The organism is Haloechinothrix salitolerans (genome assembly GCF_042662605.1).
In the GTDB taxonomy this organism is placed as follows: Bacteria; Actinomycetota; Actinomycetes; order Mycobacteriales; family Pseudonocardiaceae; genus Haloechinothrix_A; species Haloechinothrix_A salitolerans.
The window spans coordinates 2,566,793-2,622,592 of record NZ_JBHSXX010000001.1 but is presented as its reverse complement, the minus strand read 5'-3'; the positions used below and the strand labels follow the sequence as shown (position 1 = coordinate 2,622,592).

The following is a 55,800-nucleotide window of genomic DNA, read 5'->3' as shown; positions in this document are numbered from 1 at the left end:
CCGCGCCGAGCCCACCAGAGGAGACGTCGCAGTCCCACGCGGTCAGCGTCCCGGCGCCGGTGTCGACGTGATACAACACCTCCCCCGACGGGGACCAGTCCAGACCGTTGGACATCCCCAGCCCCGTCAGCTGCGTGGTGACCTCGGTGCCGTCGAACCGAAACAACGCCCCACGGCCGCTGGCGTCCCGCACCGCCGAACCAGCCCACAACGCACCACCGGCATCGACCGCACCGTCATTCATCGTGATGGTCTCGTCGTGCACGGTCCGGACCAGCTCCTCAACCCGACCGGTCGCCGGATCAAGCGTGCCGAACCCAGACCGGGTCACCGCCGCCAAAACCGCACCCGGTCCCGGCTCGATCGCCGTGACCGCCCCCGACAACGCCACACTGGTCTCGGTGCCATCCAACACCAGCGTGAACAACCGGCACCCCGCCACATCCAGCCACCGCAACCCCACACCCGCAACCCACAACGGCGACTCACCCAACTCAGCCACCTGGGGTGCCCGTTATTTCCCGGACTGTGGACCGCATAGGGTCCGTTCTGGAAGGGATGTTGGTTCGTGGCAAGGAAGTATCAGAAGTACACGCCTGAATTTCGTGAGCAGGCGGCGAAGCTGGTTGTGGAAGGGCAGCGTCCGATCGCTGAGGTCGCTCGCGAGTACGGTCTCGGGGAAACGACCCTAGCTAATTGGGTGAAGAAATACCGCGAGGATCACGCCGGGGACGAGCCGCCGCTGGAATTGTCTGAGCGTGCCGAACTCGCCGAACTGCGTCGCCGGGTGCGCGAGCAGGAGATGGAACTGTCCTTTTTGAAAAAAGCGGCAGCGTACTTTGCGAGGGAGCAGCGGTGAGCGAGAAGTACGAGTTCATCGCCGCCGAGTACGCGCACAACAAGGGCCATAATGTGGCGGACGCTCCCACCCTGACGCAGATGCTGGCGTGGCTGGATGTGTCGAAATCGGGCTACTACGAGTGGTTTCGCCGGCCGCCGTCGGCGACCGAGCGGCGCCGCGAACTGCTCAAGACCAAGATTGAGACACTGTTTGACCTCTTCGGCGGCACCTACGGTTACCGGCGGATCCATGCCGAGCTCGTCCGTGCTGGTGAGCGGGTCGATGACGAGACGGTCCGCCAACTCATGCGCGAGATGGGCCTGGTCACGGTGCAGCTGAAGCCGTACCGCACCACCACCGTCCGCAGCGCTGAACAGCCCGACGGCGTGCCAGATCTGGTCGAGCGGAACTTCACCGCCAACCGGCCCGGGGCCAAGCTGGTCGGCGACATCACGTTCATTTCCACCTGGCAGGGCTGGCTGTATTTGGCGACCGTGATTGATTGTTTCAACAACGAGGTCATCGGCTACGCGATGGCCGATCACATGCGCACCGAATTGGTCACCGACGCCCTCGACATGGCCGCACGAAATCACACGCTTGAGTCGGGCTGTATTATGCACAGCGATCGCGGCACCCAATATACATCGGCCGAATATCGCGCGAAACTGGATGAACTCGATTTGCGACATTCCCTCGGTCGCACCGGGATTTGTTGGGATAACGCGCTCGCCGAGTCGTTCTTCGCCAGCCTCAAAAACGAGCGCGTTCATCATATGGTGTATCCCACACGAAAAAGGGCTTCGACTGATATTGCCCGCTATATCGAACTTCACTACAATCGGCGACGAATCCATTCAGCACTGGGATACAAAACTCCGCACGAAGTCCGCAACGAATACCTGAATCAGCAGTTCGCGGCATAAAAGGACACAAACTCACCAGTCCGGAAAACACGGGGCAGCCCAACCGACCCACTCACCACCGACGCCGACAGCCCAAACACAGAGGTCTCGCTCATCGGTGCAAGGTTGGCAATCCGCGACGAGGCGATAACAGCGTCTCGCTATGCCGCAGTCGAAACAATACAAGGTCACCGGCAGGACTTGGCCACAGATTCAGAGCGTAAACAGCGCCCTACGGCATTCGCCGTGCGTTTGTCGAGAATCGTGAACGGATAGTTTTCTCTTCTGCGCCCTAGTGGCGCGCGGATCTGGCGAGCTCACGAAAGGGCAGTGTTCACCATCAGACGGATATGTGTCTTTACCGGTTCACGTGCCGACTACGGCTCACTGGTACCTGTTATGACAGCCCTTCGCGACGATGCCGACGTCGATCTGAAGCTGCTCGTCGCCGGCGGCCATCTGGTGCCGGCGCAGGGCTACACACTGGACCAGGTGACCAAAGACGGCTTCGTCGCCGACGAAGTCGTCGACATGGTGCTGGCCAACGACACACCGAACGCCGTCGCGAAGTCGTTCGGTCTTGGTGCCATCGGATTCGCCGACGCGCTCGAGCGACTCGATCCCGACCTTCTGGTCCTTCTCGGCGACCGCTATGAGGCGCTAGCGGTCGCGGTCTGCGCGATGTTGCGGCTGCTTCCCGTGGCTCATCTTGCTGGTGGCGACGTCACCGAGGGGTCGACGGACGATCCGGTTCGTCACGCCATCACGAAGATGTCCCACGTGCACTTCACCGCTTCTGAGGACATGCGTCGACGTGTCATTCAGCTAGGGGAACACCCCGACACTGTGTTCAACACCGGTGCGCCAACGATTGATTCAGTCGTGAACGCGCCGCTCATCGGGCGCGATGCCTGGGCGTCCATCTACGGCCGCGAACTCACCGAGCCGACCATCGTGGTCACGTATCACCCGGTCACCGCCAACCCGGACGCGAGTCACGAAGGCCTGGTCGCTCTCCTCGATGCACTCGAACACTTCCCTGACGCCGCTGTGGTCTTCACCGGCACGAACGTGGATCAGGGCGGCAATTCCCTCGCGAAGCTGATCGATGATTACGTCGCTAACCATCCACGGCAAGCGATCCTGGTTCCCTCGCTCGGAAAGCTGCCTTACCTGAGTCTTATCCACCATGCGAACGTCGTGGTCGGTAACTCGTCCAGTGGTCTCACAGAGACGCCAGCGCTTCATACAGCGACCGTGAACATTGGATCGCGCCAGGAAGGCAGACCACGAGCCGAGTCGGTGATCGACTGTGGTGAGACGGCTGCCGACGTGCGCGCCGCGATCGACCGAGCGCTTTCCGTCGAGCTGCAGGAACGTGCACAGCACGCCCAGTCACCGTATGGCGATGGCAAGGCAACGAACCGGATCGTCGAGGTCCTTAAGAAGGTCGATCTCGACTCGCTGGTCCCGAAGCGGTTCTTCGATCTGCCAACTGCGTTTTCCGCGAGTGGCGACGCCGAGGCGTGAACGGAACGGGATTCAGAGGCTGCTGCACCACTTGTCGACGCGGCTCGCCACATCGTCCACGGTGATCAGTGGCACGCGTGCGTCGTCGGCTTCGAATCGCGCGAGGTCCTTCCAACCCGCCCCGGTGAGCACGAGAACGGGACGGTCGGTGGGCTGCAGACGTCCACGATCAACGTCGTGGAACACGGCCGCGAGGGACGCCGCCGATGCGGGCTCGACGAAGACGCCTTCGGTCTTGGCGAGCAGGCGTTGCGCCTCGAGGATCGCGGCGTCGTCCGGTGCCGTCCCCCAGCCGCCGGACGTCTCGACTGCGGTGGCGGCGAGCGTGCCGTCCGGTGGGTGCGGCAACTGCAGCGCGGAGATGTCGCTGTCACAGCGAGACATCGCTGGCGCGTCGCTGGTTCCGTCGAGGAAGGCGACGATCGGCGCGCATCCGGACGGTTGGCAGGCGATCACCTTCGCGGGCATGTCGCGATGTAGCAGCCCCCGGGCGATCGCGGACAGCAGTCCGCCGCCGCCCGTCGGGACGTACACATGGGTGGCGTCCGGGGTTTGCTCCGCGAGCTCGTATCCGATGGTGTCGACTCCGCGCATCCCAGACGGGTTGAACGCGTGTGCGGTGATGCCAAGGAACAGGTTCTGCTGCTCCGCTGCCAGGCGGACCTGCTCCATGAGCGCGGTGGCCACCCGAGCTGTTCCCTCGCGACCAACGCCATCAATGCTGACGACCTCGACGGCGTACGGCAGCAGCGCCAGGCGTTTCTCCTGCGGCGCGGTTGCGACCATGCAGAGGAAGCCGGACATGCCCGCGCGCGTGCCGTAGGCGGCCATCGACAGCCCGGCGTTGCCGGATGAGGTGCCGATCCAGCCCGGGTGGCCGTGCTGCAGTGCCAAGGAGAGCGACATCGCGGCAATCCGGTCCTTATAGGACCCGGTTGGGTTTTGCGACTCCATCTTGGCCGACAACCGTCGTAGCCCCAGACGCTTGGCTAACACCGACAGTTCGATGCAGGGAGTGTCACCTTCACCGAGACTGACGAACCGCTCCACGGTGGGCAAGTCCGCGGCGAATCGGCACAAGCCCCCGGATGCCATGGGCTACTCCTGCCGAGGCGTGAGGTCAGCCAGCACGAACAAGACGTCATCGGCCAGAGTGCGGGCCTGCCTGCGGAGGAACATGACCATACCGGGGCGAGGTGCGCGCACGGCCTCGAGCAAGTGGCCCTGGTAGTCGTAGCATCGGCCGATCTCGTCGTCGACGTCTACGATGTCGCCAGCGTTCACGGCGCTCACGAAGAGGCTGTCGCGCTTCGCTTGCATCCCGGCATCCAGGTCGCCAGACCCGTACACCCATCGCGTTTCCTTCCTGTCATCGGTGCACTGGGCATTCGGGAGCATGTCCAGGTCAGCGAGCACCGCGAGGACACCGGACACATACGTGTCGAGTTCGTGTTGCCGGATGCTGCCGCCGCCGGAACACTCGGCGTAGATCGCGGGGAGGCCGAGTTCGGCTGCGACGGACAGGCTGCGCCCCGGTGATGGGTCCGTATGCGCCCAGATCAGCGGGGTGCCGAACGCTTCCGCAGCCCGCCGCGACTGGTCGGCTGCCTCGACGTCGCTGACGAACCCGCACATGAGCGGCATGCGGTAGCGCAGGCCAGCTGAATGAAGATCGACCAGCAGATCGGCGCCTCTGATGAGGTGGCTGGTGATGTCGGCGGCGAGGTGGTGGGTGGGTCCATCGCCTGTGCCGGGGAAGCACCGTGCGAGGTTCTCCCCGTCGAGTGGGCTCATCCGGCTCTGCGCTGCCCAGGCCATGGGATTCGCCGTCGCGACAGCGTGGACAGTGCCGGTCAGCTCGGACGCCCGCAGCTCGTCCAGTACTCGCAGGACCGCAAGCACGCCTTCGTCTTCGTCGCCGTGGACACCGCCGAGGAGGGAGACTGTCGGTCCAGAGCGGTGCCCCCGCAACGTGATGATGGTGACACCGCTGGGCAGCGCGATTCGCTCCTGCGTTGGCTTGCCGGAGAAAGTCGCCACCATGGTGATTATGGTGAAATGGCTATTTTACTATGGCAACTACTGTTCGGTGCAGATATGTAGCAGCCGAGCGTCCTCGGTTTGCCGCGACCGTGATTTCGTACCCCCAGCGCGCCCACGATGTCGTCCAGCGGTTTCAGCTGTCGTAATCTTGCCTGCGTGGATCTGCTGCGCGGCGCGTTCGGTGCGACTGACCCGGCGTGGGATATCGCCGTGACGCACGCGCTGCTGCGGCGAGTCGGTGCCGCTCCCGCCGGCGCCGTGTCCCCCGTTCCCGACACTGTGTCGCCGGGTGCGGTGCTCCGGGTCTATCGGCCGCAGTCGCGGGTGGTGGCCTTCGGGAGGCGCGATACCCGTCGACCCGGGTTCCACACCGCGGTGGACGCCGCTCGAGCGGCCGGATTTACGCCGGTCGTACGCCCGCAAGGCGGACGTGCCGTTGCCTACACCGAGAACTCGCTGGTCGTCGACCACATCCATCCGCACAGCGACACGCTCGGCGGCATGGACGAACGGTTCGCCACCTACGGCAAGCTCTGGGCGCAGGTGCTGTCCGAGTTCGGGATCGACGCTCGCGTTGGCGAGGTTCCTGGCGAGTACTGCCCTGGCGCGTACAGCGTCAACGCACGTGGCGTGGTGAAGCTTGTCGGGACCGCACAGCGGGTCATCAAAGGTGCGTGGCTGTTCAGCGCGGTCGCGATTCATAATGATGCCGAAGTGCTGCGTGCGGTGCTTCCCGATGTCTACCGTGCACTCGATCTGCCGTTCGACGTCGCCTCCGTCGGCTCGATACGGGACGAGCTGCCTGAGCTGTCGCTTGACCGGCTGGAAACGGCGGTCTTGGCCGAGTACGGCACGCACGATGAACTGGCGGCGACCAGCTTGGACGCCGAGACCACTCGCCTCGCCCACGCGCTCATCGATGACCATCGGATTCTTTGAGCGTCAGACATTTACTGCTGGCGGCCAAGTGACCATAAAGCAACCGTCCAGATGACCACGCACCTAGCGGCCAAGTGACCACGCCAATGCCGTCCAGGTGACCACGGCACAGCGATCGTTTCGGCATACCGTTGCCATGGCGACGTCAAACAAGCTGGTCAGGCGCCGAGAGTCGTCGCCAACTCCTCGCTAGCTTTCGCACCCGATCCCATCGCCGTCCGCGTCGAAACCGTGCGGATCACCTTCCTGTACACGGAAGTTGCGCTCAGGGATCTCACCGCAGTCCTTGTCAGGTGGGTAGGGATAGCTCACGACTCCCGGGGCCGGTTGCGGTTCAGGCGCTGGCTGAGGCTGTGGCTCGGGTTCGGGCTGCGGCTTAGGTTCGGGCTTCGGCGTGTACTTCCGTGCGCCAAAGTGCGAGCATGCGCCCCACAGTCCCGCATCACGCGATTTCGCTTTGCGTCCGGCTTCGCTGATTTGCTTCCAGTGAAGGTCGTTTGGCTGGTGCAACACAGCCTTCGCGTGGCCACTCGCGACCATCTTGAGGTTCACGAAAACACCGTTGTCGTTCCACAAGTACAGAAGATGACGCCCGTGCTGGTCACGCAGCTCCTCATCCCGCTGAACCCAGACCGTGCTGCCGGGCGGCACCAGGTTCTTCAGGTGGGAGGTCGCCTTGGGGCCATAGCACTGCACCGGCTTACTAGGGTGCTTAGTCTCAGGTGTATCGATCTCAAGCAGCTGCACATCGACCTGCGCACTACTGGGTAGAGGTCCCCGTCCATTAGTCGCGGCAAGCTTCAACGTGTCGCCATCAACGATGCGACGTACCTTTGCCTCCTGAACGTCCGACGGGACATTCGCTGGTGCACCAGCCGGCCGTGTGTTCTTCTCCACTTCCGAGGTCGTGGTTGGTGTCGTCGTCTCGGAAGGCGTGGACGTGCTTGCTGTCGGGGTGCCAGATGTTTCATCCGATGTTTCCGGCGACAAAACAGCGGCTACAAGTACCCAAGCGACGACAGACAGACCGATCGCGCGTCCAGGATGTGGACGGCTCGCGTACCACTGACGCACCGGACTGTCCTTGACGAACGCCATGATTACGACGAGGACAGTTCCGAGTAGGAAGAGTCCGAACACAACCACCATATGGCGTAATCTCCCTTTAAAGTCATGTGTGCCGCATATGCCGCACTAGTTGCATCGAATGTCGCGTGATCCCCGTCACAGCCCTGCAGCATTCGATGTCGACTCGTTACTGCTCCGCTAGCGAGTGGTGAGCCTGCGTAGTAGTGGTCACGGAGCGACAGCGAGCTAGAGATCAGGGATCCACAAGAGGTTGCCCGCATTGACCGGCCGAGCAGTCGAGCTCATTACGCGCAGTCTGATGGACATGCGCGAGTCGGTCGCCATAGGCAAAGACCTAGCCTGGTTCGTTTGCACTAGGTATTTCACTGAATAGACTCTCACGGACAGCTGGTCAGGTGAGGTGAGAGTCGATGTCGGCGTGCTGTGGTCCGCGCACGGAGGGCGGCGCGGTGGCGGAGCGGACGCGCAACAGCCCCGCGCTCCCGTTCACGCCACCGGAGCGCAGCCGCGCCGACGTCGTGCGTGGAATGGTCCGCATCCCCGGCGGGGCGTTCCGCATGGGCGGCGACGACCCGGACGCCTTCCCCGACGACGGCGAAGGCCCGATCCGCACCGTCACACTGTCGCCGTTCCTTTTCGATGCCACCACGGTCACCAATCGGCAGTTCGCGACCTTCGTCAAGGCGACAGGCTACGAGACGGACGCGGAGCGGTTCGGCTGGTCGTTCGTGTTCCACTTGCTCGTCGGCCCCGAGCAGCGCCCACACCTGATGGACGCCGTCGTGCCCGGCGCGCCGTGGTGGCGGGCAATCTCCGGCGCGACCTGGCGCACTCCGGAAGGCCCAGGGACGTCGAACGCGCACCGCCCGCAACATCCCGTAGTACATGTGTCCTGGCACGACGCCGCCGCCTACGCTGCGTGGGCTGGCAAACGCCTGCCCACGGAGGCGGAGTGGGAACGCGCCGCACGAGGCGGTCTCGACCAGGCACGATTCGCCTGGGGCGACGAGCTGATCCCGAAGAACCGATGGCGCTGCAACATCTGGCAGGGCGGCGTTCCCGCGCACAACAGCGAGGAGGACGGCTACCTCGGCACCGCACCGGTGAAGTCGTACCCGCCTAACGGCTACGGGCTCTACGAGGTGGCGGGCAACGTGTGGGAGTGGTGCGCCGACCGCTGGAGCGCCACCTGGCATGCCGACGAGTGCCCCGAGACGCGGATCGACCCGCCCGGCCCGCCTGACGGCGACGAACATGTCGTTCGAGGCGGCAGCTTCCTCTGCCACGACTCGTACTGCAACCGCTACCGCGTCGCGGCCCGCACCCACAACACCCCGGACAGTTCAGCGAGCAACACCGGCTTCCGGTGCGTGGCGGACGTCGACAGCTGACGGGGCGGGTAGCCACGGCGCCGCGCCTCCGTCACAGTGGCCCCGGTCCGGCTGACGGCGATCATGGGCGTTGTGTCATCCGACCCGGAGGCTGCGATCGATGGACCATCAAGCGCGAGGTCCGTCGTGTCGAACGGGCGGCTGTCATGCCATTTGATTGATCCGGACCAGCGTGACGCGCGTGTCGGCAGCCACAAGACGCATCTCGCGCGCACCAAAAAGTACGCCGAGATCCCGAGATGCTGCCCAAGTGACGGCCATTTGATTACCCGCTGGCGGTCGTGAAACTTCACCGACCGCACACGGGATGACACGACGACCATTCACATCCCGCAAGGCGGGCCACCCCGCGTCCGTGGGTAGTACATCACGGCGACCAGCGGGACTTTGCCCCATCCCGTATCATCCCAGCGTTCGCGGCACGCGGTGCGGTGCGCTATCACCTCGTCACTGCGCGGATCATCCCCCGCGCCTGCGGGGAGCACCTGCTCAACTCGATCGAGGTGCAGGCGGAGGACGGATCATCCCCGCGCGTGCGGGGAGCACATCGATACCTGGCCCACGGCTCGAGCGTCGCGGGGATCATCCCCGCGCGTGCGGGGAGCACTGGCCGTTCAGCGGGCCAACGATCGGCTTGTTGGGATCATCCCCGCGCGCGCGGGGAGCACTTCTCGAAGTCGTCGTTCTTGGAGTGGAATGCCGGATCATCCCCGCACGTGCGGGGAGCACTCGGCGATGTCGCGCGCCCAGGTGGTGATGGTGGTGATGGTGGGATCATCCCCGCGCGTGCGGGGAGCACCGCAGCAGCATTGTCAGCTTGCCGGGGAATCGCGGATCATCCCCGCGCGTGCGGGGAGCACGGTGGCCGCAACATCAACGGCACCCCACGGGAAGCGGATCATCCCCGCGCGTGCGGGGAGCACTCGCCGTTGAACCGCCGAAGACATGGGCGGGAGGGATCATCCCCGCGCGTGCGGGGAGCACTCCACACGACAGTCGTGTCGGAAAGCGGCTGCGGATCATCCCCGCGCGTGCGGGGAGCACGTCAAGCTGAACGGCGATCGGGAACGTGGTGAGGGATCATCCCCGCGCGTGCGGGGAGCACGGGTTCGACTTCTGGGGCATGATCGCCGAAAACGGATCATCCCCGCGCGTGCGGGGAGCACACTTGTTGACCTGCATCGATTGTGTGACGTGGCTGGATTTTCATTCACTTTGGATTCACAGGCGGATAGCGCAGGCCCGCGCCATCTTGCGGAACTTCCGCCGGACCCGGCGGCGTTTCCGCACGGTCTGTTCGGGCGTCCGCCTACGGTGCTCATGTCGCCGCGTCCTTGGTTGGCTTGGCAAGCGTCAATAAGCCGCAGCCGTACGACTTCGCGCGCCCAATGCCGAATGTCAGAGATCGCCGTAGCGCGGCAGCGTCGCTGATTTCGAGGTGGCCTTCGAAGGTCGCGGTGGAAATGGTGACGCGCGATCCGTTGCGGTTGAAACGCCGTATCGCCCGGTCAACGACGGCGACGTCGGCCTCGCCTTCGCCGACGCGACTGGCAGGAATCTGGAACCCGAGACGTTCAACCCGGTCGAGCAGCCATTGCTGCTGCTGCCGAACCGTGACGTGGCCGAGTGGTTTCGTCTCGGTCCAGGTGTCGCGCCTGCCGGAGCGGACCGGGTTCGCGGTGAGACGAAACTGCCAGCGCTGGCCAGTACGCAGCGATTCCAGCAGGTTGTCGTAGGAACCGGTCCGCCACGCCTCTGTTGTGGACCACCCGGCCTGCTTGACGAGATGTGTGAGGTCAGGCTTGTCAGGGCTGGCAATGAATAACAACACCCGATGTGTGCCGTAAGTGTCGACCCGCCACAGCACCCTGCCCTCCTCGGTCGGTCGAGCGTCGGCGAACCCAGCGAGAACAGCGGCGTGCATCGCCTGCGGCGATGACAACAGGCGGCGCGCACCCCTCCGCTGCGGATTGATCTGCATCTTCGTCAGGAACATGTCATTCTCCGATCGACGGCATCGGGTCGTGCTCGGGGCGCGGCTCGGCCACGCCGTGCGGGTTCGGGATGACGACGGAACCGCGCAGAACCCGTCGCCAGCCGTACTGCCGCCGGTTGGGATCGAAGCTCAGGGGAGCGTCCCGCATCGGGTCGGCCTCGGGTTCCTCGGGCGAAGCGTCCCGCGCGGTAGCGAGCTCGACGACCCGCTCGCGATGGCGTTCCTGCTCTCCCTTGCGCGTCTGCCATTCAATCCGCTCGAACGCGGTGTCGAGGTCGTAGTCGAACACACCGACCGCGACCCGCCCTGCGGGTGGGCAGGAGCGACGACCAAGATAGAGCGGGAAGTGCGGCGCTCGCACGGCCGCATCGATGGCCTCCAGCAGCGTCCGCTCACCTTCGAGCAGGGCAAGAAACACCGCTCCAGACACGTAGTACCGGTGTGAGAGCGGTAGCGACTTCCATTCGATCGTGCCGTCGCGTTTGCGCTGCGGCCGTTGCGCCGTCTGAAAGTCCCGCATCAGCTGCCCTGGCTGGTCGATACGCACCCCGAATCGCAAGCTCAGCAAGTCTTCCAATGGGTCGGTGCGGCGTAGCCCTTTGGCGGCGGCGACCAGCCCGATGATGCCGCTCTTGGTGGGTGCCATCTCGGTGGTCCGGCGAACGAAGCGGCTACCCGAGCCCCACGCCTGCATCGGTCCGGCCAGTCGCAGCGCGACGACACTCACTGTGTCTCCCGCAGCCGGAATTCCACCAGCATTCCGAGCTCGGTGACCAGCTCGCGCAAGGTCACGTTGGCGCCGAGGTCGTCCAGTCGCTCGGTGTCGGACCCGACCCGTGTGACCCAGCTCGCTACCGGCCCCTCGTGGTAGGCGCGTTCGATCTCGGCTGCCTCGCCACACAGTGCCTCAGCCGCGAGCTTGATCCGGCCGGAGGATTCCGTTTCCCGTACCGGGTTTTCGAAGGCTCCGACGAGGTTGATCGGCTGAGTGTCACGCACTTGCACCACAGCTGCCTCGGGCAGGGTGCGGTTGGCGAACGTGTTCTGCTTGCCGGTCGGCATGGAGCGAACGAACGCTTCGAGGAACGCCTCAACGGCACGGCGTGCTGCGTCGATACTGCCGAGGTTGTCGGCAAGCCGGTTCACGTCGATCGTCGCGTACCGGTACAGCGTCGAGGAGTTGTACTCGACGGTGCCGATCATGCCTGCGCCGGTTTCCTCCTCGGGGTTGGTGTCGTCGACGGCGGTGTAGTAGTCGAACTCGGTCTCGACCGGATGCACGCTGATGGCGTGCGCCACCTGACACGCAGCGTCGACGTTGATGTCGGCCTGGTCCGCCACCATGCGGCCGAACAGCGCGATGTCCACCGAGTGACCACGGTCGGCGATGCCCTTGACGTTGGCGTCCTTGAGCGCTTTCTTGACATCGTCAGACGCGGCCGCTTCGATTGCTGCCGCTGCGAGGTTCTCGATCTGACGGCGGCTCAGGAACACCAGGTAGCTCGACTCTTCGACAGCGTCGTCGTCCCTTTTAGCGGCTGCTTTCTTCGGGACCGCCACGCCGATACCGACGAGCTTGAACGTCTCGACCGCGAGCTCCCGCGCCCGCTCAGCAAGAGCCGGTGACTGCGACGTGATCTCCTCGATAAGGAGCTCAACAATGCGCTTGGTGCGTACCCCGAGTTCGGTGCGGTCGAGGTAGGAATCGAACGCTACCCGGGTGGCCCGCTTCCACGCCTGACTGGAGACTCTGGCACGCCGTACCCCGCCGTACATCGCGGTCTTAGGGCTTCCGGTGTCGTCGCGGTTGATGTTGCTCGGCGGCACGGTCTGCAGGATGTGGACGTCAATCAGGGTGCGGCTCATCGCTGGCTCCTCATTCGCTGTCGTCGGATGGTTCGGTGTTGACGGGCCTGGTTCGGTAGAAGTCGCGTCCCCATCGCAGACGGACGGCCTGCGCGGTGGCTGGGGTGAGCAACTTGGATACGTCGTCGGCGAACGCCGCGTAGTCCATGCCGAGCTCCGCCGAACCGAGCTGAGTGATCAGGCCGCGGACATGCGTGAGCAGTTCCGCGATCGAGACGGCCGTGGCTGCGGCCATGAACCGGCGGGTCACCGCTTGCTCGCTCCGCTGATCGACCAACCGCAGCCGACCTACTGCTCGGCCGAATGACACCCCTGCGACATGCATCGGAATAGACACCGATTGCTGATGCATCGCGTACAACGTCAGCGCGGTGTGCGCAGCTTGCTCGGCTCGGCTTAACCCATCGTCTTTCCCCGCGAGTTTGCTCGGAACCGCGCCGATCGTGAGTTCCCAGATTTCGGGCACACTTCCGGCAGGTTTTCCGATGCCACGTCGAAGCCGAGCCAGGTCTGCTCGCGCAGACGACGACTCGCGCAAGTACGCCGCTTGCAGCGCCTTGATCGGCTTGTCCAGCGCTACGCCAAGGGACCCCAACCTGCGTGGAGACTGCGCTGGTGTGGCGAGCTCAGCTTCCGGTGCCGGTGTTGTCATCCTGCTACCTCCGTCGTCTCGTCTCGGCGTGGGAACGCGTGTGGAAGGGCCTTGCGCAGCGCGGCGGTGAACCACGCCTCGGCGATCGGCACGTTCACAAGTCGTTGGTTCACGAGGCGACCTGTCCACGCCGTTGTCGGCGCAGCCGTGATCAACTCGCTGGCAATGGGCAGGCACGCCGCCCGCACACTCGCCTGCCACTCCCTTTCGGCGACCGCCAGATCGCGGTCAGGTCCGAACTGGGCGAGCCAACGCCGATACGGCTGCTCCAGGGCCGAGTAGAGCGCTTCGACAGCGTTGGCAACGGCGCCGGACTTGGCTTCCGCCCCAGCCGCCTGTGCAAGGTGCTCCGCGAACCACCACAAACACGATCCCGCGTTGTCGGCGTCCTTAACCGCCCGCTCGGCGGTCCTCCCCGCATCCGGATGATCCTCGCGCAGCAGAACCAACGGCATCGGCAAGGTGTCCTCAATGATCTCCGCGAAGGTCGTGTTCTGCGCCTTGTATTTCGCACCCAAAGCCCGGAGCTTAACGATGTATTCGTCTGGTAGGTGCCCCTCGCCCACCAGATCGCTCACGCACTTCAACACGCCCGGCGCGAGGTAACGCTGGGCGCCCTTCCCGCCGCTGCGTGGTGACACCGACGGCAGCAACGCCCCGATGCCACGCCACACCGACCGAGTCGGGTCGTGCGTTTGCGGGATGTACACATCATCATTGCGATTCGTGCTCTGCGGCTTTCTGCGACACCAAGCAGTGTGCGGGTCGACGCCATGCCGGTTCTGCGACTGGATCCTGTCACCGTTGGCCAATACCACCCCGGTGACGCCGCTGCGGTCACCCACCAGCCGAACGCGACGTGTCTGCCAGGCATAAAGGTCAATCGCCCCACGTGGGGGACGATCCTCTGACCATGCAGCCGTGTCAGGATCACGCTCCCAGGGCGGCAGATCGTTGGCACCACCGATGCGCACATAGTTGGTGGCATCCCACGGAAGTAAGTTCAGCAAGAGCGTCTCGCGGAGGTCATTCCCTTCGGCAAGCACACCACCGAGTTGCCCCGACCAACCTATCGAGCTCCCGTAGCCCTTTCCGTCCTTCATCTTCCGATCCCCAGCAGCACCAGACTTGGTGCCCGTAGGGTCGAATGCATGAACGTGCAGAAGCCACCGCGCAGCCTCATCTGCAGACAGCATGGCAACGTTTGCAACTGAGCGCATGGTGAAGAGCGGCAGATTGTTCCTGCCTGGATCTGGCACATCCGCCACCAGTTTTCTCGGATGACTCGTCTCGCCCTTCTCCGTCCTCAGCCCGGAAACCTGGAAGAACGGGGCTTCGTCGTCGAACAGATTGAACCGCGAGCGGACGCGATCGGCATAAGCGCGGATTGCATCCATCGGCAGTTCATGCACGTTCCACAGCCTCGCCCACTCGGCTTGGTCCGCAGGCCCTTCGATGGCTCGATGCAGGTATGCCAGCAACAGCCTGGTGATCGCGAATGCCTGCGTCGGTACCTCGCCACCGATCACCGACAATCGCGGTGCCTGCTCGAAGATGTCAATAATCGAAAAGGCATCCTCCCGCCCGTCCGGCGAGAGAGCGATGATCCACGGCTCGTCGAGAAGATTAAATCCAGCCTCACTCGTCACTGTCGAATACTTCCAATCCCCGTTCCACCGTGTATCGGAGACGGCGGTTGTTGATCTGGCCGTTGCCATCACCGTCAACGACAAGCACTGGGAGGCGGCGTATGAGGCGTGACGCTTTCCATGCGGGTGGCGTGGCGTGCTTGAGTTCTTCTTCGGCGTCGGGGTTGCTTAACGTCAGCGGCAGTCGCAGCGCGCACGCTGCCATGGCCTCGGCAAGGTCGTCGGACGGCACGTCCTCGCGAGGGATGGGCAGCCCGCCACGACCGCCGTCGAGCCACATCGGTGTGTGCCACTGCCCGGAGGCGTCTTCGTAGACGAGAAGCACCTCAAGGCTCGGGGCGCCGTCGCGTACCTGGCCCTGCCCTTTGGCGGTGTCCTCGTCGGCCTCGCCCGCATGAGCCGATAGCCAGCCGATGATCGCTTTGCCGGGCTTTGTCGGCGCATCGATCTGGAACTGGGTCGCTCGTTCCTCCCGCGCGGCTGTACGTTCGTTCCATGTCTGCCGTGCCGCTGCCATAGCCTCGCGCCATTCGACCGGTCCGATGTCGTCAGGGCCGTATGCCTGCTGGACCAAGGGTGCGACGTCGCCGGGCAATTCGATTGTCTTGCCAAACCGTTCCCACAACACGGCGGCCGAGCGCAGCAGGAAATGTGTCCCGTAGACGTAGCGCTCGGTTGCCTGCTCTAACCGCGGCGGATGCTGCTCGAAGTCGACGCCCGTAATGAAGGCGCGGGCCGACCGCACCTTGGGTGGTCGTTCGATCTGGCCCACACCCCGCTCATGTCGGTGCAGTCGGCCCATGCGTTGCAGAACAAGGTCGATCGGTGCCAAATCCGTAACCAGAATGTCGAAGTCGATGTCCAACGATTGCTCCACGACCTGCGACGCCACGACGACATGTCGGTATGGGCGTCGTAGCGCTCGCTGTGGCGACCCGAACATGTCCAAGAGTTCGTTGTCCTTGCGCATACGGTCAGCGGTGATGAATCGTGAATGCGCCAAGGTCACCTCGCCGGGGAACTCACGCTCCAGCCGCGTGGCGGCCTCCAGCACCCGGCGGACGGTGTTGCGTACTACCAGCGCTGTGCCGCCATCGGACAATGCATCCCGCAGTACCGATATCAGGGTGTCGAGATCGTCATCCAGAAAATCGACCCCGACTGACGTGCAACGGCTCGACGCCTTCGCGACGCGGGTGCGCGCGGACGAGCCCTCGGTCCAGATCAGAGCCGGATAGCCGATGTCGCCATCAAGCTGCGACAGGTCACCACACGTCTTCTCACGTCCACGCTGATACGCCTCGACCAGGGCGCGGCGGCGGTCGGACGGCAACGTCGCCGACAGCGCGACGACCGGGACCTGATACGCACCCAGCCACGTCAACACCTTCGTGAGGTACGAGTTCATGAACGCGTCGTAGGCGTGGATCTCATCGAGCACAACAACCTTGCCCGCAAGGCCGAGGTGTCGCAGCATCACGTGCCGAGACTTCAGCGCTGTGAACAGCAATTGGTCGAACGTGCTCACGGTGAAGTTCGCGAGTTGGGCTTTGTTCCGGCCGGACATCCAGCTATGAGGAACGACGGCGTGCCGACCTTCGTGCTCGTCACGGCCGATGTCCCGTAGCCATCCAGCACGCATCAGACCTTGAAACAGCCGATTGAAGCGAGCCTTGCAGTGGCTGAGTGTGACCGCCCCGCCGATCTGCTGATCGTCGGAGCCCATGGCGTCGAGCCACCTGATCACGCGATGGAACATGGCATCGCTGGTGGCCTGGGTGGGCAACGCGACGAACAGCCCACCGAAACCCCATCGGCCAGCCGCGATCTCCGCAGCCGCCAGCGCTGCCTCTGTCTTACCCTCGCCCATCGGGGCTTCCACGATCAGTAGCCCGGGCTCTGGCATGGACCGCGCGACTTCGCACACGGCTTCCTGCACAGGGTACGGCCGCGCACCGTCCGGCAGGTCAAAGCGCGCGGCGAACAACTCGGCAACGCCACCGCCTGGCGGCGTCGGCTGCCACGGTGCTGGCAACCGGAGCTTATCCAGCGCTTGCCTCACCCGCTCGGAGCTGTCCGCGACCTGCGGTAGCTCTTCCCGGTAGAATGGCAGCAACTCATCATTGCTCGCTATCCAGTCCGAAACGATTACCACTGCGGTGGCCAGCACCTGGAACTGCGCACTGAGCTTGACGTCGCGCCACCTACCCAGCCAACGCGTAGCGCCGACACGATCCGCCATCCGTTCAGCCAACTCAACTTGCACGGTCTCCCACACGCCATCGCCGTACAGTTTGCGGACGTGGCGTGGGTTCGCGGCATTCTCGGCTTCGGAATCCGGCAGGACTCCGTGGTGGCCGCCCAGCACCACGCCCCAAGTGCGTGCGATCGGCTGAGGGAATCCCTTCGCCATGAGCCAACGCATCAGGAGGTGGTGACCGGCAACCGAGTGATGAGCCACCGACCTGGCATGCAGGACGAACGTGGTAGACGGGATGCGCAGGTTGTGTTGGGCCATCCGCTGAGCAAGCAGAACGTCCTGGATCGCGAACGCGGGCGTCGCCTTACCCAGATCATGTACCCCGGCCAGAAAAGCGATTGCGGCACGCGCCTGAACCGTGTCGCCGTCGAACTCCTTGGCGAACAACCGAACCACGCTCGGCGGCAGCCAGCGGTCGAACAGCGCAGAAGCAACGTCGGCAGCGTCGTCCATGTGCTTCCAGAGCGGCAACCATCCACCATGCTGATCGGTCGACTTCGCCCACACCGACCGAGCCGCCTCACTCAACACCAAATCGCGTCTCCGATCCATGACTCGCACACCGGTGAAGTTGCACTCTTCGAACGATGCGCACCATGGAATAAGAGGCAGACATTTAACGCAATCAGGTGCGTTTGCCAAAGCGCGGCACGCTAGTGGAGTAGCGCAAGGGTCAACTGATCTCCTGAACGGAGTTCTTTCCCGTTGCGGCGAGTCAGGTTACTTTCGGCGTTCGCTCAACGACGTCCCTTCGAAACAAACTGAAAAAAATTGCTTGATCCGGTAGGATCGGCCCAGGTCAACAAGCGTGCTCCCCGCACGCGCGGGGATGATCCGTCCAACCTGGCGGCGTACTGGAGCTGCGAGGAGTGCTCCCCGCACGCGCGGGGATGATCCGTCGACGCGCTCGAACCACTCGATCCTGCTGGGGTGCTCCCCGCACGCGCGGGGATCATCCCGACAGGAACTCCGCGATGTCCTGCGCGGGGCCGTGCTCCCCGGATCATGGGCGTGCTGTCGGATCTGTCGGGGTGCTCCCCCGCGCGTGCGGGGATGATCCGCGCTTCTCTAGTCGGTCCTGCAGATCGTTCGCGTGCTCCCCGCGTGCGGGGATGATCCGTCGAACAACCAGGGGCGGATCGCGGCGCAGTAGTGCTCCCCGCACGCGCGGGGGTGATCCCCGCTTGAGGTCGGCAGTGTCCATCGTGAGGTTGTGCTCCCCGCACGGGCGGGGATGATCCCGCCAGACTGGCGCAGGCAGTCCCGGCGAGCAGGCGCTCCCCGCACGCGCGGGGATGATCCGCTCGACGAAACGTCGCCTTTAACGCGCGCGACTAGCGAAATCAGTGCAGCTTTCATACCTACAACCGTGCCGCCTTGCCCTCCAGATACCGCTGCTCGGGCACACTCGTCGTTCGGCGTGCGGCTTGCCGGTAGTGCTCGATAGCCGCCTCCGTGTCCCCCGCCATCTCATACAGATGCGCCCGGACCGCAGCCAGCCGGTGATGCTTCACCACCCTGCTGTCCTCGTCCAGTTGCTCCAGCAGCCGCAACCCCGCCTCAGGCCCATGCACCATCGCAGCGGCCACCGCCCGGTTCAACGTCACCATCGGGTTGTCCGACACCTGCGCGAGCACGCCGTAGAGCGCCAGGATCTGCCGCCAATCTGTCTCGTCGTGGCTGGCGGCCTCGTCGTGCAGCGCGGCGATCGCTGCCTGCAGCTGGTACGGACCGAGGTCACCACGCGACATCGCGTCCTCAACCAGCTTCGCCCCCTCGGCGATCGCCTGCTGGTCCCACAGACCGCGGTCCTGCTCGGCGAGTGGAATCAGCTCACCGTCCGGTCCAGTGCGAGCTTCGCGCCGGGCGTTGATCAGCAACATCAGCGCCAGCAACCCCGCGACCTCGGTGTCATTCGGCAACAGCTGATGCACGACGCGAGTCAGCCGGATGGCCTCACTGGACAGCTCCACGCGATCCAGCGCCGCACCGGAGGTCGCGGTGTAGCCCTCGTTGAAGATCAAATACAGCACATGCAACACCGCGTCGAGCCGCTCGTCGCGCTCCTCGGCGGGCGGCATCCGGAACGGCACCCCAGACGACGCGATCCGCTGCTTGGCGCGGCTGATGCGCTGCCCCATCGTCGAGTCCGGCACCAGGAACGCCTTCGCGATCTCCTCAGTCGTCAGACCGCCCACCGCGCGCAAGGTCAGCGCGATCTGCGACGACGCCGTCAACGATGGGTGGCAGCACAGGAACAGCAGGATCAGCGTGTCGTCGGAACCGCCCGTAGCGTCCGGTGGCGGTGTGAGGAACGCGTCGCGCGGCGCTCGTGCGGCCAGGGCGTCTTCCCGTTCCCGGCGCGACTGCTCACTGCGAAGCTGGTCGGTCATCCGCCGGTAGCCCACGCGGATGAGCCAGCCCTTTGGGTTTTCCGGTACGCCCTCCTCGGGCCACTGCGTCGCGGCCGCGAGCAGTGCCTCCTGCACCGCGTCCTCGGCCGCGTCGAAGTGGCCGAATTTGCGCACCAACGCGCCGAGCACCTGCGGCGCGAGATCGCGCAACAGGTCCTCGACGCCCTGGTCGATATGCACGTCTCTCACATCTCCTGGCCGCTGTTGGCATCCATGATGGGCCGCACCTCGATGACATCGGGGCTGTTGACACCGTCAAAGGCGACGACGCGTGCCGCGATCTCGGACGCCCGGTCGAAGCTGTCGCAGTCGAGTACCCAGTAACCGCCGATCACATCGGCACCGTCCGGGCTCGGTCCGTCGATGATGACGACACGATCGTCCCGTTTCCTGACGGTCGTTCCCACCGTGGGGTCTGCCAGGCCCGCCGCGTCGATGAGCTCGCCCGTCTCGGTGAGTTCGGCGTTGAGCTTGCCCATGAACTCAATCGTCCGCTCGAAGCCGTCAACCGGACCCTCCCAGCCTTCCCACGCCGAAGGGGGGGTCTTGACCAGCAGCATGTAGCGCATATCCGTTCTCTCCTTGCCTCGCCGTGCACCCCGTGCGGGTGCGTTCACACGAGACGTCGGAGCGAATGGTGGCGCTTCGACATGTCAGCTCATTGCTTCGCGGACTTCGATGGAGTCGGGGCCGTGAGCGCCGCAGTTCTCGACGATGTCGCTGGCGATCTCCATCGCACGCTCCTTGCTGGCGACATCGAGCACCCAGTATCCGCCCAGCACTTCCTTCGCCTCGGCGAACGGCCCGTCGGTCGCCACGGCGGAACCGCCGCGCCGACGCACCGTGACAGCGTGCCGCGGATCGGCCAGACCAGCGGCGTCGAGTAACTCGCCGGATTCCTGCAGCTCGGTGTTCAGCTTCATCATGAAGTCGAACGTCTCCTGCATCTCGGCAGGATCGGTGTCGCGGGTCTCGAAGTCGGAAAGCGCGCTGTGGACCATCAGCATGTATTTCACGTCGTCACCTCTCGGTGTTGCGGTGTCGCCGCACACTCTAAGCGGTCGACGACGTGCGTGGTGGTCGATTTCCCCGGATTCTGTGGAAGTCGCGGCTGGGTTCGAGCCAGGCGAGCCGGGCGTCAGCGCAACGGCGATCGCCCAGCCGGCCGCGCCCCTGCCATAGCCTTAACCCTGCCATGCGGCGAGCAGGTCGTCCGGGCCGAGCACAGGCAGCTCCGTCACAGTGGCGCCGGTCCGGCTGACGGCGATCATGGGCGTTGTGTCCTCCGCCCCCGGAAGCTGTGATCGATGGACCATCAAGCGCGCGAGGTCCGCCGTATCGAACGGGCGACTATCATGCCACTTGATCGATCCGACCAGCGTGATGCGCTTCGCCACCGGCGCGCGGTCCGCGCCTACGATGTCTATCTCCGGATCGTTGGTACGTGTCCAGTACCCCCCAATCGCCCCGGTATCTTCGAGCGCGCCGGTGGCGGGAAGTCGCCGCAACGACTCGCGAATGACGGGCTCGATGGCCCGCCCGCGCCATGTCGTCCAGGACGAGCTGATTCGGTCCAGTACGAGGTCGCCTCGATCACGCTCAATTTCGTCGAGGTTCGGGCCGAGAAACCGCAACCAGAACTTCAGGTACGGGTCGGTCACGATGTATCTGGTGTCCTTCGAAGCACGGGTCGACAGCGGCACCATTGGTTCGACCAGGCGCTTGCCCGTCAGCACCCGGAGTGCCCGGCTCAAGGAAGCCTGCGGGAGATCACCAGCGGCCCTACCAATGAGCGTGAACGTGCGCTCACCCGACCCAATAGCGCCAAGCACTCTCCGCGCATGCGCATCGGCAGGAAACTCGGCCGCCAGAGCCCGCTCGGCACTGACCAGCAACGCCGATATGGGGTCGCGGACCGCTTCACTCAGATAGTCAGTGACGGAGGCGCCGACGGGCCACTCGTCCAAGATGAGCGGCAGTCCGCCGGTGACCAAGTAGGCGTCAATAGCCGTAGCGGAATCCAACTCCAGCATCGTAGCGACGTCAGCAGGACTCAACGGAGGGATGACCATCTCGGTGGCTCGCTGATGGAAGGGCCTGCCGTAGGAATTGAGCGCTTCCATCATCGCTAAGTCCGAGCCGATGCAGAGCAACAGCACACGTCGACGTGACAGCTCGCGATCGAACGCCTTCTGCAACGTCCCTTCGAACCCCGCGTCATTGGCGATGAGATAGGGAACTTCATCCAAGACCACCACACACGGCCCGTCATCGGGCAGTGCCGCCGCCAGCAAGCGCAGTGCCGCGTCCCACGACGCAGGAGTCTGTTCTTGGAAGAGACTTGCCCCCGGCAGACTGGAACTGGCCGCGGCCTCTGTGAATAGCCGGACATCTCGAGCCATGTCCGGCTGCGCCGACGCCGTGAAGAACAGCGAGGGCACACCGGCGCGTTCGACGAACTCTTCAGCAAGCCGAGATTTACCGACGCGACGTCGGCCCCGCATCAGGATCGCCCGCCCAGGACGACCCGCTCGCCCTCCGGCCACAGTCTTGCGGAGCGCCTTGTCCAGCGTGGCCAGCTCGCGATCGCGTCCAATGAACCCGGTCATACACTCATCCTTGGAACACTCACCGATGAAACTATCATTGATGAGTGTATCATTCCTCTCGGTTGGCGGCTTTTGGCGTGCGGCGTAGCGATCGGGCGGCGCGTAGATGTGCGAACGCACTTATCGCGACCAGCCGCTCAGTGCGCAGGCAGCGAACGGCGCACTACCATCCACGACATGCAAGACCGGCCGCGATGTGGACGCCCGACTACGTCGGGCCACCCATGCAGCTCACTCCTGCGATACTCCGCCCCACTGGACCGCTACGCGCCCGCGTGCCGAAAGCACATGACTCCCGATGAGCGCCACGAAATCGACACGAGCCCGGACTGGACCGATGACGGCCAGATTGTTTGGTTTCTTGAGCAGCGCACGGAAGGGAACGAGCTGGCGTCGGGGACGGATATCGCGAACGCACTACGGGTACAACCCTCAATGATCAGCTGGCGGCTGCGCCGAATCGCCGAAAACGGCAGGATCAGCAGCCGCAAGGTCGGCCGCCGTGAGCTGTGGGGCACTCCCGAGCATCTGCAGCGGCTGCGGGCGGAAGAACTCCGCCAGCAACGGCAAGCCGAGGCCCAGCGCGCAGCCACGGAGCAGCACATCCGCGAGCGGAACAACCAACTCGCAGGAATCCGGCGGCAGCTGAAGGAGGTCGTTACCGAACGCGGCATCGACGTTACGAGTTTGGGGCAGGTGTTCGGCACATCCGGCCAGGAGGCTCAGCCCGACGTCCTTTGTCTCAGCACGCAGGATCCTGCCGCAGCCGAGTGGCTCCTGGGCAGACTACGCAGGCCGGCGCCGCAGGAGAGCGCTCCCAACGATGAGGAGTGGGCCGTGTTCTGGGAACAACTCGAGGAGTTATTGAGCCCGCTGGCCGAAGCTGGCTGGCTCGACGACGTGGAAGCGTCGTTCGGCGAGTATGACCACGAAGCTGGACCGATCTTGTCGACGGTAATGCACCGGACATGCATGACTATGGCCGTTGAATACCGGCCTGTCGACAACTCTCTGGAACTGCAGCCGTTCGACAGTGACGACAACCCGCCGCTGTTCAGCGTGCTCGACGAGCCTGTCGTCATCGCGCTCCCCGACAACATGTCGCAGCGGGAGCGCGCGATTCGCGAACGCGCTGGCGAGCTCGGCCTACTGGACGCGACGCGCGTCGAGCTCACCGAGGGAAGTGTGGTGTCGACCGGTGAGCTCGTCAGATGGCAGTTCCATGAGTGGTTGTTCGAACCTGCTGCAGGCGGCCGTGGAATCCGGGTCGAGCAACTTCTCCGTGAGCTCGATGACGATCGCCACTTCTCGTCGTTCATCCCACTCCTACTAGGAATGTTCGCCGTCGGAGTGCTCCCTGATGTGGTTCCCGACACCGCCGCGCTCGGGATCGCCGCGTGGTGCTGGCGCAACGAGACTGCGGTGGAGGACCACCACCTACCCAGTGATGTTCTCATGGCGAGGGTCAACATGGCCGTCACCGAGGCGATTCAGCCGAACGTCGATCCCTTCGACGGTGTCGACTGGGATGGCGTCAGGCAGGCATTGACCAACCCGGCGTTGGCGCTCCCAGATGGTCGACGTATCGCAGACCTATTCGGAGAAGGATGAGCCGAGGTCTGTCCCACGGTCGTCAAGGAACTGGACCGCTGGCAAGAATTGGACGAACACGTCCTCGGCCCGGTCCCGACACTGCGGTTGCTGACCGTCGCTGGATCGACGTCGTACACCAGGAAGTGGTGGGGCCAGGGGCGATGGCGCGCGATGTGCCGTGAGGTGATCGACGACGCCGCCGCGGCCGATATCCCTTTGCCGTCGCCGTATGACGCCCGCGGCGTCACTGCGCTACTAGGCGACCTCGAACGACCGAACGAGCTCAGTGACGCGGTGCTGGGGTGGCTAATCGACATGCCCGCCGGCGGTGTCCATGGCCCGCGGGGCTTGCGTATGCACGACGCTGCCCGTCCTCCTGTTCGGACTATCGACCTGCCCGATACCGAGTTCGCTGAGTACGAACCGGCTGAGTGACGAGCACGCCGCCTACAGAGTGCGGCTCAGGTGCGATCGTCAGCTGAGGGCCTCAACCGCGGCGTCGACGTCAGCCTCTGTCGTATAGAGATGGAACGAGGCCCGCAGCGATCCTGCCCGGGCGGCGGCACGGATCCCCGCCTCGGCGGGCCGCTGGTCGGCGTCGTGAGGGATTACGTCCGCGCCCAGCGACACGATCGCGCTGTCTCCCGGCGGGAGGCCAAGTCCGGCACGGAACCCGTTGGCCAGTCCCACGTCGTACTCGCCGATCGCAGCGACCCCCACCTGCTCGATGAGCTCCAGGGCCGGCGCGGCGCCGACCCAGCAGTGCCATGCCGGGGACAGGTCGAACCGCCGCGCGTCAGACGCCAGCTTCATCTCGGGACCGTAGTAGCTCGCGTGCACGTCCGCTCCTGCGTACCAGCCCGCAGCGTGCGGGGTAATCTGTTCCCGTAAATCCTGCGCCAGGTAGCAGAACGACGTCCCACGCGGAGCGCAGAGCCACTTGTATGCCGCGCAGACCAGCGCGTCGACGTGGGCGACGTCGATCTTGTGCCAGCCGACCGCCTGCGTGGCGTCAACGACGACGCGGGCCCCGGCGCCCCTCGCGCGGGCGGCCACCGTGGCCAGGTCAGTCACCTCGCCGGTGGCCGACTGCACAACGCTGAGCGCCACTACGTCAACGCGATCGTCGATGCGGTCCAGCAGGTCGGCCAGCGGCACGGTCTCCACGATGACGCCGCGCTCTCGCTGGACGTAGTAGGGGAACAGATTGGACGTAAACTCCATCTCCGGCACGAGGACTCGCGCTCCCGCCGGCAGCGCCGCCGCCACCAGCCCCACCTGCTGGGAGACCGCCGAGCTGACCGCGATATCGCCCGGGGAGGCGCCAACCAGCCGCGCGAACGAGGCACGCGCCCGTTCGGTCGCCTCGGCCCACGGTTCCCACGACGTTCGGCCATGCCGCCAGTCGTCCAGTGCCTCCTGCAGCGCCGTCCACGCCGGGCGCGGCGGCAGCCCGTAGCTGGCGGTGTTCAGCCAACCCGGTTCCGGGTCGAACAGTCGTCGTGCCTCGCGCAGGTCCACCGCGCCCCTCCCTTGAAAACGCTCACCGATGAAACTATCGCCGATGAGCGTAAAGTCTGGCTCCAAGATCACACAGGACCGCAGGGCATCGCAGCTGGACCGACCGACGACTTCGACATGACCACACCTTCGCGTCTCGTCGCGACGTCTATGCCTGCGCTTGTACGAGCAGAACCGCCCACCCACCGAGCTGCACCAGCATCGCGATTACCGCGACCAGGGCTCGACGTCGCGGCGCGGTCATGGCGGTCAGGCCCGAGATTAGCTGCACCATCACCAGGAATGCCGCAGCGTAGAAGACAGTTGGCACGACGTCGGCAGCCTGGGGCGCTTCCAGCGTCCATAACAGCGACAGCAGTGACGCGACCGCCGCAGCGCCATACACGCTCACCGGCGCGACAACGACGACCAGGACATTCAGTCCGACGCACACGCCAACTGCCGCGACCCATCGACCGCTGCGCCGTACCCGCGTATTGACAGTAGACATTGGACCGTCACCACTAATCCAGCGCGCTCAACGCGATCAACGCGACTACGGGTGCGGCCGTCAAGACCGCAACCGCGGTGATCGCTCGTTTGCCAGCACCTGCGATGGCGACACCGACGGTGAACGGAAGTGCGACCAGAACCGCGGTTAGCGCACCAAAGAACGTGCCGGTCCACGGCTGGGAGTAGGACTCTGTGCACGGTGGCATTAGGCAGTCCGCGAAGCTGATAAGGGTCAACACTCCGGTCGCGAACACCGGATACGCCACGACAACGGCGAGTGCGATGCCGACACCTAACCCCAGAAGCGGTCGACGCGGCCGTTCCTGCCTGGCAGACGGATCTGCTGTATCCATCAGTCGTGTTCCCCCTCGTTGTTCGCGTCCCCAGGTGTCAGCGCCGGTCCGCAAGGTCAACAGACTGCCGGAACATGTCCGCTACGACCGGCTCGTGGCGTTTGTCTTGTCACGGTACGCCGTCAAGGCCACTTGATCGACACGTCCATGGGTCGTTAGCGCTAGAGACTGGCTTCCCAGCCGTCGTAGTCACCACCGCTGACGCTCGAAGCTACGTGTTCGAAGAACACCCGAGCGTCCCGAACGGCGCTTGGGGTCATCACGACACCATGCGCTTCAGCGATGACCACCCACCCGGGGCCCGCCGCTGCCGGCTCAACCACCTGAATGGCCCAGCCGCCAGAGCGGATCTGTGACTCCGCTTGACGCGCGGAACCTTCGTCTGCGCAGTACAAGTAGTGCATCCAATGGCGTGGGGCCTCGAGGTTGCTCCGCTTGGAGAGCTGTGACAGCACCTCATCGTCTCCCGGGTGGCCAGTGTCGAAAGTCCTGGACGCCGCTGTACGTCGCCTGAACCATCTCATCGGCTCTCGCCTCCCCCGAGAGAAATATGTCGCGGCCAGAACCGCAACAGTACTCAGGCGCGATGGAAACATGCGCTGGGAGTGACCTCGCTGTGAGGCGTTCGACGCCAAGTCGTCCCTCGATTCTGTTCGATCCCAGATACGACACCAGCCCAGGTCTGTGACGTGCGCTCGTGCCTCTGTCTGACTCCCTACCCCGGTAAGCCCCGTGGTACGGCTGATGAAGACGGCCGAGGAGGCTGGTGGGGTCGCTAGCCCGCAGGGCGAGGCTGAAGTGGCACGCGAGAAGGCCTCGCAACAGGTCCTCGATGCGCTGGTTTATATGCACGTCTCTTCCATCTCCTGGCCGCTGTTGCATCCACGATGAGCCGCACCTCAATGGGCTCGGGACTGTTGACACCGTCAAAGCCAACGACCCACGCCGCGATCTCCTAGCATGAGCCCGGGGGTCCAAGTCGACTGGCGCCAAACGCCGCAACCTTCAGATCGACCATTCGGAAGTGGAGCTTCCATAACGGCGCGAGGTTCCGACCTCGTCAGACGGTTCCGAAATCGTGTCCCATCTCACAGTGACGTCAACCTGCAACGCCATCAGGGCTTCAGTTGATCGATAAATAGTGAAGGGCGCAGTGATCAGCAAGACTCAGCCAGAATAACGCTCCGCAAAAAGCACGAGCCCAGGATCTCTGAAAACCCAGGAATTGGACTGAATTCGACCCATATTAGATTATTTTGACTGCACGGCAGCAACAATATAGCCCCGAACACTTGATTGCCACCGCCAGTGCGAGTCTAATATAGTTGCAGGGTCTCGGGCCGAATCAATCCACTCTGCACGAGCTCTTTGAGTTATTCATAGTGCTCGCTTTTTACCCAGAGAAAATCTACTTATAAACAAAATTCCTAGCGGTCGATAAACCCGGATTAGAATGACGACGGACGTAAATCTACCGTCATTGTTTTACCAGCACGCTACAGGACACAGAAACGTGTAGTAAACGCGTAGCAAGAACATCCAAAGGAATTCTAATGAGATTTGTGGTAGCCGGAATATTTTCATCTTCATTGCTACTGCTAGCTGCTGTTCCATTTTCACCTTTGATTCTGCAATTGCTGGCTGAAAATAATGATGTCGACTGGGGATACGCCGCAGAGGTCGCCCAGGCCTACGGGCCAGCATCCACATTGCTTTCAGCAGCAGCGCTAGGAGGAGTCACCATCTCACTGCTTGTTCAAAATCGCGAAGCGAGAGCAAATCGGAATCACAGTCAGAGAACTTTTCATCACGAACTTCTGAAGATGGCCATGGACGATCTGATATATCTGGAGTGTTGGGGTCCACGAAATTGGGCTACAATTCGAGAAGAAAAGCAAAGCATGTACGTTAATCTGATTATCTCATTCTGGCAAATGGATCACGAATCGGGGAGGCTGAACGATAAACTCCTCGGGGAAGTATCTGAGGAGTTGTTTCGCGGACGCGCGGGTCGGTCGTACTGGAATAAGTTTGGTGATAAACGAATAACACGTGCACAGACGTCAAAGCAGAAGCGCTTCGTTCGGATATTAAACAATGAATTCAAGAAAGCCAACATGCTTGATGAAAAGATTTTAATATCCGCCAGCTCCACGCCGCCCAAGATGAGCTGCTCCAGTTCGGAAAAAGAGTGTCTTGATAACGCTGAATTTGCCCCAAGACATTGCGCCACGAGCAGCTACGAGCAAAATTCACCGGATGTAGGCTAGCTCGGACAAATTGCTGAGCTAGCCCCGTCTTTTAACACTCACAGACGAACGTAGACTCTGATAAAGCGTATCAACGTCCGTCGGCCTCGACGTTGACTGACGACTTCGTCGCGATGCCGGTATGATGTCAAACCACGGTTTTAGTTCACCGGAGCGACATCACCTTTAGGCGTTCATGCGACCGGTCTGCCGTAAGACGAAAGCAATGAGGCTAACGAGTCGGATAAACAGGTAGTCGATAGAGGCATTGCCGGGCAGTTCTTCAGCCTGATGCTCGTGGTGGCGTATGCGGAAGGTATTACCGATCCTCGTCAACTCTCGAAACTCGGTGCTGAGCTGCGTTTGAAAGGGAGTCGAGCTGGGGGCGGCGCGTTCGATCAGGCGGATAGCCGAGCGCTTCTTGTCCCCTTTAGCTCCAAGTTCCAAGGTCTTGAGGCGTTCGAAGGCGTCCCAAAGCTTCTCAAGCGCATCCTGCCGAACCTCTGGGTGCCTGGACAGAAATCGTGTTACGGCGCCAAACAACATCCTGTCGAGCTCATTGTCTCCGGTATTCGGCTTGAAATCGGAAATCAGTGGACGAGCTTCCGGCGGGGCGAGCCGCTCGACCCTGAGCTTCTCGTTGAGCGTGAAAGCCACCCCGTTCCGAGCGAAGATCAAGTCGACGTCTTCTCGGAATTTTTCCTGGCCAGCGGTAAGCTCGTCGTCCCACGTGTCCTGATGATTGTCAAAGTAGTAGTGCTTATGTGGCCCGCCCCAACTGTGGTTCTCGATGCGCGTTGGCTCGTCGATGTGAAGCGCCACAAAAACAATCACGTCGAGAGCGTTGATCGTGCTCGGTAGCTGATCAACTTCCAGAGGTGATCCATCGAGGGCGGGCACATACGCCTGAAGATCATTGAGGAATCGAGCACGGTCGGTCCCTGTGATGACACCGTTGCTATCGACGCAGTCGTGTCTGGGGTAGTCGCGAGCGAGGGAACCATCGTCGATCCGTCGTAGGAAGAGCATTGCAAGGCCCTTCCAGGTATTGGCGGAGATCTCCTCGCTGACCCGCGGCACATACTGACCAATACGGTCGGAGTAGAAGGGACTCTCAGTCACCTGGTCAGTGTGGCATGCCCTCACCTATCCGATATACGAACATCAAGCTCGACATCGTGACCAGCCGCCAGCTGCCCAATCATCGAAACATACCACCCACGACGATAGGCCGGACGGTCGAAGGCACTGCTCGCCCGGCCAGATGCACCCGCCCTGCGGTGCTAGTCCTCGACGCTGGTGATCCAGTCGGACCCCAGATACAACGAAGGCCCAGGTGCTTGACCTGGGCTGGTGCTCCCCCGGCTGGACTCGAACCAGCAACCCTTCGGACAGTCGATCACTACGGGTGATTCTTCCGGTTACCTCCGAAAGTAGCTTGCGACCTCGGCACGCGCGTCGTTGGACCACCGGCCAGATTCGGAGGGGACCGGATCAGTTCCGGTTGTTCTTGGAGGGTAAGTGGAGGCTTGTGTAAGTGCGCTACCCGCGACGTTCGATCCCGCTGGGTCGAGAGCCCTTTTCTTCGTAGCCGGTGATTTCGGGGTCGTACCATGTGTCGAAGAACGTCGTTGGCTCTGGACCAGGCACCGGCTCGGCCACCGCGTCGTCATCGTTCTGAGGCTTTGTCATGTCAACTACTTTCCCCGATAACGATGATCGAACCTAGCAGCGCAACTGCGAGTGTCGCGACCGATATCCACCACAGCACGGCTTTGCCGTGCACGACCTTGGCGTTGGCTTCGAAGTGTGCAGTTCGGGAGGCGATGAGCGTTGAGAGCAGAAGCGCTTTTGGCGATTCTGCGTGTGTCTCCATCAACGGCCGTGGTTCGACGTCGAGGTACTTCGTGACTGCCAGCGCGGCTAGGCCGAATGCGAACGCCGCTGCGTATCCTCCGTATGCGAGAAGTGCCCACGGGGTGAAGCCGACCTTCGTCGCAACGAACTGGGCAGCGGTTGCAGCGAAGCCCGCCACGATACCCCCTTCGTCTGGATCCGGGAGAGCGAGCGATCTTGGCGATCGAGCCGAGCGCTCAACTCTGCATCGAGCAGTTCAAGTGTCTCGACATTGTGGTCGGGGCCAGGGTCGGTCACCTTGAGCAGGATAAGTTGCGTCACTGCCCACCGACATCCGGCGCGCCGCGTAGCGTGCCCCAGACCAGTCGCCTCCATCCCCGCGATCCTCAGCCGCCCATGGCCGGGACGGTCGCGGTCCACCCTGTAACCGATCCCGCTCGCCTGGCGACGTACGGAGAGTAACCGCACGAACGCAACTTGAGCGCTGAGCGGGATCGGCGCGGAGCGGGGTTGACCGTGGCCGTCCCGGCTTTGACCATCCGGCGATCGCGGGGATGAAGGCGCCCGACGTGCTCAGCCGTTGCCGCGAGACCTTTTCACGTTCCCAGCCGTTGCCGTGCCGTGCGCGCGTGCCCGACGACGTTCATGCGCGGGAGGCCGAGCGGAGCGGACCAGCCGACCGCGCGCCAGTTCGGGCCGCGCGCTCCGCCCGGCAGGGCGGCTTGAAAACGTACAGAAAGTTCTCACCATGTGGACATCCAGATAGCCACAGTAACACGTCAGGGCTTCCTAACGAAGCTATTCCGGGTGCAGTCGCAGGCTAGTGCTGTCCTTGACAGCTGCCTATGATCGGACACCTCTACGTCAATCATTGAGAACGGTATGTATGGGTCAACCTGCTGAACCAGGCAGTCCTGGGGCTCGGCTGGCGATGCTTATTGATCAGTCCGACGTAAACCTTGCGGAGCTCGCATACGCCCTCGGTCTTGAATCGCAAGAACGCCTTGTCGACGTCTTGAATGACAGGGTGAGCCTTAAGCCCGCTGAACTCGTACTTGCCGCTGACATTCTTGACGTGCCTGTCACTGTGCTAACAGGCCACGTTCCCATGCGGCGTCACTTGGGAGTCTCCCTCCGTATGGGTCTGGTTGACGCTCCAGACATTCCCCGTACGGAACTTGATCTTGCCGAGCGAAACCTCCAGCATCAGGCCCTTCTTGACAGTTGGCTTGGAGCTCCCGCCAACCCGTTGGAAGACGTAGGCATGAGCACCGATCCGTATTTTCTTCGCGCTGGAATGATAAGTGCTGGTCGCGTTCGAGACGTCCTTCGCATTGACGACCAGCCGATTGGTGACTTGGTTGGCCTCGTAGAACAACTTGGATACCCGGTCGTCCACGCACCTCTACCAGAAGATATTCATGGCCTCAATATTCGAGATGCTCGAGAAGGGCGAACCTCTCGCGTCATCGTCGTTTCAACTCAAGTTCCGTGGACCAGGCAGCGTTACACGCTTGCGCATGAATTATGCCATGCTCTTTACGACGACCGTGATCAAATCATAATTGATCGGGTCGACGTCCCAGAGGTTCTACCCGAGCTTAGGGCGGAGTCATTTGCTCGCCATTTGCTGCTACCTCGCAGATCACTCACACGCGAAGTGCAAGCAGCTCGTATGCGAGGCGCCAATTACGTACATATTGTTGCGTCACTAATGTTGCGATGGGGAATAAGTCGTCAAGCTACTGTAAAAGCACTGATAGATGACGGACTAGCTACACATTCTGAGTTGCGGACTGTTAGCACTCTTTCGGTGCCAAACATCATGCGTCAATCCGGCCTTTTCGAAGAGTGGCAAAACCTCAGCTCTGACGAGAGCTTACCCTGTCCCTCCCCTATTCTCGCTGAGCGCGCGCTTGAAGCGTATAGTCGCGGCTGGGTCAGCATTCGAATTGTTGCTGAGTTACTAGGCGTAACCATTTCAGAAGCTGAACAGCAGCTACAAGACCAAGGGTGGTATTGATAACTAATGCTATCACTATTCGACGCAAATTCCATTTAATGCGCGTCGCAGCTCTGGCAACCATTATTCGACTTATCGCACGTGAAAGCGTCCGCTCTTTTTGGAATACACGCGGCAGGCGGAGCGCTCACTTTAGTTGACTCTTGCACGAACGCCAGACATCTTTCAGGTGTGACGTCAGGATCCGCGCATGCAAACTCGGCGATTACGTCCACTATATGTCGACTTGGCAACCCACGATGGGATGCTACGACACTTGCGCCACCATCGTTAGTTAGCAAGATGTGCCGACGCTCGTTACGGCCACGACTTTGCCGTTGCACTACTGCAATAATTGCAGCCTCACCTCCGTGACGTTTCTTCTCCTCCTCGGATACCCCTCGAAGCTGATCCCTGATTTCATCAATTACTTCCAAATCCTCATCGCGCAGTTCGAGCACTTCGAAAGCGGCCGGACCAACCAACAGCTGATTCACCGAAAAGTCTGCGGCATCGAATAGTCTATGCTGGTATTCAGAAGCATCTTCCGCTGGCCGGGAACGACAATGTCCTCGAACCTCGCGATCAACAGTTTGTACCACCCTTATCCTGCTCTTGAAGTGGTCTCGGAATCGCGAAGGAAGTTCTGCGTTCGTTCCTACCGACAGTAAAATCCCCGTGTCGGGCCAGACTAGAGCATCATGCCAACCGCGTTTTGGAATAGCTTCGCTTCGGGCAAATGGCGCAGCACGTCTAACCGATGCAGCGTTCGGAATGCTGGGACGACGCTTCGGCATCATCCCCGGATGTGGCGGTATTACTCGTCGTGCCTCGTTCAATGTATCCTCTTCATTTACTTGGAACGTGAATTAAAACGACAATCCGACAGTGGATTCAGAATGGCGGCGGATCGATTTCATTACTCACTGATTTTTCACCAGTTTCTGAATTTTCCGCATTATTCATAGTTTTTCCATTGTCTGGACACCAATGCCGGACGGGACACCAGCCGCAATGTGGTCCGGGATACGTATTCCAGATATCGTCAGTGTGCCAGTTATCTACGGCACGACGTACATTACCAGCGGCCATTGAAACAATTGCGGGATCTAGGGCGTCCCACGACCATAGTAATCTTTCTTCTGGTGCAATTAGTTCCAGCTCCACAACAGCTGATTCGACATCAAGTTGAGCAGCGAATCCGCGTGCAATATACGAGATCAAAAATGGAATCTGAAGGTGTCGGTCGTATGCCTCGTTCCGTCCGCCAGAATAAGGTGCAGCCGCGGTTTTAAATTCTCGGATTCTGAGCTCATTGTCCAACATGTAGACCAAGTCTGGTCGCGTAGCAGTTACCACCTGAGAAGAACGATCGAATCCATAAATGTCTTTTTCCGCATGTACCAGCTCCACTCCCGGGATTTGAAGCGGACAGTCATTAGCGTGCAACAGAAGATACGGATATGCGGTTTCATATTCCTGGGCACTCAAAAAGGGAAACTCATCATCGTATTCTTCAGGTGGCGGAAGAGATGAAAGACTGCAAGCATTACCTTCGAGGTGTGACCATCGAAGCCATTTGTGTACAGCTAGTCCCCTCGCCGCAGCACTGCCCACGTCTTCGTCCTTGGGAAGATTGAGCGCTGAGTTGAGAAGCCATCGACCGGGACAGGCCATGTATTCCTCAAGCTCCCTAGGTGAAACAGATCGTGACTTAAATCCACGCTTGTTTTGCCCTAGCATTCCGTCGACCGGTAGCAGCGCTTCGCAGGTACCTGCGGCTTTACAGTCACCGCATGACCGACATGGTGTCGCTTCATCACTATTAATGATTTCGTGAGCGCGTGGTTGTGCAATGGCTGCGTATAGTTGTTTCGCCTCCTCCGGTCCTCCATCAAATTGAACAACACATTCGCCATTCAGGCAGCTCACTTCTAAAACACGAACTCGTGTAATATGTTGGCAACTTTTATAATTGGCTGCTACATAAGCAGCCGCAGCAGTCCACTTGCGATCATCATCGTTCGGCATCTCGTGAACTGGGCCAACACGTAATCTGCGTATTTCGCGCGTTCCATTATCGCTTTCGTATAAAGGCCCCCATACTGTAAGTATTTTGTCGGGTGGTCCAATTTCTGGATCTCTAGCCAAAAGACTTAACGGGCCAACGTCGTGCAGAAGAGATTCATGAGCATCGATGATATTTAACACGGCATGCTTAATGAACGGTCTAACGAGACGGTGCGCCCCGACTTCATCCAACTTTTTGTCAAGCCATCCCGTTAGACCATCCCAGTCGTCAATATCGTCGGCGCCATGAGAGTCACACACAATGTGGTAAACGTCGCCCAAAGGGAATGGTTGCGCTCCCCATTTAGAAGGAAATGAACGGGACCAACCGTTCACCGTTTTTATCCTGGGCCGTATCTTAAGCCCTAGCCGACGTGGGCAATCTGAGGAACTACCAATATCTGTGGCACTCAGTTTGATGATGTTTGGGTTCCCGTCGGTTGCGAAGTGCGGTGGCCAGCTCATATGTCCCTCTGTTGATGCGCCAGGCTGAATGTACGTATCTTCTGTATTCGCGCATCTCTAACCGTGCGTTAGCGGCAGTGACTGTTTTGCTACATCTTTGAGACATGACGCAACACCAACTGCCTGGGTAGAACCCATCTTCATACTTGTGATTACATAAGGTAATAATCGGATCTACGATTGCTTACCCAACGTGTGCTTGTCAGTTGATCTTCTTGACGACGTGTAGTTTGTTTCCGTGAACCGGCGGCTCAGGTGTTGTCGTTCCACTCAGGTAGCGTCATGGCATGGTGGCTGATGTGACCGCTCTGCTGGCAGAGTCTGCACGGGTGGCGGAGCACTTCGTAGCTCCGCTGGGACAGCGCTGGACTCATGTGCAGTCCGTCGCTCGGGCCGCTGAAGCATTGAGCGTGACGGTTGATGGGGCGGATGCTTCGCTTCTAGTAGCGGCTGCGTGGCTGCATGACATTGGCTACGCTCCGGCGCTGGCAGCGACACGGTTTCACCCGCTGGACGGTGCGCGCTACTTGCGCGACGAGGGATGGCCGGAGCGCGTGGTCAACCTTGTCGCTCATCATTCCGGGGCGCGATTCGAGGCTGCCGAACGCGGATTAGAAGCGGAGTTGTCGGCGTTCCCGCTCGAGGACAGCCCGGTCATGGATGCGCTGTTGATGGCGGATCTGACAACGGGGCCGGACGGTTCGAAGCTGCGTTACCGTGAGCGGATCGCGGAGATTCTGAGCAGGTATCCCGCTGATCATCCGGTACACCGGGCGTGGCTCAAGGCCGCTGATCCGCTGGAAGCATCGATCGAGCGTGTCAAGCATCGCCTCAAGGACAGGTTGCTATCCGAGGAAGGGCTCTGACCGGTCCGCTAGGTAGTGGTCGATCCGCAGTCGCATCGACGGATGGATGTTCAGGCTGTCCAGCTCGCCAGTTGGTACCCAGCGGACTTCCTTGCTCTCGGTCCCGTCCTCGCGTGCGGCTCCCCCGACTTGGCGGGCCTTGAAGCAGATCGAGAACTGCTGGCGTACCTCGCCGTCGTCGTACTTCATGACGTGGTTCGGATCGGTGTAGAGGCCAACCAGTCCCGTGATCTCCACCTGGACACCGGTCTCTTCGAGCACTTCGCGCACGGCGGTGTCGGTGATGCGCTCCCCCGCGTCGTGGCCTCCGCCGGGTAGCGCCCATCGGTCGTTGTCGATCTTGTGGATCAGCAGCAGACGGTCCACGTCATCGCGCACACCTACGGTCACGGATGGAACGACGCTGTTCGCCTTCGGGGCGTCTGGGTCGTTGTTGTAGTCAATGCGGGCCATGATCGAACCTCACTTGGCGGTCTCCAGGGGCTTTCCGGCTTCCCACGTGCGGTCAAAGCTCGCCTGGTAGTGATCGAACATCCGACCGCCAGGTACGCGCTGCAGGTGCATCACGGGGTTGAACGGTGCGCCTGAGCCGTACACGTGCGGGTTGACCAGCATGGTCGTGTCGCTGCGATAGATCGAGTTGTACAAGATCGTGTCATGCAGCCGAACCTCGATACCTGGCGTACCGACTACCTTCGCGATGTAGCTCAACGTGATGCGAATACGGCCCGACAAGCCGTCAACGCCGATACCTTCCTCCTCGCTGCGGCGCTTCACCTCGGCTGAATCCGGATCACCGAACAACAGTCGCACCCGTACACCGTTGCTCGCTTTCTCGGCGAGTACGTCGGTGAAGTCCGGTCGGTTGTCGACCAAGAACAGTCCTGAGTAGACCAGGATGTCTATCGCGTCCGTCGCGTCGTCAACAATCCGGTGCCACATGTCGTGCGATACGGCTCCGCGATGCGGGTAGAGCTGCACGAACTCCGCGTTCGACGCGCCCTGCACGCGAGCATCGCTCGACAGCGACGGCCAGAGGCACGTTTCGTCCTGCTCCAGCAGAGCAGCGGCCTTCCATCGATGGCTACGGCAGCAAGGTCAATATCGTGGGGCAGCACTACCGCCGCAACCGGGAAGGCAGCGCGGCATCTCGTGATGCGCTGGAGGGCATGTTCGGTGATGCCGAGAACGGCTGAACGTGGATGTTTTCTGGCGGACGCACTCTGTCGGACCCCGGATAAACGAAATGCCCAGGTGCTTGACCTGGGCTGGTGCTCCCCCGGCTGGACTCGAACCAGCAACCCTTCGGTTAACAGCCGAATGCTCTGCCAATTGAGCTACGAGGGACTGCGTTGCCGCGCCGCGCGCTGCGGGTACTGACTATACATACCCGTCTCATCGCCCTGCACAGGGCCCTCCCAAGATCGGCAGGCTCCGGCTGGTGCGTCGACATGCCTACGTGTGGCCACCGGGACACCACACCAACTCTGGTGGACAATGGATAGCGGCAGGTCGACGACGAGGAGGCGGCATGGTGAAGTTCTTGCTAGGCGCGGCGGTCGGGTACGTGCTGGGGTCACGCGCGGGCCGCAGCCGGTACGAGCAGATCGTGCGCACCTACCGCAAGGTGGCCGACCACCCTGCCGTGCAGGGCGCGGCGGGCGTCGCCAGGGCGAAGATCGGCGAGCGGGTCCCGTTCGCCCAGAAACAGACCGCGCGGCAGCCGCAGGGGCAACCTCAGCACCAGCCCTGACAACGGCGGACGGCCACAACCGCTCCGAGGCGGGCGCCGCGCACGGCTTACCGCACGCGGGCGACGGCGAACACCCGGCGGAACGGGAACAACGTCGTCCCGTCGCTGCGCTGCGGATACGCCTCGCGAAGCCGCGGTGCGAGTTCGGTGCGGAACCGCTGCCATTCTTCGTCGTCGAGTGACGCTTTGACCGGCCGCAACGTCGTCCCGGTGAGCCACTCCAGCACCGGATCGTTCCCGGTAAGCCGCTGGATGTAGGTCGTCTCCCACGCGTCGATCTCACACCCAAGGTCGGCGAACAGCTCCGCATACGACGTGGCGTCCAGGATGTCGGTCGCCGGAGCGACCACCTCGGCCAGGATGTCCCGCCAGTGCGGCTCGTTCGCCAGGTCACGCACCAGGGTGTGTGACGGCTCGTCGACGTTGCGGGGCATCGCCACCGCCAGCCACGCACCCGGCGTGAGGGCGGTCACCCACTGGCGTAGCAGCTCGGTGTGGTCGGGCACCCAGTGCAATACGGCGTTGCAGATGACGACGTTGGTGTCGGGCTTGGGCGACCAGTCGCGGACGTCGCCGAGCCGGGCGTCGATGCCGCGTGCCTGCGCGTCGCGCACCATGTCCGCCGACGAGTCCCACGCCTCCAGCGCAGCGGACGGCCATCGCTGGGACAGCGCCTGCGTCAGGTGACCCGGCCCACAGCCGAGGTCGGCGACGCGGCGTGGCGAGCGCTCGTCGATGCGCACGATCAGCTCGAAGAACGGCCGGGACCGCAGGTCGGCGTAGCCGAGATACGCCTCGGGGTCCCATCTCATTCCGACTCTCCACGCAGCTGCTCGGCGGCTTCTCGCGCGATCTCGGCGGCGACGACGTCGTCAGTGCCCGGCTCCGGCCGCACCTGCAAGACCTCGGTCTGCGTGCCGGGAAGACGCCGCTGCACGAACCACGCCGCGCCGCCGGGCAGTTCCTTGCGGTACCGGGCGCGAATCGAGTCGGTCACCCGTTCGCGCACGATCGTGGGCAGCTTGCCGGGGCTTTTGAGGGCGAACCGCTTCGCGGGCAGGTCCGTGATGATCACCGATTCCCCCGCCTGCGCGGTTTCCTCGGCCTCGATGACGGCCAGCACATCGTTGTCCCACGTGGCCTTGCTGATCAGATGCCAGTCGACACGTCGCGTGCTGCCGGATTCCGGCAGCCACAGCCCGAACCGGGTGGCGACCAGGTGGCCTTGCGTGGCGGTCGCGGCGGCGAGGACGTGCTCGTTGTCGGCCAGCGTGCCGGGAAAGTCGTCCGGGAGTTCGTCCCCGATCAACCGCCGCAGCCATCCGAGCATCAGCTGAAGCCCCCAACGGCCTGCTCCCGCAGCGCCTTGCGGTACTGCTCCAGCGCGACCAGGTCACCGAACAGCCTGCGGTACTCGTCGCCGTCCTCCACCGGCGACACCCGCTGCAGCTTCGACTTCACCTCGGCGATCTGTCGCCCCACGAGGCTTTCCTGCACCACGGCCAGCTCGGTCGCCACGTAGTCGGCGTCGACCTCGCCGCGTGCGTGCAGCGGCTCCACCGCCAGCTCCGACAGCACCATCTGCACCGTGCCCGGCTTGGCCTGCTGGGTGGCGGCGTCGAGCAACGCGGGCCCGGCGAGCCCGGACGCGGTGCCGCCCGCGGCTTGTATCGCCCGATGCACCGCGACATACGCCGGGTGGGTGAAAGCTTCCTCCGGCAGCGCGTCGTAGGCGGGCCCGGCGAGCGCGGGCTCCTGCAGCGCCGCCTTGAGCACCTCGCGCTGCGCGCGCAGTCCGGGATCGCGGGGCGCGGGGCGTGGGAGGTCGCCGTCCGACGTCTCGCTGCGCTGCGGGGCGCGGCGCGGCGCCTTGGCGGCACTGCCCGACGTCTCGCGGACGCGGCGCACCACCATCGCCTCGTCCTGCCAGCCCGTCCAGAACGCCAGCTTGACCGCGTAACCGTCGCGCTTGGCCTCGTCCTTGATGCGCGCGACCAGCGGCACGGTGTCCTTGAGCGCGGCGACCTGGCCGTCGACCGAGTCGAGGTCGTAGGAGCGCAGCATCGTCTTGATGGCGAACTCGAACAGCGGAATGCGGCGCGCGACCAGGTCCCGCACCGCGGTGTCGCCCTTGGCCAGCCGCAGCTCGCACGGGTCCATGCCCTCGGGTGCGACGGCGATGTAGGTCTGCCCGGCGAACGTCTGGTCGCCCTCGAACGCCTTGAGCGCGGCCTTCTGGCCGGCCTCGTCACCGTCGAAGGTGAAGATAACCTCACCCCGGAAGGTGTCGTCGTCCATCATCAGCCGCCGCAGCACGGCCATGTGGTCGCTGCCGAAGGCCGTCCCGGACGACGCCACGGCCGTGGGTACCCCGGCGGCGTGCATCGCCATGACGTCGGTGTAGCCCTCGACGACGACCACCTGGTGCCGCTTGGCGATCTCCCGTTTGGCGAGGTCGAGGCCGAACAGCACCCGTGACTTGCTGTAGACGGGGCTGTCGCTGGTGTTGAGGTACTTCGCCTGGATCGGGTCGTCGTCGTAGAGGCGGCGCGCGCCGAAGCCCACGACGTCGCCAGCGAGGTCCTTGATCGGCCACAGCAGCCTGCGGTGGAACCGGTCGATCGGCTTGCCCCGGCTGCCTTCCTTGGCGAGCTGGGCCTTGTAGAGCTCGTTGATCTCGAAGCCCTTGCTGAGCAGGTGCTTCGTGAGGGTGTCCCAGCCGTCGGGTGCGTAGCCGCAGCCGAAGCGTTGCGCGGCGACCTGGTCGAAGCCGCGTTCCTTGAGGAAGTCGCGAGCGGGTCGCGCGGGTTCGGTGAGGAGCTGCTCGGCGTAGAACTCCTGCGCGGCGCGGTTCGCCTCGATCAGCCGGGCGCGGCTGCCTCGGTCGCGCTGCACGCTGGTGCCGCCGCCGGTGTAGGTGAGGGTGTAGCCGATCCGGTCGGCCAGCCGCTCCACCGACTCGACGAAGCCCAGGTGCTCGATGCGCATGATGAACTTGATGACGTCGCCGCCCTCACCACAGCCGAAGCAGTGGAAGGTGCCGTGCGTGGGCCGCACGTTCAGCGACGGCGTCTTCTCGTCGTGGAACGGGCAGAGCCCCTTCAGCGCTCCCCCGCCCGCACGCTTGAGCGCGACATACTCGCCCACGATGTCGTCGATCCGATTGCGCTCACGGACCTGCGCGATGTCGCTTTCCCGGATCAGCCCTGCCACGGTCGCCGAGTCTAGTCGTCGGCCAAACCGGGACCGGTCACGACCGGCCGTTGGGCTTCGTGCCCGGTGCTGGGCGGGTCGCTCGCGGATTGGACACGAAGGCTGTTGGTGTCTACAGTTTCGACACAAGCCGAACTGTTGACTACCACCGCGAGGAGCGTGACCGATGAAGATCAGCGTGGACGACGACCAGTGCGCCGCTAACGGCTCCTGCTTCGAGGTCGATCCCGATCTGTTCCCGCTCGACGACGAGGGCTACAGCGCGGTCGGCCAGGGCCGTGAGGTGCCCGCGGGCAAGGAGGACCTGGCGCAGCAGGGTGTCGACGCCTGCCCGATGGCGGCGTTGTTCGTCGAGTCGGAGTGAGCCGGACGGGCTGCGGCTGGTTTTCTCGCGGCCTAGCGCGCCCGGTGAGGTTGCTCTCCACCGCGAAGTCAGCATCCGCGCTCGGGTATGCACAGCCAGCCAGGCCCCGCACCCATCCGCCGTGTGTCCGGGCGGATCTGCCAACAACGCACCGGACCGACATCCGTATCAAACGTGGCTTGCCGCCGATACCGTCAAACTACCTACGTAGTCATTGGAACCGCTTCTGGCTCGCGAATGCTTCTGACGCTTATATCAAGGTGCGTCTGAGCGGAGGATCTCCCAATCACATGACATCTTTCTTTCCATCTTGATCACGTTGGGGGACTGGCAAACAAGGATAGCCGTCTACCGGTAGTTGAGGCGGTGGGACTGCAGCGGACCTTGGCCAGGGGCGATCCCACACGCCAGGGTCCGACTCGTCCTCGAGACTGGACAGCCCCACGATCAGAATCCCTCTCCAAGCGCAGCGACTAGCGTTTACAACGCGAAAACCACGGTTATAGTCGAGGCCTTTTAGCGTAGTACGAAATACAGGTGTCAGGATAGTGGCGTCGCAGCATCTCACGAATGACGACACGTTCATCGTACAAAACCGACCGGAGATCGAATGTCATATCGTCGATGTCCGCCACAAGATAGTTGATTACGTTGATGTATTGTCTGTTCTGCCCGACACTACCAGGATTATACAATATAAACGGAGGCTGCGAGATTTTGAACTGCCGGTGCGAGTGACCGATGACATAGTTGCATTCCAGGCTAATTGGCGTGTCGGCGAAGATATATTGATCCTTGATCGTGTGGCTAAACACGAACCCATTCAGCGTGTACGTGGACGGCAAATTCGATATAGCGTCTAGCCGATCGAACGTCTCGTAGCAGACACTAAAAAACTCTCGAGCGATCGAGTGGTTCCCGAAGTAGCGCCCCTGGAGAAAGTATTCCTCGTGGTTGCCACGTAACGACACGACGTTTGGCAAGGAGGCCACGAGGTCAGCGCATTCGTTACTCCACGGACCGTAATTGACGGTATCGCCCAAGCAAATGTAACCATCAACCGCACCCGCATCCGTGAGCATTCGCTCAATCGCGGGCAGGTTCCCGTGAACGTCGCTAAAGATCGCAAGTCTCATCTACATGCGCCTTACTTTCGACGCAACGAGGCTTCCATTATGCGTCAGCGCGTCGATCGAATCGTTCGAGACGACGAGCTCGTTCCAGTATCGCAGCAGTGCCTGTTCCTTGATCGAGAAGCTAGGCATCGCTCCGTGGCAGACGTAATCCGCGACCATTGCAGGCTCGTTGAATCCGCACAGCGCCCGCGCTGCGGTCGTTCCGGAGCAGCGCGCGTTGATCTCGAAGACGTAAGGACGACCGTCCCTGACGCGCAACTGCGCATTGCATGGCCCGAAAGGCTCCAGCGCGTTCATCAGTGTTTGTACCTCGCCTTCGATGATCTCGTCACGCACAGTGAAGCACTTGTACGTATCGCCATCTCTCAAAGTCCTGCGCATAACAATCACCCCGATGCACTGGCGATTGAGCGTGACCGAACCACAGGTGTACTCGTAACCGTCGATGTGCTCCTGAGCTATGAACATAGACGCGTCGTTACCCTGTTCGACAAACTTGTCCAGATCGCGCCGCGCGTGGATGATGTGGACGTCGCGTGACCTCGACCCACCTTGACGTTTCTTAAGCACGAACGGGTATGGAAGTGGATCGCCGTCACCGCTCTCCCACAAGGACATATCGACGGTCTTTGGTACGGAGACGCCGTAGTCACGAAGGGTCCGATATGTCAACAGCTTATTGTCACTGATGTCAACGACCCGAGGGGAGCTGACAATGGGAATCACGCCAGCGGAAATGAAACGCGTCGAAGCTCGGGCTAACACCCCCAGTTCAGTGTCGAGACCCGGGAAGAGCAACCGACAGTTTTCAGCTTTGCAGATCTCGAGGACCTTGTCGACAAATTCTCGATCGCTCCGCCGGGGAATGAGATATGATCGGTCGGCTGCGTACAACCCAGTTGCCAGCCGGTCACTGTCGAGAGCGACAACGTCATACTCAGCCCATTGGAGCGCCTTGATGATGCTCTGACCTACGCCACCGCCGGCGCCGGTGACAGCGATACAAACCTTCTCGCTCATCGCCCCTTCTTAATGTTCTACGTCTTCGTTGTACACGATTTCCGTCAGCGCTGTGCCCACCACCGTCACTCGGGATCGAACTGGTATGCTGAAATCAAAAATAGCCTGATCCGTTGATTTCCCGAAGACCTCACACTAGCCACCCCATAAATCGTCGCTCCTTTGGCGCTCACTAGCACAGAGGCAGATTTACCCCATGCGCGCTTTCCACCTACTATTTCATGCATTCGGCGCTCGGATCGATGCTAAAGCGACACAGACAGCGGTAGACGCTGCGATCGATCAGGAAACTACGTTATTCGACACTGCGGATGTTTACGGGTTTGGCCGGAGCGAGACACTGCAAGGAAAGGCCTTAGGGCCGCTGTATGAAGGGGTCATTGTTGCCACAAAGTTCGACATGGACATGCAGGGACTCAACGTACCGGATTGCGGTGCTCGCGGATCGGGACGCTGTATCGGGACAACTGTCGAAACGAGCTTGCGGCGACATGGCACTGACTGGATCGACCTTTACCAGCTCGCTACCAACGTGCACGCCCTGGAGTGAGAACCGACGCCCGACGACCAGGCAGAACTGGATGCTCTGACTACCGGCAGTCCAAAACGATACGGCATCCGCGCAGGTTAATGTGGGAGAGCAGCCCAGAACCGTGACGGTTCACAGACCCTTTCGTGGGCTTGCTCTGAGCTCTCGGGCGGCACCGGATCAGTTCAACTGCCACTCCGGCAACCGTCTGCGGCACACTCGAACCATGCTCGATGCTCTCGCCGACGAGTTCACCGCGCTGCGCGGCCAGCTCATCGCCGTCGCCTACCGACTCACCAGCACTCGCGCGGATGCCGAGGACGCCGTGCAGGAGGCGTGGCTGCGCTTATCCGCCCTCGACGACGACAAACGCGCCGAGATCAACGACCTCGCCGCGTGGCTGACCACCGTCGTCGGGCGCATCTGCCTGGACCGGCTCCGCTCGGCGGCGGTGCGGCGGGAGTCGTACTTCGGCCAGTGGCTGCCGGAGCCAATCGTCACCCCGCTCAGCACACCGCCGCGTGACGATCCGCTCGACGCCGTCGTCCGGGAGGACGACGTCCGCATGGCGGCGCTGATCGTGCTCGACCAGCTCTCGCCCGAACAGCGGGTCGCGTTCGTGCTGCACGACGCTTTCGACGTCCCGTTCGCCGAGATCGCCGACATTCTCGGCTGCACGCCCGCGACCGCCCGGCAGTACGCGTCCCGTGGGCGTAAGCACGTAGCAGACGCCGATCCGCCACCGCGCGCATCGCTGGAGGAACAACAGCAGGTGCTGCAGCGGCTGACCGACGCGCTGCTCGCCGGCGACGTCGCCACGGTGACCGAACTGCTGCACCCGGACGTCGTACTGATCGGTGACGCCAACGGCAAGGCCCGCACAGCGGTCCAGGTCATGGCAGGCCGCGACAAGATCGTGCGGTTCCTGTTCGGCCTCGCCCGGCGCTACGACCCCGAGGCGCTGGCCAGGTCAGTGCCGATGCTGGCCAATGGTGACCTAGCGAGCTTCCTCCCGCCTGACCCCGGCCATGGCTCCTACCGCCCGCTCGACGCACACCTACAGATGATCGCGCTCCGCGACGGCAAGATCTGCGCCATCTACGACCAGGCGAATCCGGACAAGCTCCGGACGGCGGGACTGCCGGTGGATGCCCCTCAGTGACTCCAGTGGAGCCTCTAAACGATGCCGACGATGGCGAAAGGCAGAAAGAGCAGCACAAGCGTCCCGACGCCGATGTAGCCCAGAACGAGACCGGCCACGGCCAGTCCCCTGCCCGCATAACCCTCGTTATCGGCACGGCTCAACGCCACGTGCCCGAAGATCACGGCCAAGATCGACCCCAGCCACCAAATCCACAGGATGCCGAGTACCAGCGACGCGACCGCGAAGCCGTCCGTCCGAGGCGGTGGTGGTGGCGGATAGTACGGGTACGGCTGTTGCGGCGGCTGGTATGGCTGCGGCTGGTACGGGTCGGTCACGCGCCACTCCCCATCGCGAGGTCACGGAATCGGTCGTTTCTCACTGTCGAAGACGCGGGATCCCGCCGCCATCGACCGTATGGGTAGACCACGGTAGCCGGTCGACCGACCCCACGTCGCCCCGACGTTGACGTCCAGCTGGATCAACTTTGATTGCGCACAACTTAATTGTGCGCAATGATGGTGGTGATGACATCGCAAGGTGGCGAGCTGGACCTGAACAAGCAGGTCTGCTTCGCCCTGTACCGGGCGTCGCGTGCGCTGACGCAGCTCTACCGCCCGCTGCTCGACGAGCTGGACCTCACCTACCCGCAGTACCTGGCGCTGCTGGTGCTGTGGGAGCGGGGGCCGATGACGGTCCGCGAGCTCGGCCACGTGCTCGACCTCGACTCCGGCACGCTCTCCCCCATGCTCAAGCGGCTCGCGACCCGTGGGGTCATCGAGCGCAAACGCAGCGAGGAGGACGAACGATCCGTCGTCGTCCACCTCACGGAGCGGGGCGACGCGCTGCGGGAGCAGGCCAGCGCCATCCCCGACCGCGTGGCGGGGTCGGCGGCACTCGACGTCGAACAGCTCACCGCCCTACGCGACAGTCTTGCCGCCCTCACCGATGCCGTCAACGCACGTCGAACCGCGACAAGGGGGAACCCCGAATGACCATGACCCGTGAGATCCGCCTCGCTTCCCGTCCGTCCGGATGGCCGGAGCAGGCGAACTTCGACCTGACCGAGACCGAGCTGCCCGCGCCCGCCGAGGGCGAGCTGCTGGTGCGCAACCTGTTCATGTCGGTCGATCCGTACATGCGGCCCAGGATGAACGACGTCAAGTCGTACGTCCCGCCGTTCCAGATCGGCGAGCCGCTCGATGGCGGCGCCGTCGGCGAGGTCGTCGAATCCACTGTGGACGGCTTCAAACCGGGCGACACCGTGCTGCACGGCCTCGGCTGGCGCGAGCACGCGCTCGTTCCCGCGAAGACTGCCCGCGTCGTGGAGCCGATCCCGGGCCTGCCGCTCTCGCTGTATCTCGGCGCGCTCGGCATGACCGGGCTGACGGCCTACGCCGGACTGCTCGACGTCGCAGGGTTTAAGCCGGGCGACACGGTGTTCGTGTCCGGCGCGGCGGGAGCGGTCGGCAGCATGGCCGGACAGCTCGCGCGACTCAAGGGCGCCAAGCGGGTGATCGGCAGCGCCGGGTCACCGGAGAAGGTCGCCTACGTGCGCGAGAAGGCCGGGGTCGACGCGGCGTTCAACTACCGCGACGGCAAGGTCAGCGACCTGCTCGCCGAGGCCGCGCCCGACGGCATCGACGTCTACTTTGACAACGTCGGCGGGGAGCACCTGGAAGCCGCGATCACGCACCTCAACACCTACGGCCGGGTGGCGCTGTGCGGGGCGATCAACCAGTACAACGCGACGTCCGCCGAACCGGGACCGCGCAACCTGTGGCTGGCGATCGGCAAGCGGCTGACGCTGCGCGGGTTTATCGTGCGCGACCACAACGACCGCTTCCGCGACATGGTGAACGAGGTCGGGCCGTGGCTGCGCAGCGGTGAGCTGGTGGCGGACGAGACCGTCGTCGACGGCCTGGACAACGCCGTGGACGCCTTCCTCGGCGTCCTCCGCGGCGACAACACGGGGAAGATGATCGTTCGGTTGGCGGAGTGAGTATGTCGTGAAGGGCATCTTCCCGGCGTCTGGTGCCAGGAAGATGCCCTTCACGGCACCGGCTGTGTGTGGATCTTGCGACGTCGTGGCGATATGGACCGCCGGAACGCCTCATGATCGTGGTGCTCGAGCCGTCAGGGCTGGGGGACGCGGCACGCCTCGCCGGACGTGAAGCCCTGCTCCACGATGCCGAGCGCACTGTTGACTCTGCCGCGCATGTTCTCCAGTCCTATGTGGTAGGTCAGCTCCACGACGCCGTCGCGTCCGAACTCGGCTTCCAGCTCGGCGACCTGCTCGTCCGTCACGCTGATCGGCGTCTCGGTCATCGCGTCGGCGTAGGCGATGGCCAGCCGTTCGGCGCGGCTGTATAGCGGGGAGTCGGCGTAGTTGTCGATGTGCTTGAGCCGATCGATGTCGAGCCCCTGGTGGCGCTGCAACATGGTGCCGAAGTCGATGCACCACTCGCAGCCCAGCCGCACCGCCGCCCGGTAGACGGCGAGGTCCCGGACGTTCGCCGGTAGCACCGTGCTAGCGCGCTGCACCATCAGTTCGTGGACGTTGCCCGCGAACATCAGCTTGCGGTGATTGGCCGCGACGGCGATCGGCTCCGGCACAGCCCCGTATCGCTTGCGCGCGAAGCGGTAGCTGAACTTGGTCAGCCAGCCGGCGTCGTTCGTGGCCACTGCGGGGATGCGCGGCATAGCGCACTCCTTGTCTCTCGTCGATGTCTGTCACCGGTATGACGAGACGGCGCGCTCGGGTGTGACAGCAGGGCGCACTGGCGCCGCGAGCAGTGACAGGCTACTCTTGAATCAAGAACCGAAATCTTGATTCAGAACGTAGGGTGCTCTCATGACAGTGGATGTTGGCGCGCTGATTGAGCGCGCCCGTGTGTCTGCGGGTCTCAGCCAGCGCGCCCTCGCGGAGGCAACCGGTATCTCCCAACCCACCTTGTCGCGGATCATTTCCGGCGACCGAGCGGCGAAGCTGCCAGAGGTCGTCGCGATCGCCTGGGCCACAGGCCATACAGTCGCCCAGCTCACCGGAGTCAGCACGGTGTCAGACCGAGCGCAATGCGCAGCACGAGCCACCAATAACTGCGGCATGGAAGGAATGCGCGAGGCGCTACTGCACTTCTTGGAACTAAACGATTACCTAGATGACCAGGCGATCCCCGCCACAGTCTAGTCAGGTCAGCCTGTGAACACCGAAGCCGAAGGCCGTACCGCAGCCATCCAGTTCCGCCGCAACAATCACCTCGGGGTGCAACCGTTGGGCGACCTTGTGGCCGTCATCGAGCAAGCGACCGGAGTCGACGTGGCGGTACTCGACGCGGGACCCGATGAGCACGGCCTGACTATGCGGGACAGGAGGCGCGGCGCCGTGTTCATCGGAGTCGCGCGCACCCGGAAGCCGATGCGGCAACGCAGCACGCTCGCCCACGAACTCGGTCACGTCTTGTTTGGGGATTGGGCGGACAACAACGCGGGAAACTGGAGTTCCCGAAACCCTGCGGAGATTCGAGCCGACGCCTTTGCGCGACACCTACTCATACCCATCGAAGGCTTGCGTGAGTTCCTCGGAAACCAAACGCTACGCGCCCAATCGTCTCTCTCTGCGATCGTTCAGCGATTCCTCGTATCGCCGAAAATCGCGGCCATCGCACTCCACCAAGCTGGATACATCGACGCGCCCACTAAGCAGGACTGGATGGCGCTGACCACGCCACTATTGGCTGCCCGGTTCGGGTGGACCGACCAGTACCGGGCCTTGCAGGCTGACTCTAACCAACAGCGAGCACCGCAGCAGTTACTCGCCCGTGCGATCAGAGGTTATGCGGAGGGAGCGCTCTCGGCGCAAGCCATCGCCACGTTACGCGGCATACCCCTGGAAGCCGCTAAGGCTGATCTCAGCGAGGCTGGTGTCGTGCCTACCGAGCGACCAATCGCTTGGGCTGATCCCACTGAACTACCCGATGTGGAGGTAGATCTAGCAGCGCTGGACGCGGACCTCAACGCGCCGGATGACGTCGATGAGCAGACGGAGGCGGAAAGGCAAGCCGAATGACGCACCGGCCGATCATCGATGCCGGTCCCGGCTTGAACTTTCTGTCGATCAACAAGGAGCGCCTGCTCATTGGCGTGCTCGGACCACTCAGCGCCCCAGAAACCGTGCGAGACGAGGTGCTCTTGAAGTCTCAGCGCGACGAACGTTTCCGCGCCGCAGCGGCAGTCTGGAAGAAGCTAACACCCCGTTGGATGCGAGTACTTCCTGACGCCCCGACACCCGAACTCGCGACTGTCATCCACCGCATCACGCGACAACCAATGGATCAACGGCTCAAGCAGCCTAAGGACCTGGGCGAAACCATGGTCATCGCGCACGCGGTCGTTGCCGCCGAAGCAGGTGAGACAGTGACGGTCCTCATCGATGACGAACACGGAGCGCGGACGGCCACCTCCGAGATTGGCCGACTCGATCGGCTTCGAACAGCAGGCCACACGATGGGGTCCATTCGGCTGGTGAACACGCTGACAGTTCTGGAACGCGCGGCCGGCGGGCAGCACATCCCGGACAAGGCCACGATGCAAAGCATCTACAAACGGCTGCGTAGCCTCGATGACGCGCTCCCGCCGATTGGGAGGACTGGTCTCCTCTCGCCCACACGTTGGTCCTGAGCAATCGCGGCGTATGGCGGCTGGCACGATCGCAGCGACCCCAACACGTCTGAAAGACAACCATGACGGCCCGAATGCCGAACACAGAGTCGGGAATGTGGGACACAGCGTCCTGAACGTCGAATACAACGTCCTGAGTGTCGGACACAGCGGCGTGAGTGCAGGACACAGCGTCCTGAGTGTCGGACACGGTGGCGGGTCAGGTTGGGTCGGTCACTCGCGCTAGGAAGTAGACGGCGCCGGTGGTGGCGTGGCGGACGAGCAGCAGGAACGGGCGGTCGACGACGAACGACACCGGCTCCTCCACGGTCACCGAGGTCAGGCGGATCATCATCGCGGTGGCGGCGGCGCCTTCGAGACCGTCCTCGTCGACTTTGAGGACGGCCTCATGCAGCGCGTCGGAGACGAGCAGCCGAGGGTCGTCGGAGAGACCACTGAGGTCGGCGGCTGGGGTGAACAGCTCGGACACACCCAGTTCGTCGAGTGCGCTGGTCAGCGAAACGTTCATGCCGACGTCGACGTGTGGCATCCGCAGCGATACCCGCCGCGTGCGGACGGAGTCGAGAAGTCCAGCCAATGTGTCGGCATCGAGCGTGGCCTCAGCGGCGGGCATGTCCGCGGCGATCGCGGCCCCAGGCGCGTCGGCCTCTGCGGGGACGGAGGCGCTAGCGGCATCGGAGGCGTCAGCAACATCAGGGGCAGCGGCGGCCGGGTAGGCGTCCGGGAGCAGGATCACCGCCTGTACGCCGCCCGTGGCGGGCAGGACCGCCGCGCGCCAGCCGTCGGCTGCGGCGTAGCCGAGCTGCTCGACCTGGCGCATCATCGGCACCGTGCGGTCGCCGCCGGGCGTGTGAAACACGCCGTCGGTGGTGTGCGCGGGTGCGAACGGGTTCCGCCACGCCACCTTGAGATAGAGCGCGTTGACCAGGCTAGCGACAGTGTCCACGGTGACCGCGCCTTCGGGCACCAGCTCGGGGATCAGGTCCCGGGTGGTCTGGGCGACGTCGGCGTTGATGGCCGCTCGCGCGCCCTCGGGGTCGGTGACGAACGGGGCGTAGGCCAGCCGCGCACCTGGCCAGCCCGCCAGGTCGGCGCCGAAGTCCTCGTTGATCCGCAACTGGTCCCACGCCCACAGCGTGTTGGACACCGCGAGCACCGGTTTCTCGCCGTCCGGGTCAGCATCGGACGCCCGATCCTCGACGTCCTCATCGGGGCCCAGAGACTGGGCGGTGTCAGGTGGCTGACCGGGGCGTAGCGACTGGCCGCCGCCGGACGCGGAGCCCGCGCCGCCCGCACCATCCAGCACGGCAGCGTCGGCGAGTAGCTCGATCTGCTTGGCGATGTCCGGCTCGTCCCCGCTGAGCAGCGCGCGCAGCTCCTCGGCCGTGTTGCCGCGCGCCGCTTGGTACGCGAGCCCAAGGGCGCTGGCGATCGAGTACGGCGAGAAGCAGGTGTTGCCGCCGTCCGAGGCGAGCACCCGATGCAGCACCAGACAGAACCGCAGGTGCTGTCGCCGCGCGGTGACCTCAGCCATGGCGACCAGTGTGCCAGGCATGCCACGCGACGGCTTGAGCGTCGGTCAGCGACGCGACCTGATCGATCACCACGCGGGTGCGTCCCGCGTCGTCGGCCGCCGCGTGCCAAGCGGGTTGCAACTGCCGGTCCAGCGCGTCCGGCGCGCGCCTGAGCAGCACCTCGACCAGCTCCGCGAGCAGCTGTCGCTGTCCTTCTTGGACGGCGAGCCTGCGCCGGTCGCTCATGACGTACCGGAGCGCGAGCGCCTTGAGCAGCGCGACCTCCGCCGCCACCCGATCGGGGACGACGAGCCGCGCCGCGTACCGGGTGAGCGGACCGTCGCCGTAACGCGACCGCGTCTCGGTCACCGCTGCCGTGGCGAAACGGCCGACCAGCTCGCTGGTGAGTCGCTTCAGCCCGACCAGCGCGCCGAGCGAGAAATCGTAGTCCGGCACCGCCAGCTCGGCGACGGCGGGCACCGACAGCAGCTCCTGCGCTGCGGCTTCCAATGTGGACACCGCTAGCGGTGAGAAGTGTTTCGCCGCGAGGTCGGCCAGCGCCGCACGCTCGGTGACGTCGGTGAGCACGTGCAATGAGATGCGACCGGACAGCACGGCGTCCTCGACGTCGTGCACCGAGTAGGCGACGTCGTCCGACCAGTCCATGATGCTGGCCTCGAGACACATCTGCCCGTCCGGGGCGCCGTCGCGCATCCAGCGGAACACCGGCAGGTCGTCGTCGTACGCGCCGAACTTGGTCGTGCCCGCGCTGCGCTGCCACGGGTATTTGGTGGTGGCGTCGAGACACGCCCTGGTGAGGTTGAGTCCGCTGGCGAGGTCGTCGCCGGGTACGGCTTTTGGTTCAAGGCGTGTCAGGATTCGGAGCGTCTGGGCGTTGCCCTCGTAGCCGCCGCAGTGCTGCGCGAGCGCGTCGAGGGCCTTCTCGCCGTTGTGCCCGAACGGCGGGTGCCCGATGTCGTGCGCGAGCCCCGCGGTGTCGACGAGGTCGGGATCGGCGCCGAGCGACTCGGCGATGTTGCGCCCGATCTGGGCGACCTCGAGCGAATGGGTGAGCCGGGTCCTCGGCACACCGGACACCTCAGCGCCCTCCCCTGGCCCGACGACCTGCGTCTTGCCGGCGAGCCTGCGCAGCGCGGCCGAGTGCAGCACCCGCGCGCGATCGCGGGCGAAGGGTGAGCGGTCGTCGCCGCCGCTCCGGGTGTTCTTCGGCGGCTCGGCGATGCGGCGCTCGCGATCGTGGTCGTTGTAGGTCATCGCGACAAGGCTATGCCGAATCGGCGACAGTTCCGAGTTCTCGCCGAATGTCACCTCACCCTCACCGGTTGTCACACTCCGTGATCACATCCGCCCCATGTGGCAGATTCCGCCGTCGGCCAAGCTGCGATAACGTCCGGTAATCGATATCTGACTTGACATTTTCCTGGTTCCGTTAGGTTAAGGCGGCCGCATGAAGTTCATCCTCGACACTGATGTGTCACCCAAGCTATGCGCGTACCTGCAGGACGCGGATCACGACGCCGTGCACATCGACACGGTCCTCGCTGAGGGCGACTACCCCTCCCTGATCGCCGCGGCGGGCGAGCAAGGCCGCGTGGTGATCTCCCGAGATCCCCTACTCGACTTCAAGCGCCGCAACAGCCCGTACCCGGACCTTCCCCTGTTCATTCTGGAGGACGTCTCGGACGACCCGGATGTACTCGGCCCTTACCTGTGCGCCGCGCTGACGCCGAGCGCACAGTCGTTCATCGCCCAGGGCACGGTCACCTACTTGCAGCGCTCAAGCATCACGTTCACGGACGTCGTGCTGACGCCGACCAGCGACCGCCTCTAGCCAAGCCCGGTCGAGCCAGCATCCTCGGCCGAAGCGCGGGCGACCCGGTAGAACAGCAGTGCCTTGGTCTCGCGCCAGATGTAGCGCACCTGCGTCTCGCGGGTCATCACAGCCGGGCCGCTCCGAGTCGGCGACGTCCAGGCGTCCAGCCCCGCGTCCTTCGCCATCGTCCGCGCGCGCAACGAGTGCCACGGATCGCTGACCACGACCGCCGACTCCAACCCCCGTTCGCGAGCCTCGACGCCGACGGCCTCGATGCTGCCGAGGGTGTCCGACCCCTCGCCGATCGCGATCGTCGCCGACGCGGGCACGCCGTGATTCCGCAGCCACCGCGCCCCGGCCTCGGCCTCGGTGTACGCGTCGCCGTCCCGGCTGCCGCCGGTCGTCACGATGTACCGCGCGACGCCATCGTTGTAGAGGTCGCGCGCGTGCTCCAGCCGCCAGCGAAAGATGTCCGACGGTGTGCCGTTGTACTGCGCGGCACCCAGCACCACGATCAGATCCGCTGGCGAGCGATCATCAACACGCGCCACCTGCCAGATCCGGAACGCCGTACCCGTGACGAGCACCAAGCCCACCACGACGCCACCGACGACGGCGCGCAAAAACCAACGCCGGAAGCGGGGTCCCCTCGACTCAGCGATCACCACGCCATCTTCCCGCACCCTCCTCGGACGGCGTAGCTGGGTCGGCCGACCGGATCAGCAGCCGACGAGCCGCGCGGCGAGGTAGCTTTCCAGCTGGTCGATCGCGACGCGCTCCTGGTTCATCGTGTCCCGCTCCCGCACCGTCACGGCGTAGTCGTCCAGCGAGTCGAAGTCGATCGTGACGCAGAACGGCGTGCCGATCTCGTCGTGACGACGGTAGCGGCGACCGATCGCGCCGGAGTCGTCGAAGTCGACGTTCCAGTTCTTGCGCAGCGTGGTCGCGATGTCGCGGGCCTTCGGCGACAGGTCGGCGTTGCGCGACAGCGGCAGCACCGCCACCTTCACCGGCGCGAGCCTGCGGTCCAGCTTGAGCACGACGCGCTTGTCGACGCCGCCCTTGGCGTTGGGCGCCTCGTCCTCGGTGTAGGCGTCGAGCAGGAACGCCATCATCGGACGTCCCACACCCGCTGCCGGTTCGATCACGAACGGCCGGTACCGCTCCCCGGTCGACTGGTCGAAATAGGACAGATCAACACCGGAGTGGTTGGAGTGCGTGGTCAGGTCGAAGTCCGTGCGGTTGGCGATGCCCTCCAGCTCGCCCCACTCCTGGCCCGACGAGAACTGGAAACGGTACTCGATGTCGACGGTGCGCTTCGAGTAGTGCGACAGCTTTTCCTTCGGGTGCTCGTAGTGGCGCAGGTTGTCCTTTGCGATTCCGAGGTCGGTGTACCACTTGGTGCGCTCGTCGATCCAGTACTGGTGCCAGGACTCGTCCTCGCCCGGCTCGACGAAGAACTCCATCTCCATCTGCTCGAACTCGCGGGTGCGGAAGATGAAGTTGCCCGGCGTGATCTCGTTGCGGAACGACTTGCCGATCTGGCCGATGCCGAACGGCGGCTTCTTCCGCGACGACGTCAGCACGTTGGAGAAGTTGATGAAGATGCCCTGCGCGGTCTCCGGCCGCAGGTAGTGCAGCCCCTCTTCGGACTCGACCGGGCCGAGGTAGGTCTTGAGCAGGCCGTTGAACTCGCGCGGCTCGGTGTACTCGCCGCGCGTGCCGCAGTTCGGGCACGGCACGTCGCCGAGGTGGCCCTCGTCCGCCTCCTTGCCGGTGCGCTCGGCGTACTCCTCGGCGAGCTGGTCGGCACGCCAGCGGCGGTGACACGACAGGCACTCGATCAGCGGGTCGACGAACGCCTCGACGTGGCCGGACGCCACCCACACATCGCGCGGCAGGATCACCGACGAGTCCAGGCCGACGACGTCGTCGCGGCCTTGGATCATGTGCTTCCACCACTGCCGCTTGATGTTGTCCTTCAGCTCGACGCCGAGCGGTCCGTAGTCCCAAGCCGAGCGGGTACCGCCGTAGATCTCCCCGCACGGGAAGACGAAGCCACGTCGCTTGCACAGGCTGACAACGGTCTCGATTCTGTCGGTCGCCACGGAAGGACTCTCCGGATGTGTGAGTACTGGGGTTTCTGAATGCTCAAGCGTAGCCCGGGCGGGTGCGACCCGAGTGGGCGGCTCGCGCCCTCACTCACAGTAACGCCTCGCGGCGCGGTCGACGTCGGCGACTACCATGACACCATGGCGCCGGCCTTGGGAGACACCGCGAGCAACACGGAACCATCACACTCACCGGATCGGTCCGTGACGCCCGTCCCAGTGCCGCCGACGGGTACGCTCGCGGAGGCGGGCGAGCTGCTGCGGGCGCTGGCGGCCCCAGTGCGGATCGCGATCGTGCTGCAGCTGCGCTCGGGCGAGCGTTGCGTGCACGAGCTGGTCGAGGGCCTCGGCGTCGCGCAGCCGCTCATCAGCCAGCACCTGCGGGTGCTCAAGGCGGCGCGCGTGGTGCGAGGACAGCGGCGCGGCAGGGAAGTCGTCTACCGGCTCGCCGACGACCACCTCGCCCACATCGTCGCCGACGCCGTCGCGCACGTAGCCGAGATGGAGGAGGACCAACGTCCATGACAAGCGCCGGGTCACGCACGGAGACCAGCGCGCCGGTTCCCGGCCGCAGAGCGACGAAGCAACGCGCTGCCGTCGTCGAGCTGCTCAACGAGATCGACGACTTCCGCTCCGCCCAGGAGCTGCACGACGAGCTGCGCAAACGCGGCGACGCGATCGGCCTGACCACCGTGTACCGGACGTTGCAGTCACTGTCGGACGCCGGGGTGATCGACGTCCTGCGCACCGAGTCCGGCGAGGCGGTCTACCGGCGCTGCTCGGATCACCACCACCATCACCTGGTCTGCCGGGAGTGCGGCTACACCGTGGAGATCGAGGGGCCAGCCGTGGA

Annotated in this window: 57 protein-coding genes, 1 tRNA gene and 1 CRISPR repeat array (2 of these 59 only partly in view); of the genes, 21 read left to right on the top strand and 37 right to left on the bottom strand. The window is 63.5% G+C overall.

Translation table 11 applies throughout. The features are described from left to right. Positions 1-502: the 5' portion of an SMP-30/gluconolactonase/LRE family protein gene (locus tag ACFQGD_RS12385; protein ID WP_390221045.1), read on the bottom strand. It extends 317 nt beyond the left edge of the window; the window shows 502 of its 819 coding nt (coding positions 1-502); it begins with the start codon at positions 500-502; its stop codon lies off the left edge, out of view. Between the two features lie 66 nt (positions 503-568). Here ACFQGD_RS12385 and ACFQGD_RS12380 point away from each other — a divergent pair. Further along, a protein-coding gene (locus ACFQGD_RS12380) for an IS3 family transposase (RefSeq protein ID WP_345398863.1) occupies positions 569-1,767 on the top strand; the annotation gives its coding sequence in 2 pieces (ribosomal slippage) (positions 569-827 and positions 827-1,767; 1,200 coding nt in all). Positions 1,768-2,076: 309 nt separating this feature from the next. Then, positions 2,077-3,276: a UDP-N-acetylglucosamine 2-epimerase gene (neuC, locus tag ACFQGD_RS12375; protein ID WP_345396135.1), complete on the top strand. Its 1,200-nt coding sequence runs from the start codon at positions 2,077-2,079 to the stop codon at positions 3,274-3,276. Between the two features lie 12 nt (positions 3,277-3,288). Here the strand turns inward: neuC and ACFQGD_RS12370 are convergent, their stop codons facing one another. Further along, complete coding sequence (locus ACFQGD_RS12370; protein WP_345396137.1) at positions 3,289-4,371, bottom strand: pyridoxal-phosphate dependent enzyme; 1,083 nt, start codon at positions 4,369-4,371, stop codon at positions 3,289-3,291. A 3-nt stretch (positions 4,372-4,374) separates the two neighbouring features. Then, complete coding sequence (locus tag ACFQGD_RS12365) at positions 4,375-5,319, bottom strand: succinylglutamate desuccinylase/aspartoacylase family protein (protein WP_345396139.1); 945 nt, start codon at positions 5,317-5,319, stop codon at positions 4,375-4,377. A 156-nt stretch (positions 5,320-5,475) separates the two neighbouring features. Between ACFQGD_RS12365 and ACFQGD_RS12360 the strand changes: the two genes are divergently transcribed. Continuing rightward, positions 5,476-6,258: a lipoate--protein ligase family protein gene (locus tag ACFQGD_RS12360; RefSeq protein WP_345396142.1), complete on the top strand. Its 783-nt coding sequence runs from the start codon at positions 5,476-5,478 to the stop codon at positions 6,256-6,258. Between the two features lie 189 nt (positions 6,259-6,447). Here the strand turns inward: ACFQGD_RS12360 and ACFQGD_RS12355 are convergent, their stop codons facing one another. Next, positions 6,448-7,407, bottom strand: a complete 960-nt coding sequence (locus ACFQGD_RS12355; protein WP_345396145.1) for a thermonuclease family protein — start codon at positions 7,405-7,407, stop codon at positions 6,448-6,450. A 350-nt stretch (positions 7,408-7,757) separates the two neighbouring features. On the opposite strand from ACFQGD_RS12355, the gene ACFQGD_RS12350 reads away from it, so the two are divergent. After that, the gene (locus tag ACFQGD_RS12350; protein ID WP_345396147.1) at positions 7,758-8,738 is read left to right on the top strand and encodes a formylglycine-generating enzyme family protein; all 981 of its coding nucleotides are present in this window, start codon (positions 7,758-7,760) and stop codon (positions 8,736-8,738) included. Between the two features lie 518 nt (positions 8,739-9,256). Then, a CRISPR array of direct repeats spans positions 9,257-9,904; the repeat unit is 28 nt; unit sequence GGATCATCCCCGCGCGTGCGGGGAGCAC. A 152-nt stretch (positions 9,905-10,056) separates the two neighbouring features. On the opposite strand, the gene cas6e is transcribed toward ACFQGD_RS12350, so the two are convergent. The 10 genes from cas6e to ACFQGD_RS12300 all read right to left on the bottom strand — a co-directional run bounded on the left by cas6e (position 10,057) and on the right by ACFQGD_RS12300 (position 22,304). Next, positions 10,057-10,734: a type I-E CRISPR-associated protein Cas6/Cse3/CasE gene (cas6e, locus tag ACFQGD_RS12345; RefSeq protein WP_345396150.1), complete on the bottom strand. Its 678-nt coding sequence runs from the start codon at positions 10,732-10,734 to the stop codon at positions 10,057-10,059. A gap of 1 nt (position 10,735) precedes the next feature. Next, positions 10,736-11,461, bottom strand: a complete 726-nt coding sequence (cas5e, locus tag ACFQGD_RS12340) for a type I-E CRISPR-associated protein Cas5/CasD (protein WP_345396153.1) — start codon at positions 11,459-11,461, stop codon at positions 10,736-10,738. Further along, on the bottom strand, positions 11,458-12,600 hold the full coding sequence (gene cas7e, locus ACFQGD_RS12335) for a type I-E CRISPR-associated protein Cas7/Cse4/CasC (RefSeq protein ID WP_345396156.1): 1,143 nt from the start codon (positions 12,598-12,600) through the stop codon (positions 11,458-11,460). The genes cas5e and cas7e overlap by 4 nt, the downstream gene beginning before the upstream one ends. A gap of 10 nt (positions 12,601-12,610) precedes the next feature. Beyond that, positions 12,611-13,252 carry a type I-E CRISPR-associated protein Cse2/CasB gene (gene casB / locus ACFQGD_RS12330; protein ID WP_345396159.1) on the bottom strand — a complete coding sequence of 214 codons (642 nt, stop codon included), beginning with the start codon at positions 13,250-13,252 and terminating at the stop codon, positions 12,611-12,613. Continuing rightward, complete coding sequence (casA, locus tag ACFQGD_RS12325; protein WP_345396161.1) at positions 13,249-14,901, bottom strand: type I-E CRISPR-associated protein Cse1/CasA; 1,653 nt, start codon at positions 14,899-14,901, stop codon at positions 13,249-13,251. The genes casB and casA overlap by 4 nt, the downstream gene beginning before the upstream one ends. Beyond that, positions 14,891-17,713, bottom strand: coding sequence for a CRISPR-associated helicase Cas3' (gene cas3 / locus ACFQGD_RS12320; RefSeq protein ID WP_390221044.1), 2,823 nt, complete (start codon positions 17,711-17,713; stop codon positions 14,891-14,893). The genes casA and cas3 overlap by 11 nt, the downstream gene beginning before the upstream one ends. An 809-nt stretch (positions 17,714-18,522) precedes the next feature. Next, positions 18,523-19,749, bottom strand: coding sequence for an RNA polymerase sigma factor (locus ACFQGD_RS12315; protein ID WP_345396572.1), 1,227 nt, complete (start codon positions 19,747-19,749; stop codon positions 18,523-18,525). An 11-nt stretch (positions 19,750-19,760) separates the two neighbouring features. After that, entirely contained in the window at positions 19,761-20,144 is a 384-nt protein-coding gene (locus tag ACFQGD_RS12310) for a YciI family protein (protein ID WP_345396166.1), read from the bottom strand. Between the two features lie 84 nt (positions 20,145-20,228). Beyond that, a complete protein-coding gene (locus tag ACFQGD_RS12305; protein WP_345396575.1) occupies positions 20,229-20,582 on the bottom strand; it encodes a YciI family protein in 354 nt (117 codons plus the stop codon). Between the two features lie 177 nt (positions 20,583-20,759). Further along, positions 20,760-22,304, bottom strand: a complete 1,545-nt coding sequence (locus ACFQGD_RS12300) for an ATP-binding protein (protein WP_345396169.1) — start codon at positions 22,302-22,304, stop codon at positions 20,760-20,762. Positions 22,305-22,472: 168 nt separating this feature from the next. Between ACFQGD_RS12300 and ACFQGD_RS12295 the strand changes: the two genes are divergently transcribed. Both ACFQGD_RS12295 and ACFQGD_RS12290 read left to right on the top strand, forming a co-directional pair. Further along, the gene (locus tag ACFQGD_RS12295; RefSeq protein ID WP_345396172.1) at positions 22,473-23,795 is read left to right on the top strand and encodes a helix-turn-helix domain-containing protein; all 1,323 of its coding nucleotides are present in this window, start codon (positions 22,473-22,475) and stop codon (positions 23,793-23,795) included. A 48-nt stretch (positions 23,796-23,843) separates the two neighbouring features. Further along, on the top strand, positions 23,844-24,212 hold the full coding sequence (locus ACFQGD_RS12290) for a hypothetical protein (protein WP_345396175.1): 369 nt from the start codon (positions 23,844-23,846) through the stop codon (positions 24,210-24,212). A 39-nt stretch (positions 24,213-24,251) separates the two neighbouring features. On the opposite strand, the gene ACFQGD_RS12285 is transcribed toward ACFQGD_RS12290, so the two are convergent. The 4 genes from ACFQGD_RS12285 to ACFQGD_RS12270 all read right to left on the bottom strand — a co-directional run bounded on the left by ACFQGD_RS12285 (position 24,252) and on the right by ACFQGD_RS12270 (position 26,667). Further along, positions 24,252-25,298 (bottom strand): aminotransferase class V-fold PLP-dependent enzyme, encoded by a 1,047-nt coding sequence (locus ACFQGD_RS12285; RefSeq protein WP_345396177.1) that lies wholly within the window; start codon positions 25,296-25,298, stop codon positions 24,252-24,254. Between the two features lie 148 nt (positions 25,299-25,446). Then, complete coding sequence (locus ACFQGD_RS12280) at positions 25,447-25,788, bottom strand: hypothetical protein (RefSeq protein ID WP_345396180.1); 342 nt, start codon at positions 25,786-25,788, stop codon at positions 25,447-25,449. Between the two features lie 13 nt (positions 25,789-25,801). Continuing rightward, positions 25,802-26,143 carry a hypothetical protein gene (locus tag ACFQGD_RS12275; protein ID WP_345396183.1) on the bottom strand — a complete coding sequence of 114 codons (342 nt, stop codon included), beginning with the start codon at positions 26,141-26,143 and terminating at the stop codon, positions 25,802-25,804. A gap of 161 nt (positions 26,144-26,304) precedes the next feature. Further along, the gene (locus ACFQGD_RS12270; RefSeq protein ID WP_390183545.1) at positions 26,305-26,667 is read right to left on the bottom strand and encodes a ribonuclease E inhibitor RraB; all 363 of its coding nucleotides are present in this window, start codon (positions 26,665-26,667) and stop codon (positions 26,305-26,307) included. Positions 26,668-27,696: 1,029 nt separating this feature from the next. Between ACFQGD_RS12270 and ACFQGD_RS12265 the strand changes: the two genes are divergently transcribed. Further along, entirely contained in the window at positions 27,697-28,413 is a 717-nt protein-coding gene (locus ACFQGD_RS12265) for a DUF6082 family protein (protein WP_345396186.1), read from the top strand. 165 nt (positions 28,414-28,578) lie between these two features. On the opposite strand, the gene ACFQGD_RS12260 is transcribed toward ACFQGD_RS12265, so the two are convergent. The 4 genes from ACFQGD_RS12260 to ACFQGD_RS12245 form a co-directional block, all read right to left on the bottom strand. Continuing rightward, entirely contained in the window at positions 28,579-29,514 is a 936-nt protein-coding gene (locus ACFQGD_RS12260) for a hypothetical protein (RefSeq protein WP_345396189.1), read from the bottom strand. Between the two features lie 420 nt (positions 29,515-29,934). Then, positions 29,935-30,084: a hypothetical protein gene (locus tag ACFQGD_RS12255; protein WP_345396192.1), complete on the bottom strand. Its 150-nt coding sequence runs from the start codon at positions 30,082-30,084 to the stop codon at positions 29,935-29,937. Between the two features lies 1 nt (position 30,085). Continuing rightward, on the bottom strand, positions 30,086-30,427 hold the full coding sequence (locus ACFQGD_RS12250; protein ID WP_345396195.1) for a hypothetical protein: 342 nt from the start codon (positions 30,425-30,427) through the stop codon (positions 30,086-30,088). A gap of 912 nt (positions 30,428-31,339) precedes the next feature. Then, positions 31,340-31,648: a hypothetical protein gene (locus tag ACFQGD_RS12245; protein ID WP_345396198.1), complete on the bottom strand. Its 309-nt coding sequence runs from the start codon at positions 31,646-31,648 to the stop codon at positions 31,340-31,342. On the opposite strand from ACFQGD_RS12245, the gene ACFQGD_RS12240 reads away from it, so the two are divergent. Continuing rightward, complete coding sequence (locus ACFQGD_RS12240) at positions 31,547-32,272, top strand: ImmA/IrrE family metallo-endopeptidase (protein WP_390183549.1); 726 nt, start codon at positions 31,547-31,549, stop codon at positions 32,270-32,272. The genes ACFQGD_RS12245 and ACFQGD_RS12240 overlap by 102 nt on opposite strands. An 873-nt stretch (positions 32,273-33,145) precedes the next feature. Here the strand turns inward: ACFQGD_RS12240 and ACFQGD_RS12235 are convergent. Continuing rightward, a complete protein-coding gene (locus ACFQGD_RS12235) occupies positions 33,146-34,657 on the bottom strand; it encodes a PD-(D/E)XK nuclease family protein (protein WP_345396204.1) in 1,512 nt (503 codons plus the stop codon). A 416-nt stretch (positions 34,658-35,073) separates the two neighbouring features. Here ACFQGD_RS12235 and ACFQGD_RS12230 point away from each other — a divergent pair, with 416 nt between their 5' ends. Further along, complete coding sequence (locus ACFQGD_RS12230) at positions 35,074-35,652, top strand: HD domain-containing protein (protein ID WP_345396207.1); 579 nt, start codon at positions 35,074-35,076, stop codon at positions 35,650-35,652. Here the strand turns inward: ACFQGD_RS12230 and ACFQGD_RS12225 are convergent. The 3 genes from ACFQGD_RS12225 to ACFQGD_RS12215 form a co-directional block, all read right to left on the bottom strand. Continuing rightward, complete coding sequence (locus ACFQGD_RS12225) at positions 35,632-36,105, bottom strand: NUDIX domain-containing protein (protein ID WP_345396210.1); 474 nt, start codon at positions 36,103-36,105, stop codon at positions 35,632-35,634. The genes ACFQGD_RS12230 and ACFQGD_RS12225 overlap by 21 nt on opposite strands. 9 nt (positions 36,106-36,114) lie before the next feature. Then, positions 36,115-36,660: a DUF5919 domain-containing protein gene (locus ACFQGD_RS12220; protein WP_345396213.1), complete on the bottom strand. Its 546-nt coding sequence runs from the start codon at positions 36,658-36,660 to the stop codon at positions 36,115-36,117. A gap of 266 nt (positions 36,661-36,926) precedes the next feature. Next, positions 36,927-36,999 (bottom strand) — tRNA-Asn (locus ACFQGD_RS12215). 184 nt (positions 37,000-37,183) lie between these two features. Here ACFQGD_RS12215 and ACFQGD_RS12210 point away from each other — a divergent pair. After that, positions 37,184-37,405 (top strand): hypothetical protein, encoded by a 222-nt coding sequence (locus ACFQGD_RS12210; RefSeq protein WP_345396216.1) that lies wholly within the window; start codon positions 37,184-37,186, stop codon positions 37,403-37,405. A 47-nt stretch (positions 37,406-37,452) separates the two neighbouring features. Here ACFQGD_RS12210 and ACFQGD_RS12205 read toward each other — a convergent pair whose 3' ends face one another. The 3 genes from ACFQGD_RS12205 to dnaG are packed head-to-tail and all read right to left on the bottom strand — an operon-like array spanning position 37,453 to position 40,618. Then, entirely contained in the window at positions 37,453-38,217 is a 765-nt protein-coding gene (locus ACFQGD_RS12205; RefSeq protein WP_345396219.1) for a trans-aconitate 2-methyltransferase, read from the bottom strand. Beyond that, positions 38,214-38,735 (bottom strand): hypothetical protein, encoded by a 522-nt coding sequence (locus tag ACFQGD_RS12200; protein WP_345396222.1) that lies wholly within the window; start codon positions 38,733-38,735, stop codon positions 38,214-38,216. Before ACFQGD_RS12200 ends, ACFQGD_RS12205 begins: the two co-directional genes overlap by 4 nt. Beyond that, positions 38,735-40,618 (bottom strand): DNA primase, encoded by a 1,884-nt coding sequence (gene dnaG / locus ACFQGD_RS12195; RefSeq protein WP_345396225.1) that lies wholly within the window; start codon positions 40,616-40,618, stop codon positions 38,735-38,737. Before dnaG ends, ACFQGD_RS12200 begins: the two co-directional genes overlap by 1 nt. Before the next feature lie 166 nt (positions 40,619-40,784). Between dnaG and ACFQGD_RS12190 the strand changes: the two genes are divergently transcribed. After that, on the top strand, positions 40,785-40,982 hold the full coding sequence (locus tag ACFQGD_RS12190; RefSeq protein ID WP_345396228.1) for a ferredoxin: 198 nt from the start codon (positions 40,785-40,787) through the stop codon (positions 40,980-40,982). A gap of 500 nt (positions 40,983-41,482) precedes the next feature. Here the strand turns inward: ACFQGD_RS12190 and ACFQGD_RS12185 are convergent, their stop codons facing one another. Next, complete coding sequence (locus ACFQGD_RS12185) at positions 41,483-42,118, bottom strand: metallophosphoesterase family protein (protein WP_345396231.1); 636 nt, start codon at positions 42,116-42,118, stop codon at positions 41,483-41,485. Then, positions 42,119-43,138 carry an ATP-grasp domain-containing protein gene (locus ACFQGD_RS12180; RefSeq protein WP_345396234.1) on the bottom strand — a complete coding sequence of 340 codons (1,020 nt, stop codon included), beginning with the start codon at positions 43,136-43,138 and terminating at the stop codon, positions 42,119-42,121. Between the two features lie 196 nt (positions 43,139-43,334). Between ACFQGD_RS12180 and ACFQGD_RS12175 the strand changes: the two genes are divergently transcribed. Together ACFQGD_RS12175 and ACFQGD_RS12170 are read left to right on the top strand one after the other, a co-directional pair. Continuing rightward, the gene (locus ACFQGD_RS12175; RefSeq protein WP_345396237.1) at positions 43,335-43,688 is read left to right on the top strand and encodes an aldo/keto reductase; all 354 of its coding nucleotides are present in this window, start codon (positions 43,335-43,337) and stop codon (positions 43,686-43,688) included. Positions 43,689-43,893: 205 nt separating this feature from the next. Then, entirely contained in the window at positions 43,894-44,829 is a 936-nt protein-coding gene (locus ACFQGD_RS12170) for a sigma-70 family RNA polymerase sigma factor (RefSeq protein WP_345396240.1), read from the top strand. Between the two features lie 14 nt (positions 44,830-44,843). Here ACFQGD_RS12170 and ACFQGD_RS12165 read toward each other — a convergent pair whose 3' ends face one another. Further along, positions 44,844-45,146, bottom strand: a complete 303-nt coding sequence (locus ACFQGD_RS12165; protein ID WP_345396243.1) for a DUF4190 domain-containing protein — start codon at positions 45,144-45,146, stop codon at positions 44,844-44,846. 189 nt (positions 45,147-45,335) lie between these two features. Here ACFQGD_RS12165 and ACFQGD_RS12160 point away from each other — a divergent pair, with 189 nt between their 5' ends. Beyond that, positions 45,336-45,803, top strand: a complete 468-nt coding sequence (locus tag ACFQGD_RS12160; RefSeq protein ID WP_345396246.1) for a MarR family winged helix-turn-helix transcriptional regulator — start codon at positions 45,336-45,338, stop codon at positions 45,801-45,803. Next, complete coding sequence (locus ACFQGD_RS12155; RefSeq protein ID WP_345396248.1) at positions 45,800-46,810, top strand: NADP-dependent oxidoreductase; 1,011 nt, start codon at positions 45,800-45,802, stop codon at positions 46,808-46,810. The genes ACFQGD_RS12160 and ACFQGD_RS12155 overlap by 4 nt, the downstream gene beginning before the upstream one ends. A 134-nt stretch (positions 46,811-46,944) precedes the next feature. Here the strand turns inward: ACFQGD_RS12155 and ACFQGD_RS12150 are convergent, their stop codons facing one another. Next, positions 46,945-47,511: a carboxymuconolactone decarboxylase family protein gene (locus ACFQGD_RS12150; protein ID WP_345396250.1), complete on the bottom strand. Its 567-nt coding sequence runs from the start codon at positions 47,509-47,511 to the stop codon at positions 46,945-46,947. A gap of 151 nt (positions 47,512-47,662) precedes the next feature. Here ACFQGD_RS12150 and ACFQGD_RS12145 point away from each other — a divergent pair, with 151 nt between their 5' ends. From ACFQGD_RS12145 to ACFQGD_RS12135, 3 genes are read left to right on the top strand one after another with little or no spacing between them, the layout of a single operon-like run. Beyond that, the gene (locus tag ACFQGD_RS12145) at positions 47,663-47,998 is read left to right on the top strand and encodes a helix-turn-helix domain-containing protein (protein WP_345396252.1); all 336 of its coding nucleotides are present in this window, start codon (positions 47,663-47,665) and stop codon (positions 47,996-47,998) included. Positions 47,999-48,010: 12 nt separating this feature from the next. Then, complete coding sequence (locus ACFQGD_RS12140; RefSeq protein WP_345396254.1) at positions 48,011-48,877, top strand: ImmA/IrrE family metallo-endopeptidase; 867 nt, start codon at positions 48,011-48,013, stop codon at positions 48,875-48,877. Continuing rightward, entirely contained in the window at positions 48,874-49,488 is a 615-nt protein-coding gene (locus ACFQGD_RS12135; protein ID WP_345396256.1) for a PIN domain-containing protein, read from the top strand. Before ACFQGD_RS12140 ends, ACFQGD_RS12135 begins: the two co-directional genes overlap by 4 nt. Positions 49,489-49,687: 199 nt before the next feature. On the opposite strand, the gene ACFQGD_RS12130 is transcribed toward ACFQGD_RS12135, so the two are convergent. Both ACFQGD_RS12130 and ACFQGD_RS12125 read right to left on the bottom strand, forming a co-directional pair. Continuing rightward, positions 49,688-51,022, bottom strand: a complete 1,335-nt coding sequence (locus tag ACFQGD_RS12130; RefSeq protein ID WP_345396258.1) for a serpin family protein — start codon at positions 51,020-51,022, stop codon at positions 49,688-49,690. Beyond that, a complete protein-coding gene (locus tag ACFQGD_RS12125) occupies positions 51,015-52,277 on the bottom strand; it encodes a deoxyguanosinetriphosphate triphosphohydrolase (protein WP_345396260.1) in 1,263 nt (420 codons plus the stop codon). The genes ACFQGD_RS12130 and ACFQGD_RS12125 overlap by 8 nt, the downstream gene beginning before the upstream one ends. A 193-nt stretch (positions 52,278-52,470) precedes the next feature. Between ACFQGD_RS12125 and ACFQGD_RS12120 the strand changes: the two genes are divergently transcribed. Further along, positions 52,471-52,854, top strand: coding sequence for a DUF5615 family PIN-like protein (locus tag ACFQGD_RS12120; protein ID WP_345396262.1), 384 nt, complete (start codon positions 52,471-52,473; stop codon positions 52,852-52,854). On the opposite strand, the gene ACFQGD_RS12115 is transcribed toward ACFQGD_RS12120, so the two are convergent. Together ACFQGD_RS12115 and ACFQGD_RS12110 are read right to left on the bottom strand one after the other, a co-directional pair. Continuing rightward, positions 52,851-53,501, bottom strand: a complete 651-nt coding sequence (locus tag ACFQGD_RS12115) for a YdcF family protein (protein WP_345396264.1) — start codon at positions 53,499-53,501, stop codon at positions 52,851-52,853. The genes ACFQGD_RS12120 and ACFQGD_RS12115 overlap by 4 nt on opposite strands. Before the next feature lie 54 nt (positions 53,502-53,555). Continuing rightward, the gene (locus ACFQGD_RS12110) at positions 53,556-54,944 is read right to left on the bottom strand and encodes a glycine--tRNA ligase (RefSeq protein ID WP_345396266.1); all 1,389 of its coding nucleotides are present in this window, start codon (positions 54,942-54,944) and stop codon (positions 53,556-53,558) included. 144 nt (positions 54,945-55,088) lie between these two features. Between ACFQGD_RS12110 and ACFQGD_RS12105 the strand changes: the two genes are divergently transcribed. Continuing rightward, positions 55,089-55,472: an ArsR/SmtB family transcription factor gene (locus ACFQGD_RS12105; RefSeq protein WP_345396269.1), complete on the top strand. Its 384-nt coding sequence runs from the start codon at positions 55,089-55,091 to the stop codon at positions 55,470-55,472. Next, positions 55,469-55,800, top strand: the 5' portion of a protein-coding gene (locus ACFQGD_RS12100) for a Fur family transcriptional regulator (RefSeq protein WP_345396272.1). It continues 97 nt past the right edge of the window; 332 of the gene's 429 nt are visible here — the first part of the coding sequence; the start codon lies at positions 55,469-55,471; its stop codon lies beyond the right edge, outside the window. The genes ACFQGD_RS12105 and ACFQGD_RS12100 overlap by 4 nt, the downstream gene beginning before the upstream one ends.

Excerpts from the sequence above, each read along its gene's own strand:
- ACFQGD_RS12370 (WP_345396137.1), bottom strand. The coding sequence starts at position 4,371 with ATGGCATCCGGGGGCTTGTGCCGATTCGCCGCGGACTTGCCCACCGTG.
- ACFQGD_RS12365 (WP_345396139.1), bottom strand. The coding sequence starts at position 5,319 with ATGGTGGCGACTTTCTCCGGCAAGCCAACGCAGGAGCGAATCGCGCTG.
- ACFQGD_RS12355 (WP_345396145.1), bottom strand. The coding sequence starts at position 7,407 with ATGGTGGTTGTGTTCGGACTCTTCCTACTCGGAACTGTCCTCGTCGTA.
- ACFQGD_RS12350 (WP_345396147.1), top strand. The coding sequence starts at position 7,758 with ATGTCGGCGTGCTGTGGTCCGCGCACGGAGGGCGGCGCGGTGGCGGAG.
- cas6e (WP_345396150.1), bottom strand. The coding sequence starts at position 10,734 with ATGTTCCTGACGAAGATGCAGATCAATCCGCAGCGGAGGGGTGCGCGC.
- cas7e (WP_345396156.1), bottom strand. The coding sequence starts at position 12,600 with ATGAGCCGCACCCTGATTGACGTCCACATCCTGCAGACCGTGCCGCCG.
- casB (WP_345396159.1), bottom strand. The coding sequence starts at position 13,252 with ATGACAACACCGGCACCGGAAGCTGAGCTCGCCACACCAGCGCAGTCT.
- cas3 (WP_390221044.1), bottom strand. The coding sequence starts at position 17,713 with ATGGATCGGAGACGCGATTTGGTGTTGAGTGAGGCGGCTCGGTCGGTG.
- ACFQGD_RS12310 (WP_345396166.1), bottom strand. The coding sequence starts at position 20,144 with ATGCGCTACATGCTGCTGGTCAAGACCCCCCCTTCGGCGTGGGAAGGC.
- ACFQGD_RS12305 (WP_345396575.1), bottom strand. The coding sequence starts at position 20,582 with ATGCTGATGGTCCACAGCGCGCTTTCCGACTTCGAGACCCGCGACACC.
- ACFQGD_RS12295 (WP_345396172.1), top strand. The coding sequence starts at position 22,473 with ATGACTCCCGATGAGCGCCACGAAATCGACACGAGCCCGGACTGGACC.
- ACFQGD_RS12280 (WP_345396180.1), bottom strand. The coding sequence starts at position 25,788 with ATGTCTACTGTCAATACGCGGGTACGGCGCAGCGGTCGATGGGTCGCG.
- ACFQGD_RS12275 (WP_345396183.1), bottom strand. The coding sequence starts at position 26,143 with ATGGATACAGCAGATCCGTCTGCCAGGCAGGAACGGCCGCGTCGACCG.
- ACFQGD_RS12270 (WP_390183545.1), bottom strand. The coding sequence starts at position 26,667 with ATGAGATGGTTCAGGCGACGTACAGCGGCGTCCAGGACTTTCGACACT.
- ACFQGD_RS12265 (WP_345396186.1), top strand. The coding sequence starts at position 27,697 with ATGAGATTTGTGGTAGCCGGAATATTTTCATCTTCATTGCTACTGCTA.
- ACFQGD_RS12255 (WP_345396192.1), bottom strand. The coding sequence starts at position 30,084 with ATGACAAAGCCTCAGAACGATGACGACGCGGTGGCCGAGCCGGTGCCT.
- ACFQGD_RS12240 (WP_390183549.1), top strand. The coding sequence starts at position 31,547 with ATGATAAGTGCTGGTCGCGTTCGAGACGTCCTTCGCATTGACGACCAG.
- ACFQGD_RS12230 (WP_345396207.1), top strand. The coding sequence starts at position 35,074 with ATGGTGGCTGATGTGACCGCTCTGCTGGCAGAGTCTGCACGGGTGGCG.
- ACFQGD_RS12225 (WP_345396210.1), bottom strand. The coding sequence starts at position 36,105 with ATGGCCCGCATTGACTACAACAACGACCCAGACGCCCCGAAGGCGAAC.
- ACFQGD_RS12210 (WP_345396216.1), top strand. The coding sequence starts at position 37,184 with ATGGTGAAGTTCTTGCTAGGCGCGGCGGTCGGGTACGTGCTGGGGTCA.
- ACFQGD_RS12205 (WP_345396219.1), bottom strand. The coding sequence starts at position 38,217 with ATGAGATGGGACCCCGAGGCGTATCTCGGCTACGCCGACCTGCGGTCC.
- ACFQGD_RS12200 (WP_345396222.1), bottom strand. The coding sequence starts at position 38,735 with ATGCTCGGATGGCTGCGGCGGTTGATCGGGGACGAACTCCCGGACGAC.
- ACFQGD_RS12190 (WP_345396228.1), top strand. The coding sequence starts at position 40,785 with ATGAAGATCAGCGTGGACGACGACCAGTGCGCCGCTAACGGCTCCTGC.
- ACFQGD_RS12185 (WP_345396231.1), bottom strand. The coding sequence starts at position 42,118 with ATGAGACTTGCGATCTTTAGCGACGTTCACGGGAACCTGCCCGCGATT.
- ACFQGD_RS12180 (WP_345396234.1), bottom strand. The coding sequence starts at position 43,138 with ATGAGCGAGAAGGTTTGTATCGCTGTCACCGGCGCCGGCGGTGGCGTA.
- ACFQGD_RS12175 (WP_345396237.1), top strand. The coding sequence starts at position 43,335 with ATGCGCGCTTTCCACCTACTATTTCATGCATTCGGCGCTCGGATCGAT.
- ACFQGD_RS12170 (WP_345396240.1), top strand. The coding sequence starts at position 43,894 with ATGCTCGATGCTCTCGCCGACGAGTTCACCGCGCTGCGCGGCCAGCTC.
- ACFQGD_RS12160 (WP_345396246.1), top strand. The coding sequence starts at position 45,336 with ATGACATCGCAAGGTGGCGAGCTGGACCTGAACAAGCAGGTCTGCTTC.
- ACFQGD_RS12155 (WP_345396248.1), top strand. The coding sequence starts at position 45,800 with ATGACCATGACCCGTGAGATCCGCCTCGCTTCCCGTCCGTCCGGATGG.
- ACFQGD_RS12150 (WP_345396250.1), bottom strand. The coding sequence starts at position 47,511 with ATGCCGCGCATCCCCGCAGTGGCCACGAACGACGCCGGCTGGCTGACC.
- ACFQGD_RS12145 (WP_345396252.1), top strand. The coding sequence starts at position 47,663 with ATGACAGTGGATGTTGGCGCGCTGATTGAGCGCGCCCGTGTGTCTGCG.
- ACFQGD_RS12135 (WP_345396256.1), top strand. The coding sequence starts at position 48,874 with ATGACGCACCGGCCGATCATCGATGCCGGTCCCGGCTTGAACTTTCTG.
- ACFQGD_RS12130 (WP_345396258.1), bottom strand. The coding sequence starts at position 51,022 with ATGGCTGAGGTCACCGCGCGGCGACAGCACCTGCGGTTCTGTCTGGTG.
- ACFQGD_RS12125 (WP_345396260.1), bottom strand. The coding sequence starts at position 52,277 with ATGACCTACAACGACCACGATCGCGAGCGCCGCATCGCCGAGCCGCCG.
- ACFQGD_RS12120 (WP_345396262.1), top strand. The coding sequence starts at position 52,471 with ATGAAGTTCATCCTCGACACTGATGTGTCACCCAAGCTATGCGCGTAC.
- ACFQGD_RS12105 (WP_345396269.1), top strand. The coding sequence starts at position 55,089 with ATGGCGCCGGCCTTGGGAGACACCGCGAGCAACACGGAACCATCACAC.